Genomic DNA, 57,671 nt, shown 5'->3' with positions numbered 1-57,671 from the left:
AATCTCTTTGGTATGTGATGAAATTATAGAAGGAAAATTAGATGATCAATTCCCTTTAGTAATATGGCAAACAGGATCTGGTACACATTCTAACATGAATGTAAATGAAGTGATTGCCAATAGATCTCATGTTTTGATGGGGGGGGTTCTTGGAAAAGGTTCATATTTAATACATCCGAATGATGATGTCAATAAATCTCAATCATCTAATGATACTTATTCTACTGCAATGCATATAGCATGCTATAAAAAGTTAATAGAAAAAACCATTCCTTCTATAGAAAAATTGCGGCGTTCTTTAGAAAAGAAATCCAATTCTTTTAAGAATGTAATAAAAATCGGAAGAACTCATCTTATGGATGCAGTTCCCATTACTTTAGGACAAGAATTTTCAGGATATGTTTCTCAAATAGATCATGGATTGAATTCTCTAATAAAAACTTTAGAACATCTTTCTGAATTAGCTATTGGGGCAACTGCTGTAGGAACTGGACTAAATTCTCCTAAAGGATACGATTCAAAAGTTATTGAATATATTTGTAGATATACAGGATTTCCATTTAAAATGGCAAATAATAAATTTGAATCTTTAGCATCTCATGATGCTATTGTGGAATCTCATAGCTCTTTAAAACAGATAGCCATTTCTTTGATTAAAATATCGAATGACATTCGTTTTTTATCTTCTGGACCACGTTCTGGAATTGGAGAAATTTTTATTCCTGAAAATGAACCTGGATCTTCTATCATGCCTGGAAAAATAAATCCCTCCCAATGCGAGGCACTTATTATGGTATGTACACAAATTATAGGTCATGATATGTCCATTTCTCTAGCGGGTGCTTCAGGAAATTATGAATTAAATGTTTGTAAACCGTTAATGGCATATAATTTTTTGCAATCTGCACAACTTTTATCAGATTCTTGCTATTCTTTTTCTGAATTTTGTGTAAAAGGAATTATTCCAAATTATAAAAGAATCAAAGAATTACTAGATAAATCTTTAATGTTGGTAACAGCTCTTACTCCTCGTATTGGATATGAAAAATCAGCAAAAATTGCAAAATGTGCGTATAAAAATAATACAACATTGAAAGAAGAAGCTATTCGATTGGGATATTTAACCATTAAAGAATTTGATCAGTTAGTGAAAATTGATAAAATGGTGTAATGAAACATGAAAAGATATTATGAAATAATATTTTCTACATTAGAATGAATAAGATCAGCTATTTTTTCTTCTGAAAGTGAATAAATTTGAGACAACTTCTTCAAAATTATTTTAATATAAATAGGTTCATTTCTTTTTCCTCTAAAAGGAAAAGGAGATAAAAATGGAGAATCTGTTTCTAACACTATATTATTTAAACTAATTTTATGTAAAAATTGATTGATATAATTATTTTTAAAAGTAATCATTCCTCCAATTCCTAATTTGATTCCAAAATCAATAATCTTTTTTGCTTGTTCCAATGTTCCAGAAAAACAATGAAAAACACCCTTTAAATCAGAATTAATCTCTTTTGATAAAATTTCAAAAACTTGATCAAAAGCTTTCCTACAATGAATAGATATAGGTTTTTTTTTCTTTTTTGCCCATTGTATTTGTGTTTGAAAAGCGTATTTTTGTTCGGAAATGTATTTTTCTCCAAAATGGGAATCTATTCCTATCTCTCCTACAAAAAGAAAAGAATGTTTGTTGAGATACTTTTCAATATATTTTAATTCATATTCTAAGTTTTTTGGATTGACTTCATTCGGATGTAATCCGATCATAGAAAAACATATGTTAGGATATTTTTTCTCTAATTCTAATATTAGAGGAATTGTGTAACTATTGATAGAAGGTAAGTAAAATCTACTTACTCCATTTTCTATTGCATTTTTTATTACAAAATCTCTATCTTCATCAAATTGTTTCATGTATAAATGAGTATGTGTATCAGTTATTTTCATCAGAAAAGTTGTTTTTTTTATTAATTGTTATTTAAATTATTTTTTATTAAATTATATTTTTATTCCTTTTTTTTATGAAGGCTTATGTATTTCCTGGTCAAGGATCCCAATTTATAGGAATGGGAAAAGATTTATACACTACTTCTAGTGTAGCCAAAAAATTATTCAGATTTTCAGATGAAATTTTAGGATTTCAAATGACATCCATTATGTTTAATGGAACTATAAAAATTCTAAAAAATACTAAGTACACACAATTAGCAATTTATATTTATTCAGTAATAAAAACAAAAACATTAAATAATTTTAATCCAGATATGGTAGCTGGACATTCTCTAGGAGAATTATCTGCTTTAGCATCTGTTGATGTTTTTTCCTTTGAAGAAGGATTGAAATTAGTATTAAAAAGAGCATTAATAATGCAAAAAATATGTGAATCTGTGCATGGAGGAATGGCAGTTGTTTTTGGATTAGAAGATGAAGTGATCGAAGAAGCTTGTAAAAGAGATCATGGTATTATAGTTCCTGCTAATTACAATTGTCCTAAACAGTTGGTTGTTTCCGGAGAATATGACTCTTTGAAAAGAGTTTGTAATTTTTTTAAAAGAATAGGTGGAAAAATATTTATGCTTCCTGTTCATGGGGCTTTTCATTCTCCTATTATGGAGCCAGCTAAAAATAAATTAGCCAATTTTATAAAAACTATTTCATTTAAAGATTCAAAATGCCCAATTTATCAAAATGTAAATGCAAAACCAGTTAAAAAATACAGAAATATAAAAAAAAACCTTATAGAACAATTGACATCTCCAGTAAAGTGGAAACAATCTGTAGAAAATATGATAAATAACGGAGCTCGTTCATTTACTGATGTAGGTCCTGGACAGATTTTGCAAAATCTAATTCGAAAAATTAAATAATATTTGATTGCATTATCATATGATTCCTAAATTTAAATTGAAAAATTTTTTTCACACTCATGGAAAATTGTTGTTAACAGGAGAATATTTTATTTTATATGGATCTTACGGATTAGCTGTTCCTACAATTAGAGGACAATCACTGACTACTTATTACGGAAAAATAAAAAATAAAGGATCTGTATTACGTTGGAAAAGCTTAAACGAAAAAAACCAACCTTGGTTTAAATGTATTTTTCTACTTCCTTCTTTAGATATCTGTTACAATACAGAAAAAAAAACTGCTTTAAAATTAAGAAATCTATTATTAGAATCTAGAAAACTTCAAAAAAAATTTCTTAAAGATTCATTTGAAATATATGTAAAAACTAAATTAGAATTTCCAATAAATTGGGGATTAGGAAGTAGTTCAACTTTAATTAATAATATTGCAAGATGGGCAAAAGTCAATCCTTATGGATTATTAGAAAAAAATTTTCTAATGGGGAGCGGATATGATATCGCTTGTGGATCTAATAAAACTCCAATTCTTTACAGAATAAAGAATAAAAAACCACATATTATACCTATAAATTTTAATCCTCCATTTAAAGAAAAACTTTTTTTTCTACATCTTAATAAAAAACAAAATACTTTCGAAGGAATCAGATTTTTTCTCTCAAAGAAAAAAAATATTTCTAGAGAAAAAATAAACTCTATTTCTTTCATTACTCAAAAAATTACTTTTTGTAAAACTTTGAAAGAATTTGAAGAATTATTAATTCAACATGAAATAATTATAGCAAAAATACTTGATTTACCTACTGTAAAAGAAATATATTTTACAGATTATTTAGGTGTAGTAAAAAGTTTAGGAGCTTGGGGTGGGGATTTTGTTTTGATAAGTTACAGAAATGGTATGAAAAAATATTTTTCAAATAAGGGATATCATACTATTCTTTCATTTGATGAAATGATTTTTTGATAATATTATTTTTATATATTATATTTTTTTAATATTAAAAAAAATTTATTATGTGCTGTAGGATTATTAGTATTGTTAATTTTGATATCAATGGATGTAGTTATAAACTCCCAGTAGTATATGGAACTAACTATTATGAAAAAGCCATTAATATTTCTAAACTTAGAGAAAATACAGGGTTTATCACTTTTGATCCAGGTTTAAAAAATACAGGTATAACTAAAAGTTCTATTAGTTTTATAGATGGAGAAAAAGGAGAGCTTTTATATAGAGGTTATCCTATTGAACAAATTATTAGTAAATGTACATTTATAGAAACTAGCTATCTTCTTTTGAATGGAGAACTCCCTAATACTGCACAATTAAAATCTTTCTCTGAAAACATCAATAAATTTAATTCAATTAGTCAAGAAATCTATAAAATACTTGATAAGATTCCTATGTCTTATCATCCTATGGGCATTTTATCTTCTTTAACCTGTCTTCTTCCTACTGCTTATACAAAAAATTCTATTAAAGAAAAAGATATGTATTTCAATTTGTTAGCTAAACTTCCTATATTAGCTGCTTTGACTTATAGAAAAAAAGTAGGTCTTCCGATATCTTATAGTGATTATGAAGACTTGAATTATAATTTAGATTATACTTCTAATCTTTTGAAAATGTTTTTTTCTGTTCCTAAAAAATATTATAAAAGAAATACAATTCTTACAGATGCTTTGGATAAACTTTTAATACTACATGCAGATCATGAACAGAATTGTTCTACAACTACAGTCCGTTTGTTAGGTTCTGTACATGCAAATCTTTTTTCATCTGTATCTGCAGGAATTAGCGCGCTCTGGGGGAGGTTACATGGAGGGGCCAATCAAGCTGTTATTGAAATGTTAGAAAATATTTTGAAAAGTGGTGGAAATATAAAAAAATGGGTAGAAAGAGCAAAAGATAAAAAAGATTCATTTAGATTAATGGGATTTGGACATAGAATTTATAAAAATTTCGATCCTAGAGCTAGGATAGTAAAAAAAGTTGCTGAAAATGTTCTTAGTGAATTAGGAATTACTGATCCCATTTTAGAATTAGCAAAAGAACTTGAAGAAGTAGTACTCAAAGAACCATATTTTATGGAGAAAAAACTTTATCCAAATATAGATTTTTATTCCGGAATCATTTATCAAGCTATGGGGATTCCAAAAGATATGTTCACAGTTATGTTTGCTTTAGGAAGATTGCCGGGATGGATGGCTCATTGGAAAGAAATGAGATTAAATCAAGAACCTATAGGAAGACCTAGACAAATTTATATAGGATATAAAAAAAGAAATATTCATTAATTTTTTGTTGTGCGGGCGAAGGGATTCGAACCCTTATGCCTGTGTTTCGGCATCAGATCCTAAGTCTGACGTGTCTACCAATTTCACCACGCCCACATAATAATACATCGTATACAATTTAATTAATTTATTTTATTAAAAAATTTTATTTTTATTTAGATGATGATATAACAATTTTATTTATATTCAGGATTTTAAATTCTGTGTATTCAAATAAATCTCTAGGAATAATTTGAATCCATATTTGTATATTTGAATCTCCATTTTTGTTTTGTTGAGAATAGAAAGAAGGGGACTATTTTTTTTTTATAAATAAAATAGAAAGCTGGAATAAAATAAAAGAATGTGTATGTATTTTTATATGATTAGTCATTTCTCTATTTACAACATCTATAAACATGTGTAATGAATGATTCAGTATGTTCAATAACAAAAAAATACGTGACATTTTCAAGGGGATTTTTTTCAACTTCCAATTTTTTTAAAATTAGTGGGGGGCCCTTTATAATTAATGTTTAATTGTTGTACTTGTAGTAATGAATCTTCTTTGTTTTTTAAGAAACAAGAAGTTATCTACTACTAGTAGTAGATTCACTGAATATTCTATTCTAACTGGAGTAAATTCTATTAAACTATTTAATTTACTTAATATTTCTTCCCATTTTTCAATTAAAAAAAAAGTTCTTTTTTTTAAAGATTTTCTATATTTAAAACATGCTTCCGTCAAAAAATAATGCCAAAAGGATTTTGGTATGATTTTTTGTATGCAAGAAAAGAAATTAATCTATTTTTTTTGCATTTTTTATAGAAATCAAAATTTCTTTATGAAAAAAAAAGGAATTAATAGAAAATTACTCCCCTGTAATACAAATTTTAGCAGTTTATTTTGTTAGGAGGTTATTATTAGAAATAAGGACTTTATAAATTTGAACTAAAATTTTTTGTCTAAGGATATAATATTCTTTTATAATATTCTTTCTAGAAGAAAAACAAATGCACTCTTTTTTTTTGAAAAAAAAGAATCTACACAAAAAAATCTGTATCTATCTCTAATAAAGAATTTTTTTCGTGATTTGTGGAAATCAATTCCAACATTTTTTTTATTTGAAATTCAATATCATTTTATAATGTAAGAAAGCTCCTTTTGAATATCCAATATCTATAATTTCTGTATTAAAACCATGTGAAATAATTTTCACTATTCCTAAATAAATATCTCACATACAGAGAACTTTTGATTTAAATTTCTTTCTGATACTCCAGTAACTTTCCCTCTTATAAACTTCTAAAAGAGCTATTTTCACTTCTTCTCCCTCTGCTTCTACATTTATTATAATTAAAATTAACTCTTTACTCATAATATACAAAAACGAGGAACAAAGTTTCAGTAGAAATTACAATAGATTGAATTAAAATTTTTATTTCTTTTTTTTATGCCTATTTTTTCTATTTCTTTTTTTTCTTTTATGGGTAGCAATCTTACGTCTTTTTCTTTTTTTTCCGTTTGGCATAATTTGATTTTAATCGTTGTTAATCGATTATTCTTATCGACTATATACGAAGACATATAACTACTATAAATTATTTTTTAATTTTTAATTTAATAGGAACATTTTTTTTTACTAATTCAGTAAATGATTTAGCAGGTTTAAATGCGGGGATATTATGCGCAGGAATCACAATAGACATGTCCTTGGATATGTGACGTCCAAGTTTTTTCGCTCGATATTTAATAATAAATGATCCAAATCCTCTCAAATAAACATTTTCTCCTGATGTAAGGCTTTGTTTTATTTTTTTCATAAATGTTTCTATCACCTTTTGCGTGTCAACTCTCTCAGATCCAGTTTCTGATATGATTTCTGTTATTATATCTGCTTTTGTCATGTTAAATCATTATATCGAATAACAAAATTAGGGTTCCTAAATATACCCATTTTTTATAAAATTGCTTAAATACTGAAAATTTTAATATAATAGATATGGATTTTTCTCAAAAAATAATAAATTGGTACCTGAAAAATTGTCGGGAACTTCCTTGGAGAAAAACTAAGAATCCTTATTGGATATTAGTTTCAGAATTCATGTTGCAACAAACAAAAATTACTCATAATACTATTAAATACTATTTAAATTTTATAAAGGAGTTTCCAACTCTCAAAAAACTTGCTCAAGCTGAAGAAAAAGATGTATTAAAAAAATGGGAGGGATTAGGGTACTACACAAGAGCTATTAATCTTCACCTTTTTGCAAAAAAATTAAAAGATAAACCAATTGATTTTTTTCCAAAAAGATATAAAGACTTAATAAAATACAAAGGAATTGGGGCATATACTAGTGCCGCTATAGCATCTATATGTTTTAATGAAGTGATTCCTGCTGTTGATGGAAATGCTTATAGAGTTTTTTCAAGATACTTAGGAATTTATCATGATATCACATTGTCTACATCAAAAAAAATATTTCGAATTTTCATATCTAAGATGATGGATTATAAAAATCCAGGTATTTTCAATCAAGCTATCATGGATCTAGGTTCTATTTTATGTACTCCAAAAAATGCTAAATGTTTATTATGTCCTATAAAATATTCCTGTTTTTCATTTCAAAATGGAACTGTATACGAATTACCTGTTAAAAGAAAACAAATAAAATATACGAAAAATAGATTTTTTTATTATTTGTTTATATTTGACAATAACAGAAAAATTCTTTGTATTAATAAGAGATTGACAAAAGATATATGGAAAGGTCTTTATGATTTTCCTTTAATAGAATCTAATAAAAAATTGACTATTAAGGAAATAAATAAATTTTTTTTACAAAGATTTAAAATAATTTCTAAAACTGTTATTTATAAAGTAAAACATAAGCTCACTCATCAAATTTTGTCAATTCAATTTTTGAATTGCATAATTCATAATTTTCATGAAAATCAATTTTTAAAAAAATTTCTTTTTATTCCATATGATAAAATCTGTGAATATCCTTTTCCTAGTCCTATTTTATTGTTTTTAAAACATGAAAAAATGATTTAGTTTTTTTTTATTCTATCTTTGTTTGAGAGATCAGAGAAAAAAATGGATGAATTTGATCCTATATAATTTTGGTTTTTTTTATAAAATTTTTCATTTCCTTTAAATAAAATTATCAAAATTAAATCTCTTGGAAAAAGAATCTTCTACGAATATTTTTTTAGAAAATACTTTTCAAATAATTATTTATTTTGTATTAATAATAATATTATTATTATTTTCTGCGATGATATCTGGATCAGAAACTGCTTTTTTTTGTTTAGAAAAAAAAACTCTTGAAAAAGAAATAAAAAAAAATCCATCTAGAGGAAACAGAGTTTTAAATATTCTTAAAAATAGAAAAAAACTTTTATCAACAATATTGATCTCTAATAATTTTTCCAATATAGGAATTGTCTTATTGAGTTCATATTTAATTACAGAATTTTTTCAAGATAGATATTTATTTATTTATAAAATACCTATTCCTATTAACTTTATTTTAGAAGTATGGGTCCTAACTTTTTTTTTACTCCTTTTTGGAGAAATAATTCCAAAAATATATGCTAGAAAAAATAATTTTCGTTTTGCTCTTTTTATGTCTAAAACATTGATTGTTTTAAGTAAAATATTGAAACCCGTAAATCAAATGATGATTCTTATTTCTAGATTTATAGAAAAAAAGATTAGTAAAAAAAAGAATATAATTTCCGTTGATAAACTTTCAAAAGCATTAAAAATTGCATCTTTTAATCAAAAAAATATTCAAGAATGTCAATTTTTGCAAAGAATTGTAGACTTTGGAAATACAGAAACACATCAAATTATGACTCCAAGAATAGATATGTTTGCTTTAAATAGAAATACATCTTTTTCTGATGTATTGGAATTAGTTCGTAATCAAGGTTTTTCTAGAATACCGGTTTATAAAGACAGTATTGATGATATAGAAGGAGTTCTTTTTTCTAAAGATCTTCTGCCATTTATTTATGAAAAAAAATTTGAGTGGAAAAAATTGATTCATACTCCTTTTTTTGTTCCTGAAAATAAAAAAATAGATGATTTATTAAATGATTTTAAAAAAAAAAAAATCCACCTTGCTATTGTAGTCGATGAATATGGAGGGACTTGCGGGACAGTGACTCTAGAAGATGTTATTGAGGAAATTGTAGGAGATATTATTGATGAATTTGATGAAGAAGACATGTCTTATTCTAAGTTGAATCAAAACAATTATTTATTTGATGGAAAAACTTCTTTGATTAATTTTTATCGTATTATGAAAATAGAGGAAGAAGTTTTTTTTGAAAAAAAAAAAGGAGATGCAGATACTTTGGGAGGATTTATTATGGAGATAAATAAAGAATTTCCAAAACTAGAACAAAAAATTAATTTTTTAAATTATTCCTTTATTATAAGGAGCATAGATAATAAAAGGATAAAAACTATAGAAGTTTTAAGAAAAAAAGATTAAATTATTTTTAATTTTTTCTACAATTCAGAATTGTAAATTACATGCTTCTAACTTTTTCTAGAAAAAAAATAACGACTTACTTTTGTAGTATCCTTTTGGGAATAATGGGAATGTATTTTCTTTACAAAAAGTTTTTTTTGTATCCATCTGAAGAAAAAGCATTAAAAGAATTGATATACGCTCAACAATATCTATCACAAGGACTTATAAATGAAGCTTTAAATGATAAAAAAATTAAAATAAATTACTTAGGATTTTATGGAATTGTGAAAAAATATCCTTATACAAAAGCAGGAAATATTTCTAAATATTATGCAGGAATTTGTTATTACAAATTAGGATCCTATAAAGAATCTATAAATATGATGAAAAAATTTTCTGCAAAAGATGAAATTTTATATGCTTTAAAATATGGTCTCATAGGAGATTCTTTTGCACAAATTAAAAACAAAGATGAAGCCTTAAAAAACTATATTCAAGCTGCTAAAATAAGAGAAAATGAAATCACTACTCCTCTTTATTATTACAAAGCGGCTTTGTTGACTTTTTCTATGAAAAGATACAAAGATTCTAAATTTTTTCTAGAAAAGATAGAAAAAAAATATCCTTCTTTTCTCTATAAAGAGAATGTGACCAAATATCTCATGTTTCTTGAAAAAAAATTATAAATTTTCTCCTATGAAAAAAAATCCTGTATTTCAGTATGAAAAAAAAATAAAAAAAAAAATCTAAAATTTGCAATTATTGTTTCACAATGGAATAATGATATAACTAAAAATCTATATAAAGGAGTTTATGAAACTTTAATTCAATCAGGTATTTTGAAAGAAAAAATACGACTTTGGAAAGTCCCTGGAAGTTATGAACTTATTTACTCTGCTAAAAAAATAGCTCATTGTTATGATTTTGATTCAATTATTGTTATAGGATCTATTATTAAAGGAGAAACTCCTCATTTTAAATATCTTTGTCAATCAGTATCACAAGGAATTAAAGATGTAAATATAAAGTATGATGTTCCAGTTATATTTTGCGTTCTTACTGATGAAAATAAACAACAATCTTTTGATCGATCAGGAGGAAAATATGGGAACAAAGGTATAGAATGCGCAAAAACAGCTTTGGATATGGCAATTTTTAAAAATTCTATGAAATGAAGGATATTATTCAGTTTTTACCTAAAAATGTGATCAATCAAATTGCTGCGGGTGAAGTTATAGACCGGCCTTCTTCTGTACTAAAAGAACTTTTAGAAAACGCAATAGATGCAAAGTCTAAAATAATTGACATTTTTATAAGAGATTCAGGAAAAACGCTTATTCAATTAATAGATAACGGAGAAGGAATGAGTTTTAATGATGCAAAAATGAGTTTTCAACGATATTCTACCTCCAAAATAAAAACGAATGAGGATCTTTCTATAATTAAAACTAAAGGATTTAGAGGAGAAGCTTTAGCTTCCATCGCACTTATTTCCCAGTTAGAAATACAAACAAAAAATAAAGAAAGCTTAGTTGGAATTCAACTACTTGTAGAAGATGGAAAAATGAAAAAACAAACTTCTATCAATATTCTGAAAGGAACAAGAATTTCAGTAAAAAACATTTTTTACAAATTTCCAGCTAGAAAACGTTTTTTAAAATCTTCTAGAATAGAATTTCAACATATTGTCAATGAATTTTATAAAATAGTTTTAGCGCATAGAGATATTATCTATCGTTTTTACCACAATGAAAAAATTGTTTTTCATTTAAAAAAAGCTTCTTTAAAAGAAAGAATAAAAGAAATTTTTAATGAAAATAAAATATTCATTCCTCTTTTTATTAAAAAAAATAAAATCCTTATAGAGGGATTTATTAGTCAACCAGATTCTTCAGAAAAAAAAGGATATCAGTTTCTATTTGTAAATAAACGTTGTATTAAGAATTCTTTTTTGCAAAAAAGAATTCTTAATTCTTATAATGGAATCATAAAAAATTTAAAAACAGTTTCTTATTTTATTTTCATTTATGTAGATCCTTGTTTAGTGAATTGGAATATCCATCCTTCAAAAAGAGAAGTTAAATTTGAAGAAGAAAATATAATTTGTAATCTTCTTCAACAGGAAATTAAAAATATTTTATGCAGTCAATACAAAATAAAAAAAAATGAATTAGATAATTCAAATTTATTATTATCTTGTAATTCCATTGATCAAGAAAATCCAAATAGATTTATAAATTATTATTATAATTCTTCTTTCGAAGAACTGTCATATAAAAAAAAAGTAATTCAATTAGAAAATTGGATTCGTAATGTAAAGGAATCAGATTTTTTACTTTTTAAGAAGGATGTTCATTTTACGAATGAATTATCTCGTTATATATTTGATAAAAAGAAATATATAGAAAGTTTTCAAATAAATGAAAAATATATAATATTTTCATTTAACAAAGAATATGTTATATTCGTAGATCAACATAAAGCTCATCAAAACATTTTATTTGAGTTTTTTTTAAAGAAAAAAAAAGAATTGATAATCCAACAGTTTCTTTTTCCTATTGAAATAAAACTTTTAAAAAATGAATTAGTTTCATTAACTAATATTAAATATGATTTAATAGAAATAGGATTTCATTTTTACTGTTTTAATAAATCGGTATATTTATATTCTATTCCTGAAAGAATACATCAAAATATACTAATTGAGATTTTTAAAAAAATTTTAACATATAATTTTGTTAAAGGAGAAAAAAATAATAAAAAAATACTTATTAAATCTATATCTAAATCTGCTGCTATAAAATACGGGAAAAAATTAGATTCAGATAAGAGGAAAGGTTTGATACAGGACTTGTTTTCTTGTAACAATCCAAACTATACATATTCTGGAGATCCTATATTTTTTATTTTAAATAATAATTTTTTCAAAAAACAATTTTGTAAGTGAGTTTTTTTTATATATCAAATTTTAATTCAGACGCTGTCAAACATCTAATTAGTATTAATATACTTTTGTATACAGCTGCTTTTGTTTTTTCGCAATATAAAATAGAAAACATTTTTTCTTTATATCATCCTTTAGATGATAGATTTGAATTGTATCAAATTATTACTCATATGTTTATTCATTCTAAACGTTTTTTTTTACATATTATTTTTAATATGTTAGCTTTATTGATGTTTGGAGGTAAAATGGAAACTTTATTAGGAATTAAAAAATTTTTGATAACATATTTTTTATCTGGTGTTTTAGCTGCGTTATTTCAATTAGTATTCAATACTGGAGTAATGTATTACTTTGTTCATTCATTAGATTTTACTCAAGCAAAAAGAATATTTGATTATTATTTAAATGATGATCAGAAAATCAATCTTTATACTTCAATGTATTCTCCCATGATGGGATCATCTGGAGCTGTAAGTGGAATAGTAGGTGCGTTTGCTAGATTTTTTCCAGAACATAAGATTTTTATTTTACCGTTTCCTTTACCAATTGCTATACGAAAAGCTCTTTTAATATTTGTTTTTGGAAGTTTTGTTTCATCTATTTTTAATTTAGCACCTGGAGTTGCGCATTTTGCTCATATTGGGGGAATCTTATCTGGATATTTTATAGGAAGTTTTTTTATAAAAAATGAAAAAAATTATTTTTAATAAAAAATTGTTTTTTTCTTTTGAAAATGAATATGAGAAGAGAACTAAATAAATAGATAATTATAAATACAAAAAAATAGAACAAATAAGAGTTTTTTCTACTATTCATAGAAGTCATAATACGATTCCAACGAAATTTCCAACTGAAAATATTAAAAGGTTTTTTTCTATCCCAATCAATACTCATCCATATCAATATAGGTTTTCCTACTATATGATCTTCTGAAACAAAACCCCAATAACGAGAATCAAAAGAATTATGTCTATTATCACCCATCATGAAATAATAATTTTTTCTGATTTTATAAAAATTATTTTTATTATCATTAATAATGGAATCATAATGTTTTTTATTTAGAAAATTTTTTTCTGATACTATAATATCATAATAAATATTAATATTTTTTGAATTTAATCTAATAATATCACCTTTTTTAGGAATGTATAATGGTCCGAAAAAATCTCTATTCCAATTATTATTAAAATGACTTAAAAATATAGAATTTTCTTGAAAATGATCAGGTAAAATATTTTTTTTTATAAAAACTATATTTTCAAATAAATTTTTTATTTGAATCACTTGTTTTTCTGTTGCCATGATTTGGTAAAAAAAATATTCTTCATTTTCTTCTATAATTTCAACATCTTCAAGATCCATTTTTTCTTTAAGAAATTCTATATTTAATGGGATATTTTTTGTTTTAATAAGATAGCTATGTTGTTTTTCTAAAATATTTTTTTTATAGTGTTCCTCTCGCTTATGATTAACAAATAAAATTCCGTTTTTTATAGAAACAATATCTCCGGGAATTCCAACACAACGTTTGATATAATTATCTTTTCTATCTATTATTTTATGATTAAAATCTTTTGGAAAATTAAAAACGACAAGATCATTTCTTTGGATCGATTTTATAGGGTTTAACCGTAGATAAGGCCATTGAAAAAATGGAATATAAGATTTAATTTTACCTCCAAAAATAGTGTTATGAAAAAATGGAATAGAAATAGGAGTTATAGGCATTCGTAATCCATAATGAATTTTACTGACTAATATAAAATCTCCTACTAACAAAGTTCTTTCCATTGAAGAGGTTGGGATCGCAAAAGGTTGAACTATATAAGTATGTATGAGAAAAGAAAAAATGGCCGAAAATAGAATTCCTAAATTTTTTTTCTTTTTTAATTTTTCTTTTGAAAATTCAATGTTTTTAGAATAATTTATATAGTATATATATACTCCTAGAGAAAATAACAGAAAAAAAATATGTTTTTTTTTTATTTTTCCAAAAGTACGAAGTAAATCTATCCATAAAACAAAAATAAGGAAAATACTTGTTAATGGAATGAAAAAAAGGAAAATCCACCAAATAGATCTATTATAAATTTTTAAAAGAAGAACTATGTTATATACGGGAATAATTAGTTTCCAATATGGAACACCTAATTTTTTAGAAAGTCTACATGTTCCTAAAATATGGATAATATGTTCAAATAACAAAAAAAGGACACTATAAACAAGATAGTGATATAACATAAAATAGATTTTATGATGATATTCCCAATACTTCTTTCATAGAAAAGACCCCCCTTTTATTTTTTATCCATTCTGCAGCAATAATAGCCCCCAAAGCAAAACCTTCTCTACTATAAGCTTTATGTTGAATCATTATATTATCTATTTTAGATTGATATGTAACTACATGTGTTCCTGTTACAGATCCAAATCTTTTTGAAAGAATTAATATTTGATCTTTTTTTTCTTTTTGATCCAAAATCCATTCTTTTTTCATTTTATTATGGATAATATCCTTTGCTAAGGATAGTGTTGTCCCGCTTGGTTTATCTAATTTTTCTTTGTGATGAATTTCTTCTATTATGACTTCATAATCCACAGAATATGGAGATAGTAATTTTGATAGTTTATGATTTATTTCGTAAAAAATATTCATTCCTATACTAAAATTAGAAGAATACAGAAAAGAACCGTTTTTTTCCTTGCATATTTTTTTAATAAGATCTAATTTTTCTATCCATCCTGTAGTTCCACATACTATAGGAATATGATTTTCTATACAAATTTTTATATTGTTAAATGCAGTGTTAGGTTGACTAAATTCTATTGCAACATCTGAATTTTTCAATAAAATGGGGGTTGGTGTATCATCAGAAATAAGTGAAATTCTATGATTTCTGAGTTTAGATACTTTTTCTATAATTTTCCCCATTTTTCCATATCCTATTATCGCTATGTTCATAATTCATATTTTTTATAAAGTTAAAAAAATCTTCAAGAGTCTTTATTGATAAAATAAAATTGTTTATTTTTGAACATTGCGATACGATCATATAAATTATTTTGAACATTATTGCCCACGTGGTGAAATTGGTAGACACGCCACTTTGAGGGGGTGGTATCCATTTATTAGGATGTGCTGGTTCAAATCCAGTCGTGGGTACACTCTTCTCTACTTAGTTTTTTCTTTCTATCTATATTAGAATACGAAATAAATCTGGATTTTTGTTTAAATACTGAAAATGAACTTTATATTTTTTCATTCTTCCTAAAAGTCCTGATAATTCATTTTTATCAGCTAATTCTATTCCTATAATTGCAGGACCTTCTTCTTTGGAAGTTTTTTTTGAATATTCAAAATAAGCAATATCGTCTTTTTCCCCTAAAATATTATTAACAAATTCTTTTAAAGCACCAGATCTTTGTGGAAATTTAACAATAAAATAATGTTTTCTTTTCTCATAAATAAGAGATCTTTCTCTTATTTCTTCTGTTCTTGTTATATCATTATTTCCTCCACTTAATATACAAACTATAGTCTTTCCTTTGATTTTTTTAGAATAAAAATCTAATGCGGATATTGAAAGTGCTCCAGCTGGTTCTGCAACAATAGCTTCTAAATTATATAAATCTAAAATCGTCGTACAAACTTTTCCTTCCGGTACTGTTTTTATTTCATATAACACTTGATTACATATGTTAAAATTCAATTCTCCTACTTTTTTGACTGAAGCTCCATCAATAAACCAATCTATTTTTTTTAATTCCATAACTTTTCCTTTTTTTAGAGAGTAACTCATAGAAGCAGCGCCCTGAGGTTCTACTCCTATAATTTTAGTTTTGGGACTAAATAGTTTAAAATGACTTCCTACACCTGAAGCCAACCCCCCCCCACCAATAGGAATAAAAACATAATCTATATTTAATGGAGATTGTTTAAGTATTTCCATTCCTATAGTAGCTTGACCTTCTATAATTTTTATGTCATCAAAAGGATGAATAAAAATTTTTTTATTTTTTTTACAATCTTTCATTGCTTCACGACTTACAGCATCAAATGTATCTCCAATAAGAACAATTTCAACATATTCTTTTCCAAACATTTTTACTCTTTCTACTTTTTGTTTAGGAGTTGTACTAGGCATGTAAATTTTCCCTTTTAATTGTAGTATATTACAAGAATATGCAACACCTTGGGCATGATTTCCTGCACTAGCGCAAACAATTCCTTTGTTCAGTTGCTCTTTCTGAGACAGACTTTTTATTTTATTATATGCCCCTCTAATTTTATATGATCGTATAATTTGTAAATCTTCTCTTTTCAAAAAAATATTAGCTTTGTATTTTTCTGATAAGATCAAATTTTTTTGTAGTGGAGTTTCATAAATAATATCTTTTAAAATATTTTTAGCTTTTACTACTTCTTCGTGAGAAGGAAAATATTTTTTGAATTTATTTTTCAATATAAAAAGAATTAATCAATTTTTTTTTGATCCAAAGAACATTTTTTTTCTTCTGGTCTAAGACTACGAATAATTTTACCTACTTTCCACAATTCACTATTTTTCAGATTTTGTAATTCTTTTTTTAATTTGATTCTATAATCAATATGACTATTTGAATCTATAATTCTTTTTGCTTCTTTTCCTGAAGAAACTTCTTTATACAATTTTCGAAACACAGGAAAAGTCGCATCTCTAAATATTTTCCACCAGTCTAAAGCCCCTCTTTGAGCAGTAGTAGAACAATTCGAATACATCCAATCCATTCCTTTTTCAGATACTAATGGCATAAGACTTTGAGTTAATTCTTCTACCGTTTCGTTAAATGATTCTGAAGGAGAATGGCCTTGTTCTCTTAAAACATGATATTGTGCAGCAAAAATTCCTTGTATTGCTCCCATTAATGCCCCTCTTTCCCCCACTAAATCTGAATAAACTTCATTTTTAAAACTTGTTTCAAATAAATATCCCGATCCAATTCCTATTCCTATGGAAATAGCTTTTTCCAAACTTTTTCCAGTATAATCCTGATAAATGGCATAACTAGAGTTGATTCCTTTTCCTTGTTTAAAAAGTCTTCTTAAACTAGTTCCTGATCCTTTTGGAGCTACCAAAAAAATATCGATATTTTTTGGAGGAAAAATTTTCGTTTTTTCACAAAATGTTAATCCAAATCCATGTGAAAAATACAAAGATTTTCCTTCAGTAAGATTCTTTTTTAAAGTAGGCCAAAAAGAAATTTGCCCCGCATCTGATAAAAGGTACATAAGAACAGTTCCTTTTTCAGAAGCTTCTTCTAATGAAAAAAGATTTTTTCCTTCTATCCATCCATCTTCTAGAGCTTTTTTCCAAGACAAAGAATTTTTTCTTTGACCTACAATCACTTGAAATCCATTATCTTTTAGATTTAAGGATTGACCTGGCCCCTGTACTCCATATCCTAATATGGATATAGTTTCTTTATTTAAGTTTTTTCTAGCCTTAGATAAAGGAAATTCTTCTCTTGTAATAATAGTTTCTTCTATAGGTCCAAGTTTAATTTTCATGATTAAAATATTTTTTAATTTTTCATTAATTTTCTTTCATTAAAATGTAGCTAACGGAAAATCTATTTCTTTCCATGATTTTTCTCTGGGTTTGTTTTCTTTTTTTTTGAAAAAGTAGACATGAATTATTCCTATTAGTTTTTCAATTGATTTTGTAACTTTAATTAATTGCTCTTCATTACATTCTAAATCAATAACATATTGATGAGTGTTATTATCAATACTTTCATTATTATTAACGCCATTATTTTTTTTGGTGATATGATTCGACACATTTATATGTGAAATTTTCAAATTTTTACGGTTCAATATAACAAGCATTCTACTTAACAATCTTATTTGATTTTCTCCTAGAATGATCATTCTAAACTGATGCTTCATATAGTAGTATATTATTATTTTATTATTGAATTCTTATATAAATATAAATTTATGTTAAGCGTATTTCATCTACAGAAGATTCTGCAGGAATCATAGGAAAAACATTATCTTCTTTTTCTATAAGAACTTCTAATAAAAAAGCTTTTTCTCTTTCTAATGCTTTTTTAACAGCTATTTTTAGTTTTTTTCTTTTTTTAACTCTTTCTGCTTCAATATTATAAGATTTAGCTAACTTGATAAAATTTGGATTTATTAATTCTGTACAAGAATAACGTTTATTAAAAAAAAGCTGTTGCCACTGACGAACCATACCTAAAAAATTATTGTTTAATAATATAATTTTTACTGGGATATCATTTTGCAAAATAGTTCCCATTTCTTGGATTGTCATTTGAATTCCCCCATCTCCAACAATACAAATCACTTGCCTCTCTTTTGCTCCTAATTTTGCACCTATAGAAGCAGGTAAAGCAAACCCCATAGTTCCTAATCCTCCAGATGTAATCTGACTTTTTTTACAAGTAAAATCAAAATATCTTGAAGCGACCATTTGATGTTGTCCTACATCTGTTACAAGAATAGCTTCTTTTTGTTTATAGAAGTTGATCCACTTAATCACTTCTCCCATAGTTATCCCCTTTTTTTTTACAGGATTTAGATCCTCTTTAATAACAGTAGTTACTTCTTTTTCTTTTAAATGAAAAAATTCATTTATCCATTTTTCATGAGTTTTTTTCTTCACATAAGAGATCAATTTTTTTAAAGAAATCTTACAATCTCCTAAAATTGGAACATGACATAATATATTTTTGTTAACTTCTGAAGGATCTATTTCCAAATGAATGATTTTAGCTTGTTTAGCATATTTTTTAACATTTCCAGTAACACGATCATCAAAACGCATACCAATAGCAATAAGAAGATCACATCGATTCGTCAAAATATTAGGGGCATAATTTCCATGCATTCCTAACATTCCTACATATAAATGATGATTGCTTTCCAATGATCCTAATCCAAGAAGGGTACTAGCTACTGGAATTCCTGTTTTTTCAACAAAAATTTTAAATTCTTCTTCTGCATGAGCTAAAATGACCCCTTGTCCTACTAAAATGAAAGGTTTTTTAGATGTATTAATTAAATTAGCTGCTTCTTTTATTTTTTTTTCTTTTATACAAGGATATGGATGAAAGTTTTTTACATATTTACAACGGGTATAATGAAATTCAGATTTTTGAAATTGCGCATCTTTTGTGATATCTATTAATACGGGACCGGGTCTTCCTTTTTTAGCTATAAAAAATCCTTTTTGAATAGATTCGCAAATATCTTTGGCTTTTAAAACTTGAATGTTCCATTTAGTTACAGGAATAGAAATATCTATTATATTCGTTTCTTGGAAAGCGTCAGTCCCTAAAAGATGAGAAGAGACTTGTCCAGTTATACATACAATTGGGGTACTATCTATTAATGCATCGGCTAATCCAGTAATTAAGTTAGTAGCTCCAGGACCTGAAGTTGTAAAACAAACACCGGTTTTTCCTGTAGCTCTAGCATATCCTTGTGCTGCATGAATAGATCCTTGTTCATGACGCATTAAAATGTGAGAAACCAAATTTAAATAATCGTGTAAAGAATCATATATAGGCATAATAGCACCACCGGGATACCCAAAAATATATTCTACGTTTTCATATAAAAGTGTTTTTATTACTATTTCTGAACCAGAGAATAATTTTTTTTCCATATTAAAATTGATCTGTGACGCACCCTTCTGAAGCTGGAGAAACAGTTTTTATATATTTATATAAATATCCTTTTTTTACCTTTAATAAAGGTGGAATCCATTCTTTTTTTCTTTTTTGTATTTCTTCTTCTTCTACTTCAAGTGTTAGGAGATTATTTTCCGCGTCTATTTTAATAAAATCTCCATTTCTAACAAAAGCTATCAAACCACCAGATTGTGCTTCTGGAGTAATATGTCCTACAACAAATCCATGAGAACCACCTGAAAATCTTCCATCTGTAATAAGAGCTACATTTTTTCCTAATCCTGATCCCATAATATAAGATGTTGGTTTAAGCATTTCTGGCATCCCCGGACCTCCTATAGGACCGACATATCTAATCACAATAACTTCCCCTGTTTGAATTTTATGATTTAAAATAGCTTTATTGGCATCTTCTTCTGAATCAAAAACATTTGCTTCCCCCCGAAAAAAAATTCCTTCTTTTCCAGTAATTTTTGCAACAGATCCCTCTGGAGAAAGATTTCCATATAAAATTCTTATATGGCCGTTTTTCTTTATAGGGTTATTTAAAGGATAAATAATTTTTTGATTGAAATTGATATTAGGAATCTTTTTCATATTTTCATGTAAAGTTTCCCCTGTAACTGTTAAACAATCTCCAGATAATATTCCTTGATTTAATAAATATTTTATAATGACAGGAGTCCCCCCAATTTTATGAATATCTTCCATTAAAAAAATGCCACTTGGTTTTAAATTTCCAATAAGAGGAACCTGGTTGCTAATTTTTTGAAAATCTTTTAGTGTAAAATGAACATTTGCGGATTTGGCTATTGCTAAAAAATGCAAAATAAGATTAGTAGATCCTCCTAAACACATTGCTAATTTTACTCCATTTTCTATAGAAGTTTTTGTTACAATATCTTTAGGTTTTACTTTTCTTTCTAAAAGTTTTTGAATAAATGTGGACACTATTTTACACTCTTTTTTTTTATTCTCACTTGTTGAAGGAGAAGAAGAAGAATAAGGAAGCGACATCCCCATAGCTTCTAAAGCAGAAGCCATTGTATTTGCAGTATACATTCCTCCACAAGATCCTGGTCCCGGGCAAGAATTTTTGATAATATTTTTGTATTCTTCTTCAGAAATTTTACAGGTATTTTTTTCACCTAATGCTTCAAAAGAAGAAACAATATCTAATTTTTTTTCATTATAAAATCCTGAAGAAATACTTCCTCCATATACTATAATAGAAGGTCTATTCAATCTAAGTAAAGAAATCATTACTCCTGGCATATTTTTATCACATCCTGGAATAGCTATAACTCCATCATAATGATGTGCTTCTACTACTGTTTCTATACTATCCGCTATTAATTCTCTAGAAGGTAAAGAAAATCTCATTCCTGGTGTCCCCATAGTAATTCCATCACTGACTCCAATAGTAGTAAATTGAAATCCTATTAAATTTTTTTGATTGATAACTGATAATTTGATTTTTTTTCCAAGTATGTCTAAATGCATGTTACAAGGGTTCCCCTCGTACCAATTGCTTACTATTCCTATTTGAGCTTTGCAAAAATCTGATTCTCTCATACCAGTAGCATATAACATAGCGTGTGCTGCGGGTAAATTTGGGTTATTTGTAATTTTTCTACTGAAACTATTAATTTTTCTTTTCATGATATGTTTTATAATAAATCAAAAAGTCCTACTGACTGCCTGAATTAATTATCAAACATATCAAGTAGGAATTATAAAAATAAATACCATTTGACAAGAATGTTTTTTATAAATTCAATTAGTATAGAAGAATTTTAAGAAAATATAACAATAATTTTTTTAATTATATAATATGCAAAAATATAAAAAAAATACATTATATAAAAGCGTTTTAATAGGATTAATTTTTATAAAATCTTATATATAGTATATAAAAATGAATATTTTTCAAAAATTTATAATAAAACTTAATTGTTAAAGAAAATATTATTATTTATTCATAATAAACTATTATCACGAGATTATTCCGGATCCTATCAATTCTTTCTCTAGATACCATACTGCAAATTGTCCTTTTGTAATAGCACATTGCAGCATTTCAAATTCTATCAAAATCCCCCTTTTTATTTTATGTAATTTTGCCTTTTGTAGAGGTTGCCTGTACCGAATCCTACAGAATACATTCATTTTTTCTCCATCAGAAAGAGAAAGATCTTTTCTGATCCAATGAATGTCTTTATTTTCAATAAATAAAGATTTTTTATATAAACCAGGATGATTTTTTCCCATTCCTGTATATACAATGTTTTTATTGATATCAGTTTCAATAACAAAAAGAGCTTCTTTATATCCACCTAGAGAAATTCCTTTTCGTTGACCTATTGTGAAGTATTGTGCCCCTTTGTGATATCCAATTAGTTTTCCATCTGATTTTTGATATCCTATTTTTTGAGATAGGAAAAATAATTCTTCTTCTTTTGATAAAGAATATTTTTTTTTCCTATAAATCATAGAATTTGAATCTATGTTTATAATTTCTCCTTTTTTTGGATAAATTTCTTTTTGAAGAAATTTCATTAAATGAATCTTTCCAACAAAACATAATCCTTGAGAATCTTTTTTGTCAGCGTTACACAATTTATTTTTTTCTGCTATTTTTCGAACTTGATTTTTTGTCAATTTTCCTAATGGAAATAGGGATTTTTTTAATTGATATTGTGTTAACCTACATAAGAAATATGATTGATCTTTATTGGAATCTTTTCCAATCAAAAGACGATAAATTTCTTGATTATTTTTTATGATTTTCTGTTTATTAACATAATGCCCGGTAGCTATAAAATCAGCTCCTAAATCAATAGCTCTTTTCAAAAAAAGATTGAATTTTATTTTTTGATTACACAAAATATCTGGATTAGGAGTTTTTCCAGATTTATATTCGTTAAACATATAATTAATAATAGATTCTTTGTATTCTTTTCTCATTTCTATTACTTGAAAAGGAATATTTAGTTCTTGAGCTACTAACATAGCATCAACGCTGTCTTTCCATAAAGAACATTGAGTATCGAAAATTGAATCTCCCCAATTTAGCATAAATAGACCAATCACTTCATATCCTTTCTTTTTAAGAAGTAAAGCAGCAACACTAGAATCAACACCTCCTGAAAGTCCTACTACCACTATTATTCTTTTCATAAGTAAAGTGAGAATTAATTTTTTATTAACAATTAAACTAACACTACTACTCACATCATACAGAGTAAAGAGTATTTTATTTTGTTTAGCATAGGATAGAGTTCTAAAGATAAAATAGTTTTTATCTTTTTAAGAAAACATTTCTCGTACGCGATCAAAAAAAGATTTTTCAGAATTTCCAGGATGAGGAAGAAAATTTTCATTTTTTCTCATTTTTTCAAAAAATTTTCTCTGTTCTTCGTTTATTTTTTTTGGAGTCCAAACATTGACATGAATTAGAAGACTTCCACGACCATATCCTTCAAGATTAGGCAATCCTTTATTTTTTAATCTAAGAGTTTTTCCTGATTGTGTTCCTGAATCTATTTTAATACGTGCTTTTCCATTTATAGTAGGAACTTCTTTTAATGTACCTAATATAGCATCTGGAAAGGAAATATATAAATCATAATGAAGGTTGTTCCCTTCTCTTTTTAACCTAGGATGAGGAATTTCTTCAATTAACACAATTAAATCTCCAGGAATTCCATCAAATGGAGCTTCATTTCCTTTACCAGAAACTTTCAATTGAATTCCTTCTGTCAAACCTGCAGGAATTTGTATATTTACTAATTCTTCTTCTTTTATTAATCCGTGTTTATTAGAACCAAAAGGAATATTTTCAAGATTTTTTCCAGTTCCGGAACAAAGATTACATTGAGATGTGGTTTGCATCTTTCCTAGTATTGTATTAGTAACACGTGTTATTTGACCAGTTCCATGGCAAAAAGTGCAAGTTCTAAACTTGACCCCTCTAGCAACTTTCATTCTTTTTACTTTTACTTTTTTTTCTATTCCATTAGCTACTTCTTCTAATGTCAGTTTCACTCTTATTCTAAGATCGCTCCCTTTAATGGTTCTCTGTCGTGTAGATTTTCCAAATCCAAAACTAGAAAAACCTTCTCCAAAAGCATCTGCAAAAATATCTCCGAAATTTGCAAAAATATCCTCCATATTCATTCCTGATCCAGATCCACTTCCTTTTACTCCAGAATGGCCAAATTTATCGTAACGTTGTCTTTTTTCTGGATTGCTTAAAACTTCATAAGCTTCAGCAGCTTCTTTAAATTTTTCTTCAGCATTTTTTTTATTATCTAAATTTTTATCAGGATGATATTTAATTGCTAATTTTCTATAAGCTTTTTTAATTTCTTCTGAAGAAGCATTTCGAGAAATCCCTAATACTTCGTAATAATCTTTTTTTACCATGAAATAAAAGTTATTAATAATAAAAAATTATTTACCGGTAATGACTTTAGCATGTCGTATCACTTTTTCTTTGAGAATATATCCAGATTCTATGATCTCTAAAACTTTCCCTTTTAAATCCTCAGTAATAGATGGAACTTGTGTTATTGCCTCATGAAAATCCGTGTTAAAATCGTCTCCTTTTTTTGTTTTTATCTTTTTGAGACCTTTCTCTTTTAAAATTTTTATTAATTTTTCTTGTATAAGAGATACTCCTTTTATGAGAAGTTCATCTTTTGATTTTTTTAGTTCTTTAAGACTTCGTTCAAAATCATCTAAAATTGGAATTAAATCTATAAGTATTTGTTGATGAATAGTTCTAAAAAGGTCTAATCTCTCTTTTTGAATCCGTTTTTTAGAATTTTCAAATTCTGCAAAAATACGTAAAAATTTATCTTTTTCTTTTTTTAATTCTTCTTTAAGAGATTTTATTTCTTTTTTTATTTTTAATGGATCATGAATATGAATTTCTTCTTTTTCTTCTTTTTTGCAAGAAAAAGGAATCGATTCTGTCGTATTCGGATTATTCTTCTTATCATTATCCGAAGATAGATTTTCTATTTCTACTTTTTTTTCAGTATTTTTTTTATTACAATCCATAATTATTTATTAATTATCCTAATATTTTTTTATTTATAAACTATATAAACATCATAAATAGCAAAATATTTGCCATATTTTATAATTGTGTCATTTTGTCAATAAAATACATAGAATAGAATGGTATTATTATTTTAATGATGGTTTAAAATTTAAAGTTTTTCTAATCTGATCTAATCTTTTACAAGCTATATTTTTTGCTTTTTGAGCGCCTAAGGAAAGAACTTTATCTAAAAAAGATTTTTTTTCTATAAAAAAAGAAAATTTTTTTCTTTCTACTGAAAATTTTTTCTTTATACATTCATAAAGCGTTATTTTAGCTTCCAGATATCCATATCCGCCCTTTAAATATTTTTCTCTCATTTTATCCACTTTATTTAAAGGAGCTAAGAGTCGGTATAAAGACATTATAGAATCTTGATCTGGATCTTTTTTGTCTTTTAAAGATTTATTATCTGTATGAATATTCATTATTTGTTTTTTTAAAATTTCATCTGAGGAAAAAATATTAATCCAATTTTTTTTTGATTTGCTCATTTTTTTTCCATCCGTACCAGGTACAGAAGCCATGCTTTCTGTTTGTAAAAGTGGATTGGGTAAAGAAAATAATTCTTTTCCTGTTTTTTGATTGAAAAGAGTAGCTATACGACGTGTTATTTCAATATGTTGTAACTGGTCTTTTCCTACAGGAATGATTTCTGCATTATAAAGTAAAATATCAGCTGCCATTAAAATAGGATAAGTAAATAAACCAACATTCATTTTGATATGATTATTATTATTCCTTTCCTTATTATTATCCTTAAAAGAATGAGCTAATGTTAGTCTTTGATAAGGAAAAAAACAATTGAAATACCAAGCTAATTCTGTTACTTCGGATACATCAGATTGTCTATATAAGATACTATTATCCGGGTTTAATCCAAAAGCTAACCATGCGGCAACAACTTGATAAGTATTATCTCTTATTTTTTCTACATCTTTTACCTGTGTTAAAGAATGCAAATCTGCTACAAATACAAAAGAAGAAATTTGGGGATGATTAGATATCTTGATAAAAGGGATTATAACTCCTAAAATATTTCCTAAATGGGGGGTACCTGTACTTTGAATTCCTGTTAGCATCTTTTTCATATTCAAATAATTTTTACAAATCACTTTACTTTTTTAAAGCTTCTAATCCGCTAATAATTTCTAGTATTTCTTTAGTAATTGTTGTTTGTCTTTCTTTATTATAATTTAACAGAAGATTTTTTTTTATATTAGATGCGTTTTCTGTGGCTTTGTGCATGGATATCATACGTGCTGTATGTTCTGAATTGGATGATTCTAATAAAGTTTTAAAGAGTTTCACGTTAAGAAATTTTGGAATAATATAATCTAAAATGATTTTCTTGGATGGTTCTAAAATAGGATTGTGAAATGATTTTTTTGAAAAATTTAAAATAGAAAAAGGGATAGGAAGAAATTTTTCTACAATTACTTCTTGTAAAAAAGAATTTTTTAAATGATTATACATCAAAAATATAGAAGATATTTTTTTAGATAAAAAATCTGAAATTAATTTTTTAACAAACAAAAACGTTTCTTCATACTTATAAGTAAAATTTTTTAAAAATTTTTTGTTTCCATTATATATATTATATTTTTTCTTGTATAAAAAATCCAATCCTTTTTTTCCTATAGAAAAAAAGATATCTTGATTATATAAATTTTCTTTTTTCTGAATTATTTTATTAATTTTATTAAAAATTAAGGAATTAAATCCACCACATAAACCTTTATTAGAAGTAAAAACTAAAAATAGTTGTTTTTTTTTTTCAGAAATAGAAGAAAAATCGGAAATAAAATATTTATTTTTTTCTAAATTTTCCTTTTTTTCTGTTTCTATAAGATCTAGAAATAATTTTTTGATGTGTTCTGAATATGTTTTTATATGTAAAAGCGATTCTTTTGATTTTCGTAATTTCACAATAGAAATCATTTTCATAGCTTCTGTTGTTTTTACAACCGAGTTAATGGATAGAATTCGTTTTTTTATTTCTTTTGGATTCATCAATTTAATTATTGGAATATTTTTTGCTGAGTTCAGAAGCTATTTTTTCTAAAATTTTAGCGAATTCATCATGAAAAATTCCGTTTTTCAATGAATTCAATAGTTCTTTGTGTTTTTCATTTAAATAAAAAAGATATTCTTTTTCAAAAGTTTTTATTTTTTCAATAGGAATTTTATTTAGTAGGTTTTTTACACCAGCATAAATAATGGCAATCTGATCGGATACTTTATATGGATAATGAGGTTTTTGTTTTAATATTTCTATATTTCTTCTACCTTTTTGAATAATTTTCATAGTTTCCGGATCTAATTCAGATCCGAATTTTGAAAAGGATTCTATCTCTCTAAACTGCGCCTGATCCAATTTTAGAGTTCCAGATACTTTTCTCATAGATTTGATTTGAGCAGATCCTCCTACACGGGAAACAGAAATACTTTCATTAATAGCAGGACGTATTCCAGAATGGAATAAATCTTTTTCTAAAAAAATTTGTCCATCTGTTATAGAAATAACATTAGTTGGAATATAAGAAGAGACATCTCCAGATTGTGTTTCAACAATTGGGATTGCTGTTAAAGATCCCCCACATTTTACATGATCTTTAATTGATTCTGGAATATCATTCATTTTTTTAACTATGTTTTGATCATTTATGATTTTTGAAGATCTTTCTAATAAACGAGAATGCAAATAGAAAACATCTCCTGGATATGCTTCTCGTCCTGGAGGACGCCGCAACAACAAAGAAATTTCCCGATAAGAAACAGCTTGTTTCGAAAGATCGTCATAAATCACTAAAGAAGACCGTCCAGTATCACGAAAATATTCTCCAATAGCTGTTCCAGAAAACGGAGAAAATACTTGCATAGAGGCTGGTTCAGAAGCATTTGATAATACTACGATAGTATAAGGCATAGCCCCCTTTTCTTCTAAAATTTTAGTAATTCTAGCTATTGTTGATCCTTTTTGGCTTATAGCTACATAAATACAATAAACTTGTTTTTCCGTATTATAAAATTCTTTTTGATTAATAATTGTATCAATTGCTATAGTTGTTTTTCCAGTTTGCCTATCACCAATAATCAATTCTCTTTGCCCTCTTCCAATAGGAATCATGGAATCTATAAATTTAATCCCAGTTTGAAGAGGTTCTTTTACGGGTTCTCTATAAATAACCCCTGGAGCTTTTCTTTCCAATGGCATTTCGAATAATTTTCCTTCTATAGGTCCTTTTCCATCAATAGGATTTCCTAATGTATCCACAACGCGCCCCAACATCCCTTCTCCTACTTCTATAGATAATGTTTTTCCTGTACGTGTTACAGTATCTCCTTCTTTAATTTCTTTGGAGTAACTACTTAGCAAAACAATACTGACATGATCTTCTTCAAGATTCAAAACTATTCCTTTGATTCCAGAATGAAATTCTACAAGTTCTCCATAAAAAACAGAATTTAGTCCAAAAGCTTGCACTATTCCATCTCCTACTTGAACAACAATTCCTGATTCAGATAATTTCGATTCAAATTGTAAATCAGATAATTGTTTTTTAAGTATAGATGATATTTCAGAATATTTTAAATCTGACATGTAAAAATTAATTTTTAAACATTTTTTGAATATAAAGTAATTGTCTTTTTACACTGAAATCCCACTCTTTATATCCTATGCGAAACAAAAAACCTCCAACAATAGATTTGTCAATTCTATTGATAATGTGATATTTTTTTTTATATTTTTCTGATTTTTCTAAATCTAAAGACATGATCTTTTCAACAATTATTTCTTGAAAATTCTTGTTTAAAGGAAAAGAAGAAGTAAGAAAACATTTTACAATTCCTTTCTTTTTTTTATACATACTTTTATATTCTAAAATGATTTCTTTTAATAAGGATTCTCTTTTTCTTAAAATTAAAAGTTTTATAAAATGAAAAATAAAAAAATCAAAAGAATAAAAAATTTTTTCTAAAATTAGAATTTTATTTTTATCACTTAATAATGAACTTTTCAAAAATCTATTGAAATGAATATTGTGAGATAATAGAAAATATACTTTTTTTATTTTTTTGTAAATAGAATTTTTTTTATGGATTTTTACAGAATACTCAAAAAGAATTTGAGCATAATGTTTGGAGATTCTTTTTTTTAAAAACATATTCTCAATTTTAGAGAAATCAAAAAATAAGAACTACAAATTTTGTACTAATTCTTGGATGAATTTTTCTTGTTTATTTATGAGTTCTTTTTTATCAAATTCTTCTTTTAATATTTTCTCAGCTATTTTTATGGAAATATCACCTATCTGATTTTTTAATTCGTATATGGCGGATTTTCTTTCTTTCTGAAAGAGAGATTTTGCTTCTTGAAGCATTTTCTTTTTTTCTAAAAATCCTTCTTTTTTAGCATTTTGTAGAATGTCTTCTTTTATTTTAAAAGCTTCTTTCAGAATGAGATCTTTTTCTATACGTAGTTCTTTCAAAATTTTGTTTTTTTTCTCTTCTATATTTTTGAATTCTTTTTTAGCTTGATCAGCTTTTTCTATAGATATTCGAATTCTTTCTTCTCTTTTATCAATGAACTGGATTATTGGGGTCCAAGCATATTTGGAAAGAAATAACATTAATATGACAAATATAATCGTCTGCCATACAATTAATCCTATAGAAGGAGTGAGCAAATCCATTTTAATTACTTAAATACAGTTAACAGAGCTGTTACTATTCCAAAAAGAGCGGCGCCTTCAATAAGAGCTGAAGCGATAATCATTGCGTTTTGTATTTTCCCTGAGGCTTCAGGTTGTCTAGAGATGGCATCCATTGCAGAACTTCCAATTTTTCCAATTCCTAATCCAGCTCCTATTACGGCAAGTCCTGCTCCTAAAGCAGCTATTCCTGAATAAGTTAAATCTATATTATCCATAAATTATATTTTTTAAGTTTCATTTTCATAATTTTTTACAGCCATACCTATGAGCAAAGAAGATAAAGTTGTAAAAATAAAGGATTGCAAAAAAGATACCATAATTTCTAATAGAGAAATAAAAAAACAGAAAGTTATGGAAAAACTAGCAATAAATAAATTTCTAAAAATAAAAATAAGACAAATAAAACTCAAAATAATAATATGACCAGCCGTCATGTTAGCAAATAAACGAATACATAAAGTTAGTGGACGAATAAAAATTCCAATCAATTCAATTGGAAAAAGTATAAATTTGATCAATAAAGGAACATTTGGCATCCAAAAAGTATGTTTCCAATAACTTTTGTTAGCATTTATATTAGTTATAAAAAAAGTAATCAGTGCTAAAGAGAAGGTAACACTAATATTTCCAGTAACGTTTGGAAATCCAGGTAAAATAGATATTAAATTGTTTATCAATATGAAAAAAAAAGTTGTTAACAAAAAAGGAAAATAGATTCTATATTTTTTCTTTCCAATATTTGGAATGGCTATTTCATCCCGTATAAATAAAATCAAGAATTCTAAAAAAATTCCTAGGGGCCATTTAATTTGATGGGTTGCGTATCTAAGTCTCATTTTTACAAAAATGAAACACAATATAAAAAATGAAATGCATATAGATATTACATTTTTTGTAATGGAAAAATCTAAAGGTTTATCATTTTTTGGAATTCCTTTAGAATCCATATTCAAAGTTCCTTTGGAATTGGTTTTATATATTTTATCTTTAAACATTTTATAATGTCCAAAATTTCCTTTCACTACTATATTTTCAGATGAAAATTGAGAAGAAGAAAAAATTTCAAAACCATGTCCCGGATTCCACAAAAAAACAGGAAAGTAAAATATAATTCCTCTTTTTTCCTCTCCAAATAAATTCCATTTATGAGAATCACTGACATGTTCTATAATTGTTTTAGAAACATCAATCTTATTAGAAACAGTTTTATCTTCTTCATAAGAAGAAGAAATATTATCTTCAGTAGTAGTATTAGTCTTAGAATAAGATCCGGGAACTATCATCCAACTAACAATAATACTACTAACAATAATGCAAAGAATAAAAATTGTTAATTTTAGTTGATTAAAAATCATTCAAGAATTGAGAAAAAACAATATGGGGTAAATTTATATTTTTTCTATAAAAAAAAGAAAAAATTGTGAATCCTTTTTGTTGTTCTGAAAAATTGTATTTTCATCTTTTGAATTGAAAGAGTACATTTGCATATGGAATCAATTTTTTTTCTTTAGAAATTTTTTATAGACAATGAAGGAAGAAACAAAACTTATTCAAAAAATATCATCAGACCCTTTAACAGGAGCAATTTCTACACCGATCTATCAAACTTCTACTTATGTGCAAGACGCACCTGGAATTCATAAAGGATTTGATTATACGAGAACGAATAATCCTACTAGAAAAATATTAGAACATTTAATAACAGATTTGGAATTTGGTTATGCTAGTCTTGCTTTTTCTTCTGGATTAGCATCTGTAGATGCTGTTTTAAAATTATTAAAATGTGGAGATGAAATAGTAGCGGTAGATGATATTTATGGAGGAACTTTTCGTTTATTGAATTTATATAAAAAATTGGAACTTCATTCTAAGTTTGTGGATACTACTTCGTCTGAAAATGTCATTTCTGTTATTTCTCATAAAACAAAACTTGTTTGGTTAGAAACTCCTACAAATCCTACTTTAAAAATATCTAACATTAAAGAAATTAGTACTTTTTCTAAAAAAAAGAACCCAAATATCTTGATTGTAGTGGATAATACTTTTGCTTCTCCGGCTATTCAAAATCCTATTAATTTAGGAGCAGATATAGTTATTCATAGTGCTACAAAATATATTGCTGGCCATTCAGATGTATTAGCTGGGGTAATTACAGTAAAAAATCCAGATTTATATGAAAAATTAAAATATATACAAAATGCCACTGGTGGGATTTTATCACCTTTTGATTCTTGGTTAACTATAAGAGGATGTCAAACTTTGTATTTACGTGTGAAAAAACAATCTGAAAATGCATTTAGAGTTGCTACTTTTTTAGAAGGAAAAAAAAAGACCTGTATTGATAAAATTTACTATCCTGGTTTATCATCTCATAAAAATCATTCTGTAGCAATGGAACAACAACGATATTTTGGTGGAATTGTTTCTTTTAGTTTAAAAAATGATACTATAGAATCTGCAAAAAAAGTCGTGACTTCTACCAAACTATTCAAGTTAGCAGAAAGTTTGGGAGGGACAAAAAGTTTGATTTGTCATCCAGTAACTATGACGCATAAATCCACTCCTTTTGAAATTAGAAAAAATGCGGGAATTCAAGATTCCCTCATTCGTTTATCTTTTGGAATAGAAAATGTAGAAGATCTTATAGAGGATATTGATCAAGCATTATGATAATTTATCATCATGTAATGAAATCCCTGCATGAAATAATTCTTTTCGAATTCTATCTGAAAGTATCCAGTTTTTTTTTTTTCTTTCTTCTCTACGAAATTTTATCAATCTCTGAGTAAGTATTTTTAGTTTTTTAGAAGTATCTTCCAAGTATTTTTTTTCAAATGTTTGAAGTCCAAGAATATCAAATAGAAAATAGTTCATGTATTTATTCAATAAATTGATATCCGATGAACCCATATTATTAATAGAATGATTAATAAGTTGGGTAGCTTTGAAAATATGAGATATTAATAAAGGGATGTTAAAATCATCATTTATAGCATTATAACAATCTTTTATCCATTTATCAATAATACTAAAATGTAACAATGAATTGTTTTTTTTTGATTTTTCATTCAAAGAAAAATATTTTAATTTTTCGACTGCATTCATTAATCTATAATATCCTTTTTCAGCATTTATAAGTCCTTGATTGGAAAAATTTAAAATACTACGATAATGAGATTGCAAAATAAAAAATCGAATGATTGTAGGATGAAAGTTTTTGTTTATTATATCTTTTAAAACTAAAAGATTTCCTGTAGACTTGCTCATTTTTTTTCCATTTAAAGTCAACATATTTGTATGCATCCAATAATGTGCAAGGTAATCCTTGTTATTTCCATAAACTCCTACAGCTTGTGCTAATTCACATTCATGATGTGGAAACTTAAGATCTATTCCTCCACCATGAATATCAAAAACTTCTCCTAAATATTTTGTACTCATAGTTGTGCATTCTATATGCCAACCAGGAAATCCTTTTCCCCATGGGGAATTCCAATTCATAATATGATTATAACTAGCTCTTTTCCAAATAGAAAAATCTTGTTTAGAACGTTTTTCTCCAGAAAATATAAATTTTTTTTCATTGAAAAGTTTATGAATTTTATTACGACTCAATTTTCCGTAAGAAGAAAATTTTTTATTATATTCTTTTATATCAAAATAAACAGAACCATTTATTTCGTATGCTAAATCCTTTTTAATTAATTCTTGAATTAGATCTATTTGTTCTATAAGATGCCCAGTAGCTGTTGGTTCAATACTAGGTGGAAGTGTATTGAAAAGATTTAATATCTCATGAAAAGAGAGAGTATATTTTTGAACAATTTCCATAGGTTCAAGTCCTTCAATACGGGATTTTTTAGATATTTTGTCTTCTCCATCATCTTTTTCATTTTCTAAATGTCCTACATCCGTAATATTTCTCACATATCTGACTTTGTATCCTAAATGTTTAAAATAACGAAAAACTAAATCAAATGAAATAAAAGTCCGACAGTTTCCTAAATGAATATCATTATAAACTGTAGGTCCACAAACGTAAATTCCAATATATTCTCTATTAATAGGATGAAATAATTCTTTTTTTCCTTTCAAAGAATTATATATTTTTATCTGATTTCGTATACAATTTTTGTATTCTATATTTTCCATAATAGTGTTGTTCCATTATTTGTGTATGAGATCATCACATCATATATTTATTTATTGATGGAATGCTAATGTAATGGAAGAACTCCCTTCTAATTTCCGGATTATTTTTAAATGAACCGATTAATTCAGTCGTAATCGTGCTACTTTCTATATCTCTAATTCCCCGTGAATTTACACATAAATGTTTTGCATCTATCACACATGCTACGTCTTTAGTTTCTAGTATTTCTTTCAAAGATTTGACTATTTGCATAGTCAAACGTTCTTGAACTTGGGGTCTTTTTGCATAAAAATTGACAATTCTATTAATTTTAGAAAGACCAATAACTTTTCCATTAGAAATATATCCAACATGAGCTTTTCCTACAATAGGAAGAAAATGATGTTCGCAAGTAGAATAAACCGTGATATTTTTTTCTATTAACATTTGGTTGTATTGATATTTATTTTCAAATGTAGATGATCTAGGGGTAGTCTTGGGATTAAGCCCACTAAATATTTCTTTTATAAACATTTTTGCTACACGTTTTGGTGTTTTTCGTAAACTATCATCATTCATATCTAATCCTAGTATTTTCATAATATGAAAAAAATGTTTTTCAATTTTATCTATTTTTTCTTCATCATTCATACAAAAAGCATCATTCCGTAATGGAGTTTCTGTATCTCCTGAATCAGTTTTTTTTTCTAAAATTTTTTTATGTTCTTTCATGCAGAAATTGACTCATGCTCAACAAAGGTACGAAAACGATATTCTATTTCTATTGTAGGTCAGGTATTGATAATATGTTCTATATACTAGTCTATTAGTTGTGGAGTAATAAGATGTTTTTGATCAGTTTTTCTAAATTTTTTTTTCTAATTTCTAGGAATTTTACAAACTGGAATAGGAATCATTTTATGAATGTTTTTTTTATGTAACGTTTGATATATTTTCATAATTTCATATTTTCTTTCCTTAAAAGAAGAGATACGTTTTAATTTTTTTTCTGACATTTTCATTGCCCATTCCAATTCTTCATAAGAAGCTTTTAATTGTTCTTCATCCGATCTTTGATCATCCCATAATCCATCTGTAGGTATTGCATTTTGAATACAATCAAGAATATTTAATTCTTTAGCTATAGAACGTATTTCACTTTTAGTTAAATCAGCTATTGGGTGAAGATCTACCCCACCATCTCCATATTTTGTAAAAAATCCAACTCCAAAATCTTCTATTTTGTTTCCAGTTCCTACGACTAGATAGTTTTTTATATTTGCGTAGTAATATAGAGTCATCATACGAAGCCTAGATTTTATATTTGCTAGAGCTAGATTTTTATTTTTTTTGATTTCAGTAATAGTAGTAACATTATTATCATCAGTATTTACTACTGTACAAAAATTATTTAACAAACAAGATAGATCCCTTTTTAAGGAATGAACATTGATGAATTTAGATTTTAAAAAATTAATATGTTTTTGTGATAAAAAATTTTTTTTTTTTTCTAAAATAGGCATTTCTAATGTAATAGTAGGATGTGTAGTCATGGCTACTAAAACGGATGTAACCGAAGAATCTATACCACCCGAAATTCCTATAATAAATCCATTTGATTGAGATTTTTTGATATATTCTTTCAGCCAACTAACAATATGTTTGATTGTTTTTTTTGTATCTATCATTGATAATTTTTTTTTGATTTGATCTGCTTCTTTTTTTACAAAAAAATTAATAAAATAATATAATTAAAATGTCTTTAATTCTTAATTTGGAAACTTCTACAAAAAATTGTTCAGTAAGCATAGCAAGAAAAGGAATCTGTCTTCTTTCTATAGAAGAATATTCAGATGAATTTATTCATTCAGAAAAACTACATTTATTGATACAATATGCTATTAATATTTCAAAGATTGATCTGAATCATCTGAAATCAGTTTGTGTTAGTAAAGGTCCAGGATCGTACACTTCTTTAAGAATAGGAATATCTGCCGCAAAAGGATTGTGTTGTGCTTTAAAAATTCCATTATTGTCAGTTGATACATTAACTGTGATAACTCAGAAAATTAATATTAAAGATGGATTTTTAGTTCCTATGATACATGCTCAATCAGACTTGGTTTATACTTCATTATTTAACCATTCAAAAATGAGGCTAACCCCTATTTTTGTGAAAAAATTTGGATATAATTTATTCAAATCCATTACAAAAAATAAGAGAGTCTATTTTTTTGGAAACGTTAATTTTTCAAAAAAAGAAAAAAAGTTTTTTTATGAACTATTTCGTTTTATTCCTAAAAAAATAACCCCATCTGCAATGGAAATGTGTTCTCTTTCTTATGAAAAATTTTGTAATAAAGAATTCAATAATATTGAAACATTTATGCCTTTTTATTTATAATATAAGAATCGAAAAGTAGCCGTTTATTTTTTCTACTAATCAAGTAATAGACAGAGAAAAAACTAGTTTAAAAACTTAGTATAAATAATATAATTAAAATTAATTAACTTAATTTTTTAAATTTTAAAAAGATCATGAATTTTTTGAAAAAATGAAAATAAATCCGTTTTATTTTTTATTTGAAAACACTTAATAACTAATTTTTTAATATGAAAAAAATTTCAAAAAAAATTATGTATGATAAAAATTAGTAGATATAAGAATCTATTGTCGTTTATAACTCCAGTTTTATTTTTATATGTAATGATATCTTTAGGATGGAAAACTTATATAAATCCTTTTTTCAATTCAATAATGCTTATTGGAATAGTATTTTTTTTAAGTATTCTACATTTTTTTGTTCTTTTCGAAAAGAATCTGAACAAAGGATATCAATCTATGATTTTTTTATCTTTTTTTATTTTGATGGGATCACTTATTTTTTCCTTTTTTCAAATTTTTTATAAGAATGAAGAAATTTCAGAAGTAAAAATTCCCTTGTTTATTAGTCTCATCTTATATATACTTATACGAGTAACACATTTTATGCGTATTGTATACGTTAAAATACATAATCCTGCTTTTATTTTTATTACTAGTTTTATTATTTTGTCTTTTTTGGGATCTATATTATTAATGCTTCCATCATCTACAGTAAAAAGAATATCATTTATAGATGCTTTGTTCACTTCTACAAGTGCCGTTTGTGTAACGGGACTAGTGGTATTAGACACAGAAAAAGATTTTACTTTTTTTGGAAAAATAATTCTACTTTCTTTGGTAGAACTTGGAGGCCTTGGGATTTTGACTATCACTTCTTTTTTTAGTTATTTTTTTAGAGATGGATTTTCTTTTAGAGAGGGGGTTTATATCAGTAATTTTTTAAATAAAAAAACTACGAATAATGTTCTTATTTTAGCTGTCAAAGTGGTCCTGTTTACTTTAATAGTAGAAACAATAGGAGCTTTATTAATTTATTTTTCAATTAATAGAAAATTGGAAAATCCATTATTTTTTTCTGTTTTTCATTCTATATCCGCTTTTTGCAATGGAGGTTTTTCTACTCTTAGCCAAGGATTTTATTCTGAATCTGTAAGATTCAATTATTTGTTTCAATTTATTGTTGCATGTTTATTAATATTGGGGGGAATCGGTTTTGATATTTTATTTAATTTTTTTACATACATATGGATAACATTTAAAAAATTTTTTTCAAAAATTTTGAAATATGAATATTTTAGACATCCTGTTCACATTGTCACGTTAAATACAAAAATAGTCGTGTTTACTACTTTTTTTTTACTTTTTTTAGGAACTATTTTTTATTATATCAGCGAATACCATTGTTCTCTTTCAGAACATCCTTCTTTTGTAGGAAAATGGATAGTTTCATTTTTTTCTTCTGCTACATCTAGAACAGCAGGATTTCAAGTATTAGATATGAATAAATTAGCTCCAATTACTATCTTATTTACCATATTTTTAATGTGGATAGGGGCTTCTCCAGCTTCTACAGGTGGTGGAATTAAAACAAGTACTTTTGCATTGGCACTAATGAATATTGTTTCTTTGTCTAGAGGAAAAGATAGGTTAGAGATTCAAAGAAAAGAAATATCTTCAGAATCTATTAAATTAGCTTTTTCAATTATAATGTTATCTCTTATTGTAATCTATACTAGCATTCTGATTATTATTTGTTTAGACCCCAACCAAGAGATACTCTCTATTTTTTTTGAAGTTTTTTCTGCTTTTTCAACAGCAGGATTATCTTTAGGAATTACTTCTAATTTATCCATTGGAAGTAAATTGGTTTTAATCGTTTTAATGTTGTTAGGAAGAATAGGGATTTTCAATATTATGTTAGGTCTATTGAAAAATAGAGTTAATACTCATGATTATTATAGATATCCTTTAGGATATGTTCTTATCTGTTAAGTATAAAAAAAATATTTTTTGTAATTTTTATTTTAGTTTTTCTTGAATAATTTATTTATTCAAAAATTATTGAATTGAAATGAAAATTATAATTATTGGACTAGGAAATTTTGGGCGGTCTTTAGCACTCAATTTGACGGATAATGGACATGAAGTTTTTGGTGTAGATAATAAAATGGAAAAAGTAGATTTATTAAAAGATCATATAGCTCATGTAGTATGTATGGATGCCAATAATGAATACGCTTATAAAGTTTTACCTATCCAACAAGCTGATTTAGGAATTGTAGCTATTGGAGAAAATGAAGGAGCTTCAATAGTTACTACGGCTATACTGAAAAAGTATAAACATCTTAAAATAGTGAGTCGTTCGTTATCCAAAATACATGATACAATATTAGAAGCAATGGGAATTAACAATGTAGTTCATCCGGAACAAGATGCGGCTTTTCGATTAACTAAACAAATATCTTTTAATTATGCTTTAGATTATTTTAGAGTAGATAATAAACATTCTATTGCTGAAGTTTTTTCTCCATGTTCTTTTAGTGGAAAATCTGTAAAAAGCCTAAATTTAACACAAAAATATTCCGTTTCTTTAATTACTGTTATAAGAGATATTAAAAATCCTATGTCTTCTAAAAAAAATTCTACAAGAAAAGTAATTGGATTAGTTACTGGAGATACTTTTTTACAAAAAGGAGATATTTTAACACTTTTTGGATCTAATAAATCTATAATGAATTTTGTAAAAGATAAGGATGCAATTCCTAGTTCTAGGAAATAATATTAATCTTTGAATGTGAATTTTTTACATATAAGGATATTTGTAATTTTTACTTTCTTCAAAGAAAGGATTTCCAACTAAATTTAGTTCTTTTTTATTTAGATTTGAGAATAAAATATAGATAAAAAAAGATCCTACTAACATCAAGGAACCTGTTGTTTCATACAATCCAAATTTTGGTAATTTCATAACTTCAGGAGCTATCAAATTGTATATATCTATATAATGCCCAATCAGTAAAATTGAAGTCGCTATAACAACTATTCTGGTATTTTTTTTGTTATTACTACTTATCAATAAAATAAAAGGAACTAAAAAATTTGGAATAAGAATCCAAAAATGAACAGAATTATACATTTCTTCTCTTTTAATAAAATAAGAAACTTCTTCCGGAATATTTCCATACCAATATAATAAAAATTGTGAGAACCAAAAATACGCCCATAATAAACTAGAAGAAAAAAGATACTTACTTAAGTCATGTAAATGGTTTTCGTTGAACAAAGGCAAACAGCCTTTTTTTTTGAGATAGATAGATGTTATTGTAATGATCCCAATTCCTGTTACTATATAATTACTTAAAACATACCAACTGAATAAAGTACTAAACCAATGCGTATTTAAGGACATAATCCAATCCCACCCCATGAGTATAGATGTTATAGAGAAAAAAATAATAAAAAAAATAGATATGAAATTTAGCTTTTTGTAATCCGTTAAAGAACGTGTTACATTTAACAAGTGAGATATTTTTTTGATTTTAAAATAAAAAAAACTCCATCCGGCTATATAAATTATACTTCTTATTAAAAAAAAAGGAATGTTAAGAAATAATTTTTTACCGAAAAAAATTTTATCAACAGAATTTATTAAAGAAAGATCTATCCAATGAAATAAATGAATTTTTCCCATTGAATTTAATAACAAGGTAATTAATATCATGAATCCTCCATATGGAAGAAAAGAAGAAACTCCTTCCATTACTGGATGAATTATAATCGACCATCCTGATTTCGATATATTTTGGACACATAAAAAAAATAATGCTCCAAGAGAAATAGTGGTAAAATAAAAAAAACTTATATATAAACTCATCCAAATAGAAGTTGAATTTTCTTTGAATAAAATTTTTTCAAAAAAAAGAATCAATAACCCTGATCCCATTAAAATGGAAATTATTATTTTCAATTTTTTAGAAAATTGATACATTTTTTATATTTTTTTTATATTTTTTTTTAAATACATTACATATTCTGCTACTTTCCATCTATCAATTTCATTTAATTGAGAAGAATAAGAACTCATATTATTTCTTCCATATGTTACAACATGATAAACGCTACCGATAGTTATATCTCTATCCTGATAACTGGGAACTCCTAATATTTTTTCATTTTTAACTAGAGTTCCTTGTCCATCTCCATTATCTCCATGACAAATAGAACAGTTTATTTGATAGATATTTTTTCCATCTTCTAGAATTTGATTTCTTTTTTTTTTATTTTCTGAATTGAAAGGAGATGTAACAATTGTTTTAGAATGATCGTATCCTTCATTTGTATTAGGAATAGTATAAGGAAGAAATCCATAAGAATTTCTTGGGACAGTTCCCTTTATAGGTAAAAGGGAAGACCCTTTTCCTCCTAAAAAAAAAGGAATTTGAATTTCATTATTAGATTTTTTATAATCAGGATATGGGTCTGAATATGGTTCATAAGCATCAGAATAATACATATCTGGCATATAAACTCTGTTGGGCTTAGATTTATCAAACCAACAGGAATCCAACATTAGATGAATGATTATTAAAAAAAAAGGAATGATCATAACAGAAAAATATTTTTTCATAATTTCTTCTATCTATCTAATTATTAATTTTTTTTATGTTAATTTTCATAGCCCCATTTTTTTTTAATAAATTCATTAATTTTTCAGTATTTTCTTTTGTATGACTGGGATAAATAATTTCTATTAAAAACATATCGTCAGTAGTCCTTGGATCTGGATTTTTTGAAATAGATCCTGGAAATAATCTACATTGAATAAGATAAGTAATACACATGAAATGTGCAGAAAAAAAAATGGATAGTTCAAATATAACAGGAACAAAAGAAGGAATATTTCTTATCCAAGAAAAAGAAGGTTTTCCTCCAATATTTTGTGGCCAATCCCAAATCATAGTATACCAAGTAAGAAAAATTCCTGTAAAAAGTCCTAATACTCCATATATAAAAGATAAAAAAGATAAATGTGTTTCTTTTAATTTTAGTATTTTGTTTAAATGATGAATTGGAAATGGAGAATAGACTTCATGTATATTGATCCCATTTTTTTGAAGAATTTTTATGCTATTTATCATCAAATCATCATTATCATATAATGCATGAATATTTAATAGATATTTATTCATTTTTTTATTTTTTACATACAAGTTCTTTCTTTATAGAAGATTTTAATATGGTTTTCAGTTCAGATTGTGAAATCACTGGAAAAACACGGATATATAACAAATAAAGAACGAAAAAAAAACCAATAGTTCCTATAAATATTCCAACATCTACAAATGAGGGAATAAATCCCGTCCAAGAAGAAGGAATATAATCACGACTTAAATTCAATACAATAATGTCAAATCTTTCAAACCACATTCCAATATTTATAGTAATTGCTATAACATAAGTCCAAAAGAAGCTTCTTCTTATAGACTTAATCCATAGAAATTGCGGAATAATAACATTACAAATAATTAAAGCCCAAAAAGCCCACCAAAATGGACCAGTAGCTGCTTTTATAGAAAAATAAATATACCTTTCGAAAGGACTTTCTGAGTACCATGCAAGAATAAATTCAGAAACATATGCTAACAAAACTATTCCTCCTGTTAACAAAATGATCATATTCATATATTCAATGTGTTTTCTTGTAATATAACTTTCTAAAGAAAGAACTTTTCGGGCTACACCTAACAAGGTTTGTACCATTGCAAATCCTGAAAATATAGCTCCAGCTACGAAGTAAGGAGGGAATATAGTGCTGTGCCATCCTTTTATGACAGAAGTAGAAAAATCAAACGAAACAATTGTATGGACTGAAAAAACTAGGGGGGTACATAATCCAGCTAAAATTAAAGAAATCTCTTCAAATCTTTGCCATTCTTTAGACGTACCACTCCATCCAAAACTAAGAATGCTATAAATTTTTTTTTGAATAGGGTCTGTGACTCTATCTCGTATCATAGCAAAGTCTGGAATCAATCCCATAAACCAAAAAACAGTTGAAACGGAGAAATAAGTACTAATAGCAAAGACATCCCATAAAAGAGGAGAATTAAAGTTAGGCCATAAACTTCCAAATTGATTAGGAATAGGTAACACCCAATGCGCATTCCATGGTCTTCCCATATGAATAATAGGAAATAATCCAGCTTGTATAACAGCAAAAATAGTCATTGCTTCAGCGGATCTATTAATAGATAAACGCCATTTTTGTCTAAATAACAATAGTACCGCTGAAATTAAAGTCCCCGCATGACCAATTCCAACCCACCAAACAAAGTTAGTAATATCCCAAGCCCAATTGATGGTTCTGTTTAACCCCCATACTCCTATTCCAGTCCCCAAAGTATAAAAGATACATGCTACTCCCCATAAAAACGCTAAAATAGAGATAAAAAATGCCATCCACCACAGATTCCCTGCCTTTTTTTCTATAGGTCTCAGAATATCATCTGTGATGTTTCTATATGTTTTCTTTCCGATGATTAATGGATCTCTTACAGGAGAATCATAGTTTTTTGACATAATTATATCTATTTCAAATTTCTAATTTTTAATTGATAGGAAATATTTGGGCGTATTCCTATGAATTCAAGAAGTTTATAAGATCTTGAATCTTTTATTTTACTAGAAATATGACTATTATTGTCATTAATATCTCCAAAAGTAATTGCGTGGGTAGGACAAGAAATACTACAAGCGGTTTCAAATTCTTCATCTTTTACCTTTCTGTTTTCTTTTTTTGCTATTCCTATAGTATATTGAGTTCTTTGTATGCACAAAGAGCATTTTTCCATAACCCCCCTGGTTCTTACAACAACATCTGGATTAATTGCCATTTTTCCTAAGCTATTATTCATGTTGAAATCAAATTTTTGATTGTTTACGTAATCAAACCAATTAAAACGTCTTACTTTATAAGGGCAATTATTTGCACAGTAACGTGTTCCAACACAACGATTATAAGCCATCATATTTTGACCTTGTTTTCCATGAACTGTTGCTCCTACTGGACATACTGTTTCACAAGGAGCATAATCACAATGTTGACACATTATAGGTTGAAAAAAAACTTTTTCTTTTTCATAATATCTATCTATACGGATCCAATGTAGATCTCTCGATTTTCTTATTTCTTCTTTTCCAACAACAGGAACATTATTTTCAGAATGACATGATGTAACGCACGATCCACATCCAATACAAGCGTTTAAATCTATAGATAAGTTAAAATGATGTCCTTCTTTAGATTTAGAATAATTTTTATTGTCTTTCCAAATGGAAATTTGGTTTGGAGAAATCATCCCCTTGTGAGTAGGGAATTTTTCTTTTTCATTCCAAAATTCCATAGGTTTTTTTAAAAAAGTTTCTAAATCTGTTTCTTTTACTAAGTTCCTTCCAACTGTTGTATTTTGTAGTTGAATACAAGCAAATTTATGTATTTTTTTTACTTTTTTAATTTGTATGTTTTGTTGTATTAAATCAAAATGTTCATAAACTCTGTAAGCGTTTTTTCCATTACATATTTTAGATAATTTTCCTATTTTTTGTCCATATCCAAAAGCTAATCCTAGAGATCCTACTGCTTGTCCAAGCTGAATATAAACAGGAATATCTTGAATTAATGTTTCATTATTTTTTATTAGATCTACACAATTTCCGTTCATAGATCCGTTTCCTGTATGCCAATTTTCTAATCCTATTTTCTTTGCATCGTAAGAGGAGATAGTTAAATAATTATCCCAAGTAGTTCTTGTGATAGGATCTGGAAGTTCTTGTAACCAAGGATTATTATATTGCTGGCCATCTCCCATACTTGTTTTTGTGTATAATCTAAGTTCAAAATGATTTTCTAATTTTTTTTCATGATTCATTATTTTTTTATAAAATTCATAATTGTTTGTTTTTTTTGTAATTATTTTTTCTTCTTTTTCTAATTCTACAACTCCGTGAAATAAAGCTTCATTAAAAGAGGAAACATTTGATTTTGGAATGATTTCTTCTTCCCAAATTTTTTTTAAAAAATCGTAATAATTTTTTTCTTGAATTTTTCCCCAAATGATTAAAGATTCTTGAAATTGTCTTGTATTGAATATCCGTTGAATAGTAGGCTGAATCAGTGTATAAAATCCTGTAATAGGATGAGTATCGCCCCAACTTTCCAGCCAATGCGGGATAGGTGCTAAAACATCCATCATTTCATTAGTTTCATCTTTTTTCATAGAAAAAGAAATGGTAAGAGGAATATTCTTTAAGAATTTTTTTATTTTTTTATAATAAGAAAACGGAAGACTATAAATAGGATTTGTATTATGAATCAAAAGGGCGCCAATCCTATTTTTTTCTAAATCTTCTAGAAATTGTTTAAATTTTTCATCATTGCTTTCTTTTGATAAGAAAAATCCTTTTTGTAAGGCATTACTGTGTATTTTTTGATTTATTAAAATAGATTGAATGTAAGATTCTTCATCTCCATCTGAAAAGATGACGCTTTTTGAACTTTTATTTTTAATTAAAGAAACTATTTTTTTGACATTTATATCATTAGATTCTATTCCTAAACAAATCTGTTGATAAACTTCAAATAACATTTTTTTTATATCAGAAGGTTTTTTTGCAATACGAATATCTGCATTTGCTCCAGATAATGTCATAGTACTTTCTATTTGAATATGTTTCATCATATGTTCAATTGGCTTTCTGCTATTAACATAAGATTTTACCATATGGTCGGGAGACCAATCTCCAAGAAAATCAGCATCAAAAGATACTATCAATTCTGTTTTTGATAAATCAAAAAGTGGAAGAGCACGATATCCAAACACATATTCTGATGCATTTAAAGCTTTGGAATATGAAATGGCATCATAAGTAATCCATTTAGTGGTGGGATATCCTTTTGTAAAGGATTGAATTAATCTTTTTGTAGATAAGCTTGGAAAAGAAGATGAAAGAATAACAATATCTTTTTCTTCCTTGGATATTTTTTCTAAATGTTGAATTACATAATCGTCTATTTTTTTCCAAGAACATTTTTTCTTTTTAAGAAAAGGATTTTTTAATCTTTCTTCATCATAAAGAGATAGAATTGAAGATTGTATTCTAGACGATGTGGTATTCAAATATTTTGATGTTGAATTGGGCTCAATTTTAATAGGACGACCTTCTCTAGTTTTTACTAAAACACTTCCAATATCAAAAGAATCTATCATAGTGGATGCATAATAAGTAGGAATACCTGGAGTAATGGCATCTGGTTTGACTACATAAGGAATAGATTTGATTACTGGACCTTTACAAGCTGCTAAAGCTACTGAAGCCGTACTAAACCCAATCCATTTAAGAAAGTCACGTCTCGACGTTTTGTTTCGAAAAAGAACTTTAACTGTATTTTCTCTATTTACAGCATTGTAAATATTTTCTTTTTTTAATTTCATCATGAATCTAAAATTTTTTAAAAAAAAAGGAGATATATAAAATAATCAGTAGTGGCATTTTGCGCATTCCGTTCCTCCAATCATATCTACAGTTTTATTTTTTTCTTGTTGAACATTTGGAAAATGTTCAATATAATATTTGTTTTTAGTATCTATTTCTGTTTTTCTATGACAAGAGAGACACCATCCCATAGTAAAATCATTGGACATTTCTACTTGATCCATATTTTGAACTTCCCCATGACAAGCATTGCAAACTAAATCTACTTTTTTTGATTTTTTTATCATTTCTTTTCCAGTGATTACATGTTGAGAATGATCAAAATGAACAAAATCTGGCATATTGTGTATTCGGATCCATTGAATAGGGCGTGTTTTTCCGGAGTATTCTCTTTTTTCTGGATCCCAACCTACTGAATGATATACTTTTTGTATTTCTTCATTGTATTCTTCTCTGTTTTTTCCTTTTTCAATATAATCTCCTTTATATTCATTAATAGTGATATGACAATTCATACAAACATTTACTGAAGGAATCCCAGAAACTTTGCTATATTTAGCAGTAGAATGACAATATTGACAATCTATTCCATTAATTCCGGAATGAATTTTATGAGAAAAGTAGATGGGTTGTTTCGGCTTGTATCCTTTATTGACATCTATTCCTATTAAAAAAACCCATATTTCATATCCAATCAATAGGAATAAGAATCCAAAGAAACAACAAAAGAAATAGACAACTCTCTTTTTTTTTAAAAAAAAACTGTCTAAGAAATTAGATAAAAAAAGGATACTAATTTTTAAAAAATTTTTTCTCTTTTTTTCTTGTTGTTTAAAAATGGTATCATTCTCATTTAATAATTTTGTCAATATTTTAATTCTATATAGAATCCAAAGAAGGATAATGGATAAAAGACTAAATCCAAAAACAATTATTTTAATTAGAAATTGAGTTTCTATTATTTCATTTTCATTATTGTTTATTCCATTATCTATAATTTTTAAATTTTCTTTTTTTTTTGTATCTCCTATTGGATTTTTAATAAAATATAAGATATCATCTATTTGTTGTTCAGATAATTGAGAAAAAGAATTCATTTCTATATTTCCATATTCTTTGTAAAGATCTATTGCCTCTTTATCTCCGCTTTTTCTTAGTAATTTGTTGTTAACAATCCATTTATGAAGCCATTCTCTACTTCTTTTTTCTGTTACACCAGATAAAGCTGGTCCTATCATTTTTTTTTCTAAATCTATGGAATGGCAAGCTGTGCAATTTTTTTTGAAAAGTTCCGATCCTCTTTCAGCATTTCCCTCTATATCTTTTGATTCAATTTTGAAAATTGAAAACAAAAAATATAAAAGAATGAATACAAAATTTCTCATATTAAGAATCAATTCGTAATTTTTTTTATGAAACAAAAATAAAGGAAAAGAAAAAAATCATATTTTTTGGATAAAAAAATTCGTAAATTTCTTTTCCTAATCTTTATCTTTAACTCTTTTTGTTGTTTTTATTCATTTATTTTTTTTTCAGTCATGAATAGAATTTTTTTTTTAATAACAATCATAACAATAATAATGTTGAATTCTAATTCCTTAAAAGCAAGTACTAAAGTTAGATTTTTTGAAGAGACACTATCAAATGGACTCCATGTTATTTTACATCAAGAAAACACGAATCCTTTAGTTTTTATCTCTGTTGTATATCATGTAGGAACTAAAAATGAATCACCTGGAAAATCTGGATTTGCTCATTTTTTTGAACACCTTATGTTTGAAGGATCTAAAAATGTTAAAAGAGGAGAATTTTTTAAGTACATCGCTTCTAATGGAGGTAAAAATAATGCTTATACTAATCATGATGAAACTTGTTATTACGAAATTTTACCATCAGATCGTCTTCCTTTAGCATTATGGTTGGAGTCTGAAAGAATGTTTCATGCCAAAATTGATAAGGAAAGTATTGATGTTCAAAGAAAAGTAGTCAAAGAAGAAAAAAAAATGCGAATAGAAAATCAACCATTTTCAAAAGCAGTTTCAGAAATTATTCCTTCTCTATTATTTAAAAAGCATCCTTATAAATATCCAATTATTGGATTCGATAAAGATTTAGATACCACAACAGAAGAAGATTATAAAAAATTTTATGAAACTTATTATGTTCCAAATAACGCAATTTTAGTAATTGCAGGTGATTTTGATATGAATGAAGCGAGAAATTTGATAAATAAATATTTTTCTTCTATTCCAAAAGGAAAAATAAATTTATTAAAAAAAATAGAGGAGGCTCCCATAGATCAAGAAATATTTTCTACATATATGGATAAAAATACTAAAGTGCCAGGAGTTTTCTTCTCATATAGAGTTCCAAAAATAATAGATCAAGATTCTTATGTGTTGAAGATTATAGATCATATTCTTTCTTCAGGTGAAAGTTCTCGTATAATGAAAAATGTAGTGAATAAAAAACAAATGGCTTCTTACGCAGGATCTTTTTTAGATTCTATGGAAGATTATGGAACTTTTATTATATATGGGCTCATAAATCCTGGAATTACTTTAGATCAATTAACAAATGTTATGGATGAAGAAATTGAAACTTTAAAAGAAAAAGGAATTACTCAGTATGAACTTGAAAAACAAAAAAATTTTTTTGAAAAAAAATTTCTTTCTGAGAATTATTCTATGAGTGGAATAGCAGATAGTTTAGCACATTATTCTTTGTACTATAAAAATACAGATTTAATCAACACAGATATTGAAAAATATCGTAAAATATCTGTAGAAGATATTAAAAGAGTTGCTAATAAATATTTGAATAAAAATTGTAGAGTTCGTTTATATAATGTTCCATGTTAAATTTTTTTTTTTTGAAGAATTTGAAGAAAAAGAATATTATTATTCTTATTTTTTTTATTGTTATAAATATTTTTTGTAGTAGTATGTTTTCTAAAAATCAAACAGTTGATCGGAGTATTCCTCCTAAATCTTTAAAAAGAAAGACAATTATTAATATTAAAAGACCAAAATTTTTTCAGATGAAAAATGGGTTGAAAGTTTTAATTGTTGAAAATCATAAGCTTCCTTTAGTTAGAATTGGTTTAGAATTGGATCATCCACCTTTTTTGGAAAAAAATAAAGCGGGAATAAAAAAGATTTTTGGGAAAATGCTTCGTTCTGGAACAAAAAATTTATCTAAAGAAGAATTGGATGAATCTATAGATTACATGGGTAGCACTTTGTATACTTCCTTTTCAGGAGTATCTGTTTCTACTTTAAAAAAAAATCTAGATAAATCTATAGCTATTATGAGCGACATTATAATGAATAGTAAATTTGAGAATTCTAAAGAATTAGAAAAAATAGTGAAGCAAAGAATTATAGATATTAATCTCTCAGAAAAGGATCCAGATTCTATTTTACAAAGAGTTAGAAATGTTCTTTTTTTTGGAAAAAATCATCCTTATGGAGAATATGAAACGTATGAAACCATAAAAAATATTACTCTGAATGACTTAAAAAAATTATATGTAAAATATTACATTCCAAATATTTCCTATTTATCTTTTATAGGGGATATTTCTTTTCAGGAGGCAAAAAAATTATGTAATCGTTATTTTTCTAAATGGAAAAGAAAAAAAATTGATTCTAGAAAATATAAATCAATAAATCTAAAAAGTAGAATTTCATCTTTAGAAATAGATGTAGTCGATCTTCCCTCTCTTACTCAATCCACAATTTGTTTTGGAGGACCGATCAATTTTAAGAAAGGGGATACTATGTTTTTCCCTTCCATTTTAGCAAATGGAATTTTGGGAGGGGGACCTCAAAGTCGCTTGTTTTTAAATATTAGAGAGAAGAATGCCTATACATATGGAATTTATTCAGTTTTGAAATCAGATAAAAATATAGGTGACTTTTCTATTTATACTCAAGTAAGAAATGAAGTCACAGATAAAGTAATTAAAGATATTTTACAAGAAATTGTAAGGATAACTAAAAAGAAAGTTTCTTTGGAAGAATTGAAAATTAAAAAAGAAGAAATATGTGGTCAGTTTCTTCTTGATTTAGAAGATCCAAACAGAATTAGTGATCTTTTTATTAGTGAGTTTAAAAATAATCTTCCAAGTAATTTTTACAAAAATTATTTGAATAATATAAAATCCGTAACTATTTCCAATATTTATCAGGCTAGTAAAAAATTCTTTTCTCTAAAAAATAGAAGAATTTTAGTGATTGGAAAAGTTAGTGAAATATATCCTATCCTAAAAAAATTAGGATATCCTATTCGTTTTTTTGATAAATTTGGAAACAAAATTAAAGTCAAAGAGTGTCAAAAAAGAATTCTATAAATGAAGTTTCTTACTCTTTTTTAGATTTAGAGAATCGAATTATCTCTATCTTGAAAAGTATCTATGACCCAGAAATCCCAGTGGATATTTATGAACTGGGTTTAATTTATGATATACAGATTTCTCGTAAAAAAAAAGTAAAAATAATCATGACTCTTACAACTCCAAATTGTCCAGTTGCTGAAAGTTTACCTTTAGAAGTAAAAGAAAAAGTTAAATCTATAAAAGAAATTTCAAATGTAAACGTTATTTTAACATTTGATCCTCCTTGGAGTAGAGATTTTATGAGTGAGGAAGCTCGTTTGGAATTGAATATGTAGATATATATATTAATTATGTATTATGTATATGTAAAAAAAAATATAATGTTATAAAAATGAAGATAAAATTATTAATATGAGTATTTTTAGTTTTTTGTTTTATGGATTATTGGTTCTTTTAATACTATCTTTTTTTTCTAGTTTTATTTTTATAATCAATCAACAAACAGCTGCTATTATTGAAAGACTAGGAAAATTTTATAGTATTTGTCAAGCAGGACTACATTTTAAAATTCCTATTATTGACAATATAGTTGGAAAGTTGACGTTAAAAATTCAACAATTAGATATTTTGGTAGATACAAAAACAAAGGATAATGTTTTTGTTAAGGTAAAAATTTCTGTACAATTTCAAGTGATTAAAGATAAGGTCTATGAAGCATTTTATAAATTGGATAATTCCAATTCCCAAATAACTGCTTATATATTTGATGTTGTAAGAGCAGAAGTTCCAAAAATGCGTTTAGATGATGTTTTTGAAAGAAAAGATCATATAGCTCTTGTTGTAAAAAGAGAATTAGAAGGATCCATGTTGAATTATGGGTATTCTATTATTAAAGCATTAGTGACAGATCTTGATCCTGATGAACAAGTAAAACAAGCTATGAATCGTATTAATACAGCGGAAAGAGAAAAAGTAGCTGCGGAATATAAAGCTGAAGCTGAAAGGATTAAAATTGTATCTAAAGCTAAAGCTGAAGCTGAAAGTAAAAAATTACAAGGAAAAGGAACTGCAGATCAAAGAAGAGAAATAGCAAAAGGTATTTTGGAATCTGTAGAAGTATTAAATAATGCTGGAATCAATTCTCAAGAAGCTTCCGCCTTAATTGTAGTGACTCAACATTATGATACTCTTCAGTCTATGGGAGAAAATACTAATACTAATTTAATTTTATTGCCTAATTCTCCAGGATCTGCTAGTGAAATGTTAAATAATATGATTACATCATTTAATATATCCAGTAAAATTGGAGAATCCATAAAAAATAAAGATACGAATAATCAAAAAAATAAAATTAAATAATTCCATGGAAATAATAGGAAAAGTCAAAAAATTATTTGATATTCAAAAATTTGGTAGTGGTTTTAGAAAAAGAGAAATAGTACTTACTACAGAAGAACCATATCCTCAAAACATATTAATAGAATTCATTCAAGATAAAGTTGATCTCTTGGAATCTATAAGAGAAGAAGACAAAATAAAAGTTTTTATAAATATTAGAGGAAGAGAATGGACAAATCCAGAAGGAATTCTCAAGTATTTTAATTCCATACAAGGATGGAAAATAGAAGAGGAGGGATATCAACAATCAGGAAAAAATTCAAAAAAAATATCTTCTTCTATCTCTCCAACTTTGTCATCTGATGATTTTGATGATCTTCCTTTTTAGTTTTTTTTTGTAATTTTTGATATATTATATCTTTTTTGGGGTTCCATTTTCTGGAAGGAGAATATTCTTTTCCATAAAGAATAATTTGCAGATGGAGTTTTTTCCAATTCATTTTTTTAAACACTCTTTTAGCATCTTTTTCCGTTTGTCTTATATTTTTTCCAATGCTTAATCCCCAACGAATCATCATTCTATAAATATGAGTATCTATAGGAAATACAGGTTGTTTTGAGACATAAGACAAAAATACAGAAGCCGTTTTATGACCTACTCCAGGTAAAGATTCTAATTCAAAAATGTTTTTTGGGACAATTCCATGATATTTTTTTATTAGAAAAAGAGATAAATCATAAATGTTTTTAGATTTCTTATTATAAAGACCAATATGTCTTATTGTATTTTTAATATCGTTAATAGAATGTTGAATCACTTCCTTAGGAGTCGTCATCTTTTGAAACAAATGTTTCGTTATTTTATTGACTTCTTTTTCTTTACTTCTAGTAGTCAGTAAAATAGCTAAAAGTAAGGTAAATTCATTTCTGTAATATAAAGAACTGACAGGATTAGGATAAAGAAAATCTAAAGTTTTCACAATGATTTCTACTTTTTTTTTCACTTTAACATTGTTTACTGACATTAATATTAATATTAATTCAATTATGAATTATTAATAACAACTTGAATATCATTTTTTTTATCATTCATTTTCAATGTAATCTCATCTCCTTTTTTTAAAGTTTCACTAATAATATATTCTGATATAGGATTTTTTATAAATCTTTCTATGATTCTCTTCAAAGGACGAACCCCATATTCTTTATCAAATCCTTTTTTCTTAATAAAATTTTTTACTTCAGGATGTAAGATTATTTTGTAGCCTAAATTAGATATGTGAAGTTTTACTTTTTCTAATTCTATATGAGTAATTTTAGAAATATTTTCTTTGTTTAGAGAATTAAAAATAATTATGTCATCTATTCTATTTAAAAACTCTGGAGAGAAGGTTCGTTTCAAAGCATGTTCTAAAACGTTTTTAATATAATTATTTGATTTTCTTGATTGAGTCTCAAAACCAATTCCTGGCCCAAATTCTTTTAATTGTTGTGTTCCCGTATTTGAAGTGCAAATTATGACAGTATTTTTAAAGTTTATTTTTTTTCCTAGACTATCTGTTACACTTCCATAATCCAAGATCTGTAATAATATATTAAAAACTTCATGGTGCGCTTTTTCAATTTCATCTAACAATATGACAGAATAAGGTTTACGACGTATAATTTCTGTCAATTGCCCCCCTTCTTCATATCCAACATAACCAGGTGGTGCCCCAATTAATCTTGAAACAGAAAATTTTTCCATATACTCACTCATATCAATACGTACTAATGATTCATCAGAATTAAATAGTTCTTTAGAAAATACTTTTGCAAGATAAGTTTTTCCTACTCCTGTTTGACCTAAAAATATAAAAGATCCTATAGGACTGTTAGGATCTTTTAATCCAGTTCTATTCCTTTGAACTGCTTTTACAATTTTTTCTACTGCTTGATCTTGTCCTATGATTTTTTCTTTTAAAATTTTTGTCATTTTATTCAATTTCTTCATTTCCGCTTGAGCAATTCTATTTACAGGAATTCCACTCATCATGGAAACAACTTCTTCCACATTTTCTTCTGAAACAATTTCTTTATTTTTTTTGGAAGATTCTTCCCATTTTTTTTGAGCTTTTATTAACTGTTTTTCTATTTTTTTTTCTGTATCACGTAATTGTGCAGCTTCTTCATATTTTTGACTTTTAACTACTTTAGATTTTTCCTTACGAATATTTTCTAATTCTTTTTCTAAAAGAATTATTTCTTGTGGAACTTTAATATTTTTAATGTGAACACGGGATCCAGATTCATCTAATGCATCAATGGCTTTGTCTGGTAAATAACGATCTACAATATATCGTACAGTGAGATTGACACATGCTTTTATAGCTTCTTCTGTATAGATAACGTTATGATGACTTTCATATTTCCCTTTTATTTTTTTTAATATTTCAATGGTTTCTTCTTCTGATGAAGGTTGTACTATAATTTTTTGAAATCTACGTTCTAATGCTCCATCTTTTTCAATATATTGTCTGTATTCATTTAATGTAGTAGCTCCTATACATTGAATCTCCCCTCTAGCCAAAGCAGGTTTGAAAATATTGGAAGCATCTAAAGAGCCTGTAGTCCCCCCAGCTCCAATTATAGTATGAATTTCATCTATGAAAAGAATTAAATCTGAATTTTTTTCTGATTCATTTATAATAGCTTTCATTCTTTCTTCAAATTGTCCTCTATATTTAGTTCCCGCCACTAAACTTGCCAAATCTAATACAACTACTCTTTTATTATATAAAACTCTAGAAACTTTTTTTTGAACAATTCGTAAAGCTAAACCTTCAGCAATGGCAGATTTTCCTACCCCAGGTTCTCCTATAAGAAGTGGATTATTTTTTTTTCTTCTACTCAATATTTGAGAAACCCGTTCAACTTCTTGATCTCTACCAACTACAGGATCTAGTTTCCCTTCAATAGCTGTAGCATTTAGATCTCTTCCAAAATTATCCAATACTGGTGTTTTACTTCTTATTGAAGTTCCTCCATAATAACTACTACTAGATCCTGGATTATTACTAGATCCTTCTTCTGATCCATAGGATGATGATGAAGTAGAATTATCATTTTCAATATCTTCATCTGAATAAGAAACAAAATAAAAATTTTGTTTTTTTTTGTCTAAAAAAAACAGCCTTTTTTTTTCCTTTTTTTTAAAAAAGTATGAAAAATAATGAATCATAAATTCAAATCATTAAAAATATTTATAAAAATATAAATGATATCTTTTATTTCTACAAAAAAAATAAATTGGTTTGCTCATAATATCTATTTTTCATATCAAATTATTTAGATTTAGAGGATGATGCAACTTTCAAATTTAATTGTTTGATCAATTTTTCTACACACTTATTTTTTTTTGATAAAAAATCGTATTGTTCTCTTGTAGAATTTTCTAATTCTTTTATTATTATTTGAAATTCTAAATATGGAAATTTCTTTTTTAAATATTTAAAGAAAGATGTTTGTATTAAAAAAAATTCACGAGTCAATCCCAATTTGAAAGGAATTATAAGAAGTATTTTATTTTTTTTTGAGATTTGAAACTGTACTTCATTTTTCATTGAATTTAAACAATTAGGATTTATTTTATCCATAAATTTATGGATAAAATAAATCCAACTTTTTTGTAAGTATTGAATTTTTTTATTTTTTAATTCCTCACATTCATATTCATAAGAATAAGAAAATGAGTCTTTTTTTAAAAAATTTAGAAAATGAGATAATTGCATTAGATATATTTCTATTATCAATCTTTGGTTTTTACTAAATTTTGAGAAACTCTCCTCAATTTTGCAAAAAATCATCAAAGATCTCATTAAAAATGAATAAGATATTTTTTCTGACTGTTGTATATAAGATTGGATAATTGTTTTCTTTTTAAATTTCAAAAGAGGTCTTGTTTCAGGATCTTTAGATAAGAATAAGTCTCTAAGATGTTTTATAAATCCGCTTATAAAATGAATGTTATGCACTTCATTTTTTAAAATTTTATCCAATACAATTAATACTTTACAAGTTTTTTTATCTAAAAGTGACTCAATGATTTGAAAATAACAATTAGGATCCAAAATCCCCAATTTTTCCATTACAAATTCTTTAGATATTTTTTGATCTTCGTGAAGAATTAGTTTTTCAAGAGTGTTAATTGCCTCACTTAATGAACCATTTACATATTGAGAAATGAGAAATAAAGCTGCATTTTCTATTTCTATTTTTTCTTTTTCAGCTATCATTTTTAAATACAAATAAATATCTTTTAAAGAAATAGGGTTGAATTCATAAACTTGACAACGTGAAAGTGATATGAGGTAATCTAGTTCTTTATTTTTTTCTGTTGCGCAAAAAATAAACAATACGTGAGAAGGAATTTCTTCTAATACTTGAAAAAAAAAGTTGAAATGATTTTTAGTAAAAAAATTTATCTCATTAAAGATTAAAATTTTACATTTTCCTTCTTTTGGATGCAAACGAACTTGACTGACTATTTTAGAAATATCTTCTAATGAATTTTTAAATATTCCATTTATTTCAAATAAATTCAAGTTCAAAGAGGCCTCTTTTTCAGAAAAAGCATTCAATTCTTTAGCCAAAATACGTGCACATGTATTTTTTCCAACTCCTTTTGGTCCAATGAATAGTAAAATTTTAGATAAAATATTTTTTGCGATTGCTCTCCTCAAAGAAATTGTTATTTCTTTTTGTCCAATCACATCATTCCATTTTTTTGGCCTATATTTTTTAGATAATACAACGTAAGAAAACATTTTTTACTTTAATTTTTTTTCAGTAAAATTTCTTTAATTTTGTTTGCAGCTTTTTCTAAAGTATCAGCGTAATAAATAGGTAATAGACTATTTTTAAGCATTTTTTTTGCCATAATTTCGTTTGTTCCTTGTAAACGGACAACGACAGGGATTTTTTTATTATGATCTATTTTATGTTGATATGAATTAATAATTCCCTCCGCTACTGTATCACAACGAACAATTCCTCCAAAAATATTTATTAATATTGCTTTTACAGATTCATCTTTTAATATGATACGAAAAGCTTTTTCTACACGATTTTTATCTGCATCTCCACCTATATCTAAGAAATTAGCTGGATTTCCCCCACTACATTGAATCATATCCATGGTCGCCATAGCTAATCCAGCTCCATTTACCATACAACCTACATTTCCCTTTAGTTTTATAAAATTTAGTTTAGATTCAAAAACTTCCATTTCAATAGGATCTTCTTTTTTTTGATCACGTATTTCGTTATAATATTTTTTATGACGAAATAAAGCGTTATCATCCAATATAATTTTTGTATCTACAGCTAGAATATTATTAGCCTCAATATTAATTAAAGGATTAATTTCTAAAAGTAAAACGTCACAAGATAAATAAGCTTTGTAAAGAGAAATTACAAAATTTCTAAACTTCCCTGTTGAATTTTTCATACCTAGAAGGTATCCCATTCTTCTAATCTGAAAAGATTGAATTCCTAATCCAGGATCTATTTCTTCTGTGTATATTTTATCTGGATGAATTTTAGATATCTCTTCTATATCCATTCCTCCTTCTTTAGAAAATACAATTATATTTTTTTCTATATCACGATTAAACAATATTGATATGTAATATTCATTAGGATTATTATTATAATAGACATCTTCAGATATGAGAACTTTTCTAACTAATTTTCCTTTTTTTGAAGTTTGGGGAGTGACGAGATATTTTCCTAAAATATTTTTTGATTTGTCATAGACTTCTTTTAAAGACTTTGCTATTTGTATTCCTCCAGATTTTCCCCGACCACCAGCATGTATTTGA

Annotated in this window: 52 protein-coding genes and 2 tRNA genes (2 of these 54 cut by a window edge); 20 read left to right on the top strand and 34 right to left on the bottom strand. The window is 26.3% G+C overall.

Translation table 11 applies throughout. The features are described from left to right. A protein-coding gene (gene fumC / locus H0H71_RS00505; protein ID WP_185856201.1) for a class II fumarate hydratase crosses the window boundary here: on the top strand, positions 1-1,171 show its 3' portion. It extends 221 nt beyond the left edge of the window; 1,171 of the gene's 1,392 nt are visible here — the last part of the coding sequence; its start codon lies beyond the left edge, outside the window; its stop codon occupies positions 1,169-1,171. Positions 1,172-1,188: 17 nt separating this feature from the next. Here the strand turns inward: fumC and H0H71_RS00500 are convergent, their stop codons facing one another. Then, the gene (locus H0H71_RS00500; RefSeq protein WP_185856200.1) at positions 1,189-1,956 is read right to left on the bottom strand and encodes a TatD family hydrolase; all 768 of its coding nucleotides are present in this window, start codon (positions 1,954-1,956) and stop codon (positions 1,189-1,191) included. 74 nt (positions 1,957-2,030) lie between these two features. On the opposite strand from H0H71_RS00500, the gene fabD reads away from it, so the two are divergent. The 3 genes from fabD to H0H71_RS00485 all read left to right on the top strand — a co-directional run bounded on the left by fabD (position 2,031) and on the right by H0H71_RS00485 (position 5,174). Continuing rightward, positions 2,031-2,876 (top strand): ACP S-malonyltransferase, encoded by an 846-nt coding sequence (gene fabD, locus H0H71_RS00495; RefSeq protein ID WP_185856198.1) that lies wholly within the window; start codon positions 2,031-2,033, stop codon positions 2,874-2,876. A 19-nt stretch (positions 2,877-2,895) separates the two neighbouring features. After that, on the top strand, positions 2,896-3,840 hold the full coding sequence (locus H0H71_RS00490) for a GYDIA family GHMP kinase (protein ID WP_185856196.1): 945 nt from the start codon (positions 2,896-2,898) through the stop codon (positions 3,838-3,840). Between the two features lie 62 nt (positions 3,841-3,902). Next, a complete protein-coding gene (locus H0H71_RS00485; RefSeq protein WP_455905743.1) occupies positions 3,903-5,174 on the top strand; it encodes a citrate synthase in 1,272 nt (423 codons plus the stop codon). 10 nt (positions 5,175-5,184) lie between these two features. Here the strand turns inward: H0H71_RS00485 and H0H71_RS00480 are convergent. The 3 genes from H0H71_RS00480 to H0H71_RS00470 form a co-directional block, all read right to left on the bottom strand. Then, a tRNA-Leu gene (locus H0H71_RS00480) sits at positions 5,185-5,270 on the bottom strand. Positions 5,271-6,391: 1,121 nt separating this feature from the next. Next, positions 6,392-6,532: a hypothetical protein gene (locus tag H0H71_RS00475; RefSeq protein ID WP_185856192.1), complete on the bottom strand. Its 141-nt coding sequence runs from the start codon at positions 6,530-6,532 to the stop codon at positions 6,392-6,394. 223 nt (positions 6,533-6,755) lie between these two features. Beyond that, the gene (locus H0H71_RS00470) at positions 6,756-7,061 is read right to left on the bottom strand and encodes an HU family DNA-binding protein (RefSeq protein WP_185856190.1); all 306 of its coding nucleotides are present in this window, start codon (positions 7,059-7,061) and stop codon (positions 6,756-6,758) included. Between the two features lie 95 nt (positions 7,062-7,156). Here H0H71_RS00470 and H0H71_RS00465 point away from each other — a divergent pair, with 95 nt between their 5' ends. From H0H71_RS00465 to H0H71_RS00440, 6 genes are all read left to right on the top strand, one after another. Further along, positions 7,157-8,212, top strand: a complete 1,056-nt coding sequence (locus H0H71_RS00465) for an A/G-specific adenine glycosylase (protein WP_185856189.1) — start codon at positions 7,157-7,159, stop codon at positions 8,210-8,212. Positions 8,213-8,339: 127 nt separating this feature from the next. Further along, positions 8,340-9,662 (top strand): gliding motility-associated protein GldE, encoded by a 1,323-nt coding sequence (gene gldE / locus H0H71_RS00460; RefSeq protein WP_185856187.1) that lies wholly within the window; start codon positions 8,340-8,342, stop codon positions 9,660-9,662. Between the two features lie 41 nt (positions 9,663-9,703). Next, positions 9,704-10,330, top strand: a complete 627-nt coding sequence (locus H0H71_RS00455; RefSeq protein ID WP_185856186.1) for a tetratricopeptide repeat protein — start codon at positions 9,704-9,706, stop codon at positions 10,328-10,330. Positions 10,331-10,402: 72 nt separating this feature from the next. Further along, entirely contained in the window at positions 10,403-10,819 is a 417-nt protein-coding gene (gene ribH, locus H0H71_RS00450; protein WP_185856453.1) for a 6,7-dimethyl-8-ribityllumazine synthase, read from the top strand. After that, entirely contained in the window at positions 10,816-12,591 is a 1,776-nt protein-coding gene (gene mutL / locus H0H71_RS00445) for a DNA mismatch repair endonuclease MutL (protein ID WP_185856185.1), read from the top strand. The genes ribH and mutL overlap by 4 nt, the downstream gene beginning before the upstream one ends. Beyond that, on the top strand, positions 12,588-13,298 hold the full coding sequence (locus H0H71_RS00440; RefSeq protein ID WP_185856183.1) for a rhomboid family intramembrane serine protease: 711 nt from the start codon (positions 12,588-12,590) through the stop codon (positions 13,296-13,298). Before mutL ends, H0H71_RS00440 begins: the two co-directional genes overlap by 4 nt. Here H0H71_RS00440 and lepB read toward each other — a convergent pair. Next, the gene (gene lepB / locus H0H71_RS00435; protein WP_185856181.1) at positions 13,270-14,835 is read right to left on the bottom strand and encodes a signal peptidase I; all 1,566 of its coding nucleotides are present in this window, start codon (positions 14,833-14,835) and stop codon (positions 13,270-13,272) included. The genes H0H71_RS00440 and lepB overlap by 29 nt on opposite strands. Before the next feature lie 10 nt (positions 14,836-14,845). Then, complete coding sequence (gene dapB, locus H0H71_RS00430) at positions 14,846-15,556, bottom strand: 4-hydroxy-tetrahydrodipicolinate reductase (RefSeq protein WP_185856179.1); 711 nt, start codon at positions 15,554-15,556, stop codon at positions 14,846-14,848. Positions 15,557-15,669: 113 nt separating this feature from the next. On the opposite strand from dapB, the gene H0H71_RS00425 reads away from it, so the two are divergent. Further along, positions 15,670-15,757: transfer RNA gene (locus tag H0H71_RS00425), tRNA-Leu, on the top strand. Positions 15,758-15,788: 31 nt separating this feature from the next. Here H0H71_RS00425 and ilvA read toward each other — a convergent pair. From ilvA to atpB, 15 genes are all read right to left on the bottom strand, one after another. Further along, positions 15,789-17,057: a threonine ammonia-lyase gene (gene ilvA / locus H0H71_RS00420; protein ID WP_185856178.1), complete on the bottom strand. Its 1,269-nt coding sequence runs from the start codon at positions 17,055-17,057 to the stop codon at positions 15,789-15,791. An 11-nt stretch (positions 17,058-17,068) separates the two neighbouring features. Then, positions 17,069-18,142: a ketol-acid reductoisomerase gene (gene ilvC / locus H0H71_RS00415; RefSeq protein ID WP_185856176.1), complete on the bottom strand. Its 1,074-nt coding sequence runs from the start codon at positions 18,140-18,142 to the stop codon at positions 17,069-17,071. Between the two features lie 39 nt (positions 18,143-18,181). Beyond that, positions 18,182-18,505 (bottom strand): acetolactate synthase, encoded by a 324-nt coding sequence (locus tag H0H71_RS00410; RefSeq protein WP_238784459.1) that lies wholly within the window; start codon positions 18,503-18,505, stop codon positions 18,182-18,184. Between the two features lie 67 nt (positions 18,506-18,572). Beyond that, on the bottom strand, positions 18,573-20,270 hold the full coding sequence (ilvB, locus tag H0H71_RS00405) for a biosynthetic-type acetolactate synthase large subunit (protein ID WP_185856172.1): 1,698 nt from the start codon (positions 20,268-20,270) through the stop codon (positions 18,573-18,575). 1 nt (position 20,271) lies between these two features. Then, on the bottom strand, positions 20,272-21,957 hold the full coding sequence (ilvD, locus tag H0H71_RS00400) for a dihydroxy-acid dehydratase (protein WP_185856170.1): 1,686 nt from the start codon (positions 21,955-21,957) through the stop codon (positions 20,272-20,274). Between the two features lie 333 nt (positions 21,958-22,290). Then, a complete protein-coding gene (mnmA, locus tag H0H71_RS00395; protein WP_185856169.1) occupies positions 22,291-23,475 on the bottom strand; it encodes a tRNA 2-thiouridine(34) synthase MnmA in 1,185 nt (394 codons plus the stop codon). A gap of 129 nt (positions 23,476-23,604) precedes the next feature. After that, positions 23,605-24,723: a molecular chaperone DnaJ gene (gene dnaJ, locus H0H71_RS00390; protein WP_185856167.1), complete on the bottom strand. Its 1,119-nt coding sequence runs from the start codon at positions 24,721-24,723 to the stop codon at positions 23,605-23,607. A 27-nt stretch (positions 24,724-24,750) separates the two neighbouring features. After that, entirely contained in the window at positions 24,751-25,362 is a 612-nt protein-coding gene (locus H0H71_RS00385) for a nucleotide exchange factor GrpE (protein WP_185856165.1), read from the bottom strand. Between the two features lie 129 nt (positions 25,363-25,491). After that, positions 25,492-26,496 carry a tryptophan--tRNA ligase gene (trpS, locus tag H0H71_RS00380; RefSeq protein WP_185856163.1) on the bottom strand — a complete coding sequence of 335 codons (1,005 nt, stop codon included), beginning with the start codon at positions 26,494-26,496 and terminating at the stop codon, positions 25,492-25,494. A 25-nt stretch (positions 26,497-26,521) separates the two neighbouring features. Further along, positions 26,522-27,418 (bottom strand): ATP synthase F1 subunit gamma, encoded by an 897-nt coding sequence (gene atpG, locus H0H71_RS00375; RefSeq protein WP_317168082.1) that lies wholly within the window; start codon positions 27,416-27,418, stop codon positions 26,522-26,524. 4 nt (positions 27,419-27,422) lie between these two features. After that, entirely contained in the window at positions 27,423-29,009 is a 1,587-nt protein-coding gene (gene atpA, locus H0H71_RS00370; RefSeq protein ID WP_185856159.1) for a F0F1 ATP synthase subunit alpha, read from the bottom strand. Positions 29,010-29,016: 7 nt separating this feature from the next. Further along, positions 29,017-29,574: an ATP synthase F1 subunit delta gene (atpH, locus tag H0H71_RS00365; RefSeq protein WP_185856157.1), complete on the bottom strand. Its 558-nt coding sequence runs from the start codon at positions 29,572-29,574 to the stop codon at positions 29,017-29,019. Between the two features lie 33 nt (positions 29,575-29,607). Next, positions 29,608-30,102, bottom strand: a complete 495-nt coding sequence (gene atpF, locus H0H71_RS00360) for a F0F1 ATP synthase subunit B (RefSeq protein ID WP_185856156.1) — start codon at positions 30,100-30,102, stop codon at positions 29,608-29,610. Between the two features lie 5 nt (positions 30,103-30,107). Then, a complete protein-coding gene (gene atpE, locus H0H71_RS00355; RefSeq protein WP_185856154.1) occupies positions 30,108-30,338 on the bottom strand; it encodes an ATP synthase F0 subunit C in 231 nt (76 codons plus the stop codon). A gap of 12 nt (positions 30,339-30,350) precedes the next feature. Continuing rightward, positions 30,351-31,478 carry a F0F1 ATP synthase subunit A gene (gene atpB, locus H0H71_RS00350; protein WP_238784458.1) on the bottom strand — a complete coding sequence of 376 codons (1,128 nt, stop codon included), beginning with the start codon at positions 31,476-31,478 and terminating at the stop codon, positions 30,351-30,353. Between the two features lie 172 nt (positions 31,479-31,650). On the opposite strand from atpB, the gene H0H71_RS00345 reads away from it, so the two are divergent. Then, a complete protein-coding gene (locus H0H71_RS00345; RefSeq protein ID WP_185856152.1) occupies positions 31,651-32,793 on the top strand; it encodes a trans-sulfuration enzyme family protein in 1,143 nt (380 codons plus the stop codon). Here the strand turns inward: H0H71_RS00345 and cysS are convergent. The 3 genes from cysS to nadE all read right to left on the bottom strand — a co-directional run bounded on the left by cysS (position 32,788) and on the right by nadE (position 35,943). After that, complete coding sequence (gene cysS, locus H0H71_RS00340) at positions 32,788-34,275, bottom strand: cysteine--tRNA ligase (RefSeq protein WP_185856151.1); 1,488 nt, start codon at positions 34,273-34,275, stop codon at positions 32,788-32,790. The two genes, H0H71_RS00345 and cysS, sit on opposite strands and share 6 nt — an antisense overlap. Positions 34,276-34,309: 34 nt before the next feature. Beyond that, a complete protein-coding gene (gene folE, locus H0H71_RS00335; RefSeq protein ID WP_185856148.1) occupies positions 34,310-34,987 on the bottom strand; it encodes a GTP cyclohydrolase I FolE in 678 nt (225 codons plus the stop codon). Positions 34,988-35,133: 146 nt separating this feature from the next. Continuing rightward, on the bottom strand, positions 35,134-35,943 hold the full coding sequence (gene nadE / locus H0H71_RS00330) for an NAD(+) synthase (protein WP_185856146.1): 810 nt from the start codon (positions 35,941-35,943) through the stop codon (positions 35,134-35,136). A gap of 68 nt (positions 35,944-36,011) precedes the next feature. Here nadE and tsaB point away from each other — a divergent pair, with 68 nt between their 5' ends. The 3 genes from tsaB (at position 36,012) to H0H71_RS00315 (ending at position 39,420) form a co-directional block, all read left to right on the top strand. Next, on the top strand, positions 36,012-36,659 hold the full coding sequence (tsaB, locus tag H0H71_RS00325) for a tRNA (adenosine(37)-N6)-threonylcarbamoyltransferase complex dimerization subunit type 1 TsaB (RefSeq protein ID WP_185856144.1): 648 nt from the start codon (positions 36,012-36,014) through the stop codon (positions 36,657-36,659). A gap of 237 nt (positions 36,660-36,896) precedes the next feature. Beyond that, positions 36,897-38,633, top strand: coding sequence for a TrkH family potassium uptake protein (locus tag H0H71_RS00320; RefSeq protein WP_185856142.1), 1,737 nt, complete (start codon positions 36,897-36,899; stop codon positions 38,631-38,633). Between the two features lie 79 nt (positions 38,634-38,712). Further along, a complete protein-coding gene (locus H0H71_RS00315; RefSeq protein ID WP_185856140.1) occupies positions 38,713-39,420 on the top strand; it encodes a potassium channel family protein in 708 nt (235 codons plus the stop codon). A 24-nt stretch (positions 39,421-39,444) separates the two neighbouring features. Here H0H71_RS00315 and H0H71_RS00310 read toward each other — a convergent pair whose 3' ends face one another. Genes H0H71_RS00310 through H0H71_RS00285 form a run of 6 tightly spaced genes read right to left on the bottom strand, consistent with a single transcriptional unit; the run spans position 39,445 to position 47,518 of the window. Then, a complete protein-coding gene (locus H0H71_RS00310) occupies positions 39,445-40,629 on the bottom strand; it encodes a hypothetical protein (RefSeq protein ID WP_185856138.1) in 1,185 nt (394 codons plus the stop codon). A gap of 3 nt (positions 40,630-40,632) precedes the next feature. Further along, positions 40,633-41,268, bottom strand: a complete 636-nt coding sequence (locus H0H71_RS00305; RefSeq protein WP_185856137.1) for a c-type cytochrome — start codon at positions 41,266-41,268, stop codon at positions 40,633-40,635. A 16-nt stretch (positions 41,269-41,284) separates the two neighbouring features. After that, complete coding sequence (locus H0H71_RS00300; RefSeq protein WP_185856135.1) at positions 41,285-41,830, bottom strand: DUF3341 domain-containing protein; 546 nt, start codon at positions 41,828-41,830, stop codon at positions 41,285-41,287. 4 nt (positions 41,831-41,834) lie between these two features. After that, positions 41,835-43,220 carry an NrfD/PsrC family molybdoenzyme membrane anchor subunit gene (nrfD, locus tag H0H71_RS00295; RefSeq protein ID WP_185856133.1) on the bottom strand — a complete coding sequence of 462 codons (1,386 nt, stop codon included), beginning with the start codon at positions 43,218-43,220 and terminating at the stop codon, positions 41,835-41,837. 8 nt (positions 43,221-43,228) lie between these two features. Then, the gene (locus H0H71_RS00290) at positions 43,229-46,135 is read right to left on the bottom strand and encodes a 4Fe-4S dicluster domain-containing protein (protein ID WP_185856131.1); all 2,907 of its coding nucleotides are present in this window, start codon (positions 46,133-46,135) and stop codon (positions 43,229-43,231) included. Positions 46,136-46,177: 42 nt separating this feature from the next. Next, on the bottom strand, positions 46,178-47,518 hold the full coding sequence (locus H0H71_RS00285; protein WP_185856129.1) for a c-type cytochrome: 1,341 nt from the start codon (positions 47,516-47,518) through the stop codon (positions 46,178-46,180). Between the two features lie 153 nt (positions 47,519-47,671). On the opposite strand from H0H71_RS00285, the gene H0H71_RS00280 reads away from it, so the two are divergent. The 5 genes from H0H71_RS00280 to H0H71_RS00260 all read left to right on the top strand — a co-directional run bounded on the left by H0H71_RS00280 (position 47,672) and on the right by H0H71_RS00260 (position 52,198). Next, entirely contained in the window at positions 47,672-48,994 is a 1,323-nt protein-coding gene (locus H0H71_RS00280; protein ID WP_238784457.1) for a M16 family metallopeptidase, read from the top strand. Between the two features lie 83 nt (positions 48,995-49,077). Then, positions 49,078-50,487 carry a M16 family metallopeptidase gene (locus H0H71_RS00275; RefSeq protein WP_185856450.1) on the top strand — a complete coding sequence of 470 codons (1,410 nt, stop codon included), beginning with the start codon at positions 49,078-49,080 and terminating at the stop codon, positions 50,485-50,487. After that, on the top strand, positions 50,466-50,807 hold the full coding sequence (locus H0H71_RS00270) for a DUF59 domain-containing protein (RefSeq protein WP_394798410.1): 342 nt from the start codon (positions 50,466-50,468) through the stop codon (positions 50,805-50,807). The genes H0H71_RS00275 and H0H71_RS00270 overlap by 22 nt, the downstream gene beginning before the upstream one ends. Positions 50,808-50,883: 76 nt before the next feature. After that, positions 50,884-51,831 carry an SPFH domain-containing protein gene (locus tag H0H71_RS00265; protein WP_185856127.1) on the top strand — a complete coding sequence of 316 codons (948 nt, stop codon included), beginning with the start codon at positions 50,884-50,886 and terminating at the stop codon, positions 51,829-51,831. Positions 51,832-51,835: 4 nt separating this feature from the next. Continuing rightward, positions 51,836-52,198: a DUF3127 domain-containing protein gene (locus H0H71_RS00260; RefSeq protein ID WP_185856124.1), complete on the top strand. Its 363-nt coding sequence runs from the start codon at positions 51,836-51,838 to the stop codon at positions 52,196-52,198. On the opposite strand, the gene H0H71_RS00255 is transcribed toward H0H71_RS00260, so the two are convergent. The 4 genes from H0H71_RS00255 to sucC form a co-directional block, all read right to left on the bottom strand. Beyond that, positions 52,149-52,835, bottom strand: a complete 687-nt coding sequence (locus H0H71_RS00255; RefSeq protein ID WP_185856122.1) for an endonuclease III domain-containing protein — start codon at positions 52,833-52,835, stop codon at positions 52,149-52,151. The two genes, H0H71_RS00260 and H0H71_RS00255, sit on opposite strands and share 50 nt — an antisense overlap. Positions 52,836-52,855: 20 nt before the next feature. Further along, complete coding sequence (locus H0H71_RS00250) at positions 52,856-55,030, bottom strand: ATP-dependent Clp protease ATP-binding subunit (RefSeq protein WP_185856121.1); 2,175 nt, start codon at positions 55,028-55,030, stop codon at positions 52,856-52,858. Positions 55,031-55,133: 103 nt separating this feature from the next. After that, a complete protein-coding gene (locus H0H71_RS00245; protein WP_185856120.1) occupies positions 55,134-56,615 on the bottom strand; it encodes an AAA family ATPase in 1,482 nt (493 codons plus the stop codon). Between the two features lie 8 nt (positions 56,616-56,623). After that, positions 56,624-57,671 carry the 3' portion of an ADP-forming succinate--CoA ligase subunit beta gene (gene sucC / locus H0H71_RS00240; protein WP_185856118.1) on the bottom strand. 152 nt of this gene lie beyond the right edge of the window, so the window shows 1,048 of its 1,200 coding nt (coding positions 153-1,200); its start codon lies beyond the right edge, outside the window; its stop codon occupies positions 56,624-56,626.

Origin of the sequence: Blattabacterium cuenoti, assembly GCF_014251375.1 — a bacterium.
In the GTDB taxonomy this organism is placed as follows: domain Bacteria; phylum Bacteroidota; class Bacteroidia; order Flavobacteriales; family Blattabacteriaceae; genus Blattabacterium; species Blattabacterium cuenoti_K.
Note: the sequence above shows the minus strand (reverse complement) of the source record. Positions and strands in the feature narration are given on the sequence as shown.

Excerpts from the sequence above, each read along its gene's own strand:
- H0H71_RS00500 (WP_185856200.1), bottom strand. The coding sequence starts at position 1,956 with ATGAAAATAACTGATACACATACTCATTTATACATGAAACAATTTGAT.
- fabD (WP_185856198.1), top strand. The coding sequence starts at position 2,031 with ATGAAGGCTTATGTATTTCCTGGTCAAGGATCCCAATTTATAGGAATG.
- H0H71_RS00490 (WP_185856196.1), top strand. The coding sequence starts at position 2,896 with ATGATTCCTAAATTTAAATTGAAAAATTTTTTTCACACTCATGGAAAA.
- H0H71_RS00475 (WP_185856192.1), bottom strand. The coding sequence starts at position 6,532 with ATGAGTAAAGAGTTAATTTTAATTATAATAAATGTAGAAGCAGAGGGA.
- H0H71_RS00470 (WP_185856190.1), bottom strand. The coding sequence starts at position 7,061 with ATGACAAAAGCAGATATAATAACAGAAATCATATCAGAAACTGGATCT.
- H0H71_RS00465 (WP_185856189.1), top strand. The coding sequence starts at position 7,157 with ATGGATTTTTCTCAAAAAATAATAAATTGGTACCTGAAAAATTGTCGG.
- H0H71_RS00455 (WP_185856186.1), top strand. The coding sequence starts at position 9,704 with ATGCTTCTAACTTTTTCTAGAAAAAAAATAACGACTTACTTTTGTAGT.
- mutL (WP_185856185.1), top strand. The coding sequence starts at position 10,816 with ATGAAGGATATTATTCAGTTTTTACCTAAAAATGTGATCAATCAAATT.
- lepB (WP_185856181.1), bottom strand. The coding sequence starts at position 14,835 with ATGTTATATCACTATCTTGTTTATAGTGTCCTTTTTTTGTTATTTGAA.
- dapB (WP_185856179.1), bottom strand. The coding sequence starts at position 15,556 with ATGAACATAGCGATAATAGGATATGGAAAAATGGGGAAAATTATAGAA.
- ilvC (WP_185856176.1), bottom strand. The coding sequence starts at position 18,142 with ATGAAAATTAAACTTGGACCTATAGAAGAAACTATTATTACAAGAGAA.
- H0H71_RS00410 (WP_238784459.1), bottom strand. The coding sequence starts at position 18,505 with ATGATCATTCTAGGAGAAAATCAAATAAGATTGTTAAGTAGAATGCTT.
- ilvB (WP_185856172.1), bottom strand. The coding sequence starts at position 20,270 with ATGGAAAAAAAATTATTCTCTGGTTCAGAAATAGTAATAAAAACACTT.
- ilvD (WP_185856170.1), bottom strand. The coding sequence starts at position 21,957 with ATGAAAAGAAAAATTAATAGTTTCAGTAGAAAAATTACAAATAACCCA.
- mnmA (WP_185856169.1), bottom strand. The coding sequence starts at position 23,475 with ATGAAAAGAATAATAGTGGTAGTAGGACTTTCAGGAGGTGTTGATTCT.
- dnaJ (WP_185856167.1), bottom strand. The coding sequence starts at position 24,723 with ATGGTAAAAAAAGATTATTACGAAGTATTAGGGATTTCTCGAAATGCT.
- H0H71_RS00385 (WP_185856165.1), bottom strand. The coding sequence starts at position 25,362 with ATGGATTGTAATAAAAAAAATACTGAAAAAAAAGTAGAAATAGAAAAT.
- trpS (WP_185856163.1), bottom strand. The coding sequence starts at position 26,496 with ATGAAAAAGATGCTAACAGGAATTCAAAGTACAGGTACCCCCCATTTA.
- atpG (WP_317168082.1), bottom strand. The coding sequence starts at position 27,418 with ATGAATCCAAAAGAAATAAAAAAACGAATTCTATCCATTAACTCGGTT.
- atpA (WP_185856159.1), bottom strand. The coding sequence starts at position 29,009 with ATGTCAGATTTAAAATATTCTGAAATATCATCTATACTTAAAAAACAA.
- atpH (WP_185856157.1), bottom strand. The coding sequence starts at position 29,574 with ATGTTTTTAAAAAAAAGAATCTCCAAACATTATGCTCAAATTCTTTTT.
- atpF (WP_185856156.1), bottom strand. The coding sequence starts at position 30,102 with ATGGATTTGCTCACTCCTTCTATAGGATTAATTGTATGGCAGACGATT.
- atpE (WP_185856154.1), bottom strand. The coding sequence starts at position 30,338 with ATGGATAATATAGATTTAACTTATTCAGGAATAGCTGCTTTAGGAGCA.
- atpB (WP_238784458.1), bottom strand. The coding sequence starts at position 31,478 with ATGATTTTTAATCAACTAAAATTAACAATTTTTATTCTTTGCATTATT.
- H0H71_RS00345 (WP_185856152.1), top strand. The coding sequence starts at position 31,651 with ATGAAGGAAGAAACAAAACTTATTCAAAAAATATCATCAGACCCTTTA.
- cysS (WP_185856151.1), bottom strand. The coding sequence starts at position 34,275 with ATGGAAAATATAGAATACAAAAATTGTATACGAAATCAGATAAAAATA.
- folE (WP_185856148.1), bottom strand. The coding sequence starts at position 34,987 with ATGAAAGAACATAAAAAAATTTTAGAAAAAAAAACTGATTCAGGAGAT.
- nadE (WP_185856146.1), bottom strand. The coding sequence starts at position 35,943 with ATGATAGATACAAAAAAAACAATCAAACATATTGTTAGTTGGCTGAAA.
- tsaB (WP_185856144.1), top strand. The coding sequence starts at position 36,012 with ATGTCTTTAATTCTTAATTTGGAAACTTCTACAAAAAATTGTTCAGTA.
- H0H71_RS00320 (WP_185856142.1), top strand. The coding sequence starts at position 36,897 with ATGATAAAAATTAGTAGATATAAGAATCTATTGTCGTTTATAACTCCA.
- H0H71_RS00315 (WP_185856140.1), top strand. The coding sequence starts at position 38,713 with ATGAAAATTATAATTATTGGACTAGGAAATTTTGGGCGGTCTTTAGCA.
- H0H71_RS00310 (WP_185856138.1), bottom strand. The coding sequence starts at position 40,629 with ATGTATCAATTTTCTAAAAAATTGAAAATAATAATTTCCATTTTAATG.
- H0H71_RS00305 (WP_185856137.1), bottom strand. The coding sequence starts at position 41,268 with ATGAAAAAATATTTTTCTGTTATGATCATTCCTTTTTTTTTAATAATC.
- H0H71_RS00300 (WP_185856135.1), bottom strand. The coding sequence starts at position 41,830 with ATGAATAAATATCTATTAAATATTCATGCATTATATGATAATGATGAT.
- nrfD (WP_185856133.1), bottom strand. The coding sequence starts at position 43,220 with ATGTCAAAAAACTATGATTCTCCTGTAAGAGATCCATTAATCATCGGA.
- H0H71_RS00290 (WP_185856131.1), bottom strand. The coding sequence starts at position 46,135 with ATGATGAAATTAAAAAAAGAAAATATTTACAATGCTGTAAATAGAGAA.
- H0H71_RS00285 (WP_185856129.1), bottom strand. The coding sequence starts at position 47,518 with ATGAGAAATTTTGTATTCATTCTTTTATATTTTTTGTTTTCAATTTTC.
- H0H71_RS00280 (WP_238784457.1), top strand. The coding sequence starts at position 47,672 with ATGAATAGAATTTTTTTTTTAATAACAATCATAACAATAATAATGTTG.
- H0H71_RS00275 (WP_185856450.1), top strand. The coding sequence starts at position 49,078 with ATGTTTTCTAAAAATCAAACAGTTGATCGGAGTATTCCTCCTAAATCT.
- H0H71_RS00265 (WP_185856127.1), top strand. The coding sequence starts at position 50,884 with ATGAGTATTTTTAGTTTTTTGTTTTATGGATTATTGGTTCTTTTAATA.
- H0H71_RS00260 (WP_185856124.1), top strand. The coding sequence starts at position 51,836 with ATGGAAATAATAGGAAAAGTCAAAAAATTATTTGATATTCAAAAATTT.
- H0H71_RS00255 (WP_185856122.1), bottom strand. The coding sequence starts at position 52,835 with ATGTCAGTAAACAATGTTAAAGTGAAAAAAAAAGTAGAAATCATTGTG.
- H0H71_RS00250 (WP_185856121.1), bottom strand. The coding sequence starts at position 55,030 with ATGATTCATTATTTTTCATACTTTTTTAAAAAAAAGGAAAAAAAAAGG.
- H0H71_RS00245 (WP_185856120.1), bottom strand. The coding sequence starts at position 56,615 with ATGTTTTCTTACGTTGTATTATCTAAAAAATATAGGCCAAAAAAATGG.